The organism is Streptomyces sp. NPDC051909 (assembly GCF_040681095.1).
Lineage (GTDB): Bacteria > Actinomycetota > Actinomycetes > Streptomycetales > Streptomycetaceae > Streptomyces.
Window position 1 is genome coordinate 1 of the sequence record NZ_JBFAYA010000020.1, and the last position, 56705, is coordinate 56705.

Consider the following 56705-nt stretch of genomic DNA (forward strand, 5'->3'; position numbering starts at 1 on the left):
CTGTTCTCGCTCGTCCCTCCGGGCGGGGGGGGGGGCGTCGCCCACCCCCCCCCCCCCCCCGCCTCGATTCCGGGACCGGCCGGTCAGCGCTCCCCGGTCAGCGCTCCACGGGCGTCACAGGCTCAGCTTGAAGCCGATGTGCGAGGGCTCGAAACCGAGTCGCTCGTAGAAGCGGTGGGCGTCGGTGCGGCTGACGTCGGAGGTCAGCTGCACCAGTCGGCAGTCCTGCCGCCGGGACTCCTCGACCGCCCACTCGATGAGCCGGCTGCCGAGTCCGCCACCGCGCTCCTCGGCGTGGATGCGGACCCCCTCGATGATCGAGCGGGTCGTGCCCCGGCGGGACAGTCCGGGGATGATCGTGAGCTGAAGGGTGCCGACGACCCGGCCCGCGCGCACGGCGACGACCAGGTGCTGGTGGGGATCCCCGGCCAGTCGGTCGAAGGCGGTGACGTACGGGGTGAGGTCGTCGGGCGACTCTCGCTGGGCGCCCAGGGGGTCGTCCGCGAGCATCGCGACGATGGCGGGCAGGTCGTCCCGCCGGGCGGGCCGGATCTCAAGATCGCTCATGGGGGGCAGGCTATGCGCTGCCCGACGGGCTCAGGGGGGTATGGGGGCTCAGGCAGGGATGTTGAGGCCTTCGACGACCCGTACGAACGGGGCCAGCTCGGGGTTCTGGACAGCGGCGTCCAGGGCCTCGCGCAGGGCGGCGTCGTTGGTGGGGCGGGCCTCGTCGAGCAGCTTCTGGCCGGCCTCGGTGACATCGGTGTAGATGCCGCGCCGGTCCGTGGCGCAGAGGTACCGGGTGAGCAGGCCGCGGTCCTCCAGGCGGGTGACGAGCCGGGTGGTCGCGCTCTGGCTGAGCACCACGGCGTCGGCGACCTGCTTCATCTGGAGGTGGCCGCCGGGGCCGTCGTGCTGGCGGCTGAGGACGTCGAGGAGCGAGTACTCGCGGACACTGAGCCCGTGCCCGGCCTCCAGGGCGCGCTCGATGTGCGACTCGATCCGTCCGTGCAGCAGGGACAGGGCGCACCAGCCCTGGGAGAGGGCCGTCAGGGCGGGGTCCGTCGCGGTCATGTGCGCTCCTCGCTTCCTCGATCTGTCCTCGGTGCCCTCGGCCGGGAGGGGCTTCGGCTCTTTACCAGGGTAGATGATGGAGCGCAAAAAGCCGCGTGTGCAATTACCCCCGCCTTGGGGCCCTGGGCTCAGCCCGCCGCGACGGTGAGCGGGGCGAAGCGGCGGTTCCAGTCGCCCGGCAGGTCGGCACGCGAGCGGATCATGACGGCATTGGTGATGATCTGCTCCAGGCCGTTCGCCTTCAGCCAGGTCACCAGCTCGGTGTGACCGGTGTCGATGTCCGTGCGCAGCGGGCGGTCGGTGGTGGAGGCGAGGGAGGCGATCAGGGCCTGTGCGGTGCCGGCGTCGCGGGCGATCACCGGGCCGACGACATGGGTCTCCATGTTGGGCCAGAGCGCGGCGAAGCCGGTGATCCTTCCGTCCTCCTCGGCGACCCTCAGCTGGTCGGCGAAGGCCGGGAGCCGGGTGAGGAGGTGGGTGCGGTCGGCGCCGAAGATCTCGTGGTCGAGTCGCACCACATGTTGAAGGTCCTCGGCGGTGGCGGGCCGGACAGCGCGCTCGGGCGCGGGTTCGGCAGCCGTGAAGCGCCCCCTGAGCATCTCCGAACGGGCGACCTCGGAGAAGCCCAGCTCCTCGTAGAGCGGCTGCCCGTTGCTCGTGGCGTACAGGCTGACCGGGGTGTCGCCGGCCTCCGCGAGGACATGGCGCATCAGGCGGCGCCCGACGCCCTGGCGGGCGTACCGCTCGGCGACCAGGACCATGCCGATGGCGGCGAGCCCGGGCCCGTACGAGGTGACCACGCAGACCGCGAGCAGCCCCGTGCCCGACGGGTCGTCGATGCCGTGTCCCACCCCCGCGGCGAGCAGCAGACCCCACTTGTGCTCTTCCCGGGGCCAGCCCCGGTTCTCGGAGAGATCGGCGCACGCGAGGAGGTCTTCGGGGCCGAGGCGTCGGATCGGGAGCAGGTCGAGCGGGGGCTGAGAGAGGGGCATGGTGATCAGGCTGTCCGACCTGGCGACGACCCGTCCACCGGTTTACGAGAACTGGTCCTGGCGAGATGCGCGCTCCGTCCGAGGGGCCCGGCGCGCGGCCGATGCGCGCAGGCGGCGGCCGCGCCGGGTCAGCCCCCAGGGCTTCAGCACGGAGATCGCCGTCATGAAGAGATAGGCCGTCGTGGAGACCACGGGGGCTCCCACCAGGCTGCTGTCGGGGACTCCCGCGGCCGCCGCGTGGGCGATCTCCGGACGCAGCGCGAAGATCGTCGCGGCGGCGGTGGCCAGGGTGAGCCAGAACTTGATCCAGACCCAGCGATGCCGGGCGAGACCCCAGGGTGTGCCGAGCGAGAGCACCAGACCGCTGCCGAAGGTCACCAGGGCGACCGGGGCGAGCAGCCAGTCGGCGAACACCTTCATGGCGCGGTAGGCCGCCTGCGTGAGGGACGGGTCCTGGGTGGTGTAGGCGGTGAGGCCGAGGGTGAGCAGCCCCAGGCTGAGGCCGAGCCAGGCCACGGAGACCGCCACATGGACGACGAGGAGCGCCCGCCGAACGGGCCGCTGGAGATGTTTCACGTGAAACACCGTGCCGAAGGGCGGCGGTGTCCCGCGTCTGACCGGGGGAGTAAGCCGACGTACTAGCCTCGGCGTACATGACGACCCCGCGCGGCCGGCGGCTGCATCTCTTCGACCTCGACGGCACGCTGATCCGTGGCTCGGCGGCCGCGGTGGAGATTTCCCGGCAGCTCGGGCTGAGCCGGGAGATCGCGCAGCTGGAGCAGGACTTCCTGCGGCGCGGGCTCACCCCGGACGAGTTCGCGGTCCAGGCCCACGCGCTCTGGTCGGAGCTCACCCCGGAGCAGGTGACCGCAGCCTTCGAGCAGGCGCCCTGGCTGACCGGCATCCGGGAGGTGTGGGCCGAGATCCGGGCCGAGGGCGGTCACTGCGCGGTCATCTCGCTCTCGCCCGACTTCTTCGTCGAGCGGCTCCGCGACTGGGGCGCCGACGCGGCCCACGGCTCCCGCTGGCCGGCCGTGCCCTTCACCGAGCCGATCCACCGCCCGGGCATCCTCGACGCCTCGGCGAAGGTGCGGATCGCCGGGGAGCTCTGTGCGCGCTTCGGGGTCGATCCGGCCGACTGCGTGGCGTACGGCGACTCGATGTCCGACGCGGACCTGTTCGCGATCGTGCCCGAGACCGTGGCCGTGAACGCCGACCACCACCTGGCCGGACTGGCCCGGCACAGCTACTCGGGCGGCGATCTGCGCGAAGCCTTCGCACTCGTCCGAAAGAGCGCAGCCTAGCCCTCCGCGCGGGGCGAATCACCGGGAATCCCACTTTCTGTCCGTCCTCCCCATCGGACTGCCATTCTGCGAACACAGCCAACACAGTGAACGCAGCGGCCGACTGCGGGGAGGCAAGGGACATGACGGATGCTCCGGCTGCGGCACCTGCTGAAACGTTCATCGAGGCGGAGACCGAGGTCGAGGCCGAGGCCGAGAATCCGGCCGACGCGGTGCTCGTCCGGCGCACGCTCGCCGAGATCGCGCCGACGGCGGACCGGGTCACCTCGTACTTCTACGCGCTGCTCTTCACCCGCCATCCCGATCTGCGCGCACTGTTCCCCGCCGCCATGGACGCCCAGCGGGACCGGCTCCTCAAGGCACTGCTCACGGCGGCCGACCACCTGGACAACCCTCCGGTGCTCACCGACTACCTGCGCAACCTCGGGCGCGGGCACCGGAAGTACGGGACCCGGGCCGAGCACTACCCGGCCGTCGGCGAGGCGCTGATCGGCGCCCTGGAGCGGTACGCCGGCAGCAGCTGGGACGCCGAGACCGAGGCGGCCTGGGTCCGCACGTACACGACGATCTCGCAGATCATGATCGACGCCGCCGCCGAGAACGAGAGCCACGCGCCGCCCTGGTGGCAGGCCGAGGTGGTCAGCCATGACCTGCGGACCCCCGACATCGCCGTGATCACGCTGCGGCCCGACCTGCCTTACCCCTTCCTCGCGGGGCAGTACACGACCCTGGAGACGCCCTGGTGGCCGCGGATCTGGCGGCACTACTCCTTCGCGTCCGCGCCCCGGCCGGACGGACTGCTCTCGCTGCATGTGAAGGCGGTGCCCGCGGGCTGGGTGTCCAACGCCCTGGTGCACCGGGCACGCCCCGGTGACGTGCTGCGGCTCGGCCCGCCCGCGGGCTCGATGACCGTCGACCACTCCACCGACAACGGACTGCTCTGTCTCGGCGGGGGGACCGGGATCGCGCCGATCAAGGCGCTGGTCGAGGACGTGGCCGAGCACGGGGACCGGCGGCCGGTCGAGGTCTTCTACGGCGCTCGCAGCGGCCACGACCTCTACGACATCGACACCATGATGCGGCTCCAGCAGACCTTCCCCTGGCTCGCCGTCCGCCCGGTCACCGAGAAGGAGGGACGGCTGCCGGACGCGGTGCGCCGCTACGGGCCGTGGGCCGAGTACGACGCCTATCTCTCGGGGCCGCTCGGCATGATCCGCAGCGGGCTCGACGCGCTGAAGGGCGTGGGCATCCCCACCGACCGGATCCGCCACGACTACCTCGGGGAGGTCGCCCGCGCGTCCTAGCGGCACGCGTTCACACGGTCTAGCCCAGGTCGGGCGCGTGCATGGCGCGGACGCCCTCGATGTTGCCGTCCAGGTAGTGGCGCAGCGAGAGCGGGACCAGGTGGACGGCGGCGATGCCGACCCGGCTGAAGGGCACCCGGACGATCTCGTACTCGCCCAGCGGCTCGTCGACCTCCGGGCCGTGCCGCTGCGAGGTGTCCATGGACTCCAGCCGGCACACGAAGAAGTGCTGGACCTTCACCCCGGAGACCCCGCCGTCCACGATGTGCTCGACGGTGTCGACGAAGCAGGGGACCACGTCGACGATCTTGGCGCCGAGCTCCTCGTGGACCTCGCGGTGCAGGGCCTCGACGACCGTCGCGTCGGTGGGCTCGACCCCGCCGCCGGGGGTCACCCAGTAGGGATCCACACCCGGCTTGGTGCGCTTGATGAGGATCAGGTCGTCCCCGTCGAGCAGGATGGCGCGTGCGGTGCGCTTGACCACGGGTCGTTCGGTCATGGGAAGAAAATGGCCCGTCCCCGCTGTCCTGAAACGCGCCCCGCCCCGAAACTCACCAGTCCCCCGCGACACGCAGCAGCCACTCGTGGGCGCGGGCGATGTGCGGCAGGGCGAGCGTGCCGGTGCGGACGACGAGGAAATAGGTGCGCAGCGGCGGCACCGGAGGGTCGAGCAGCGCCACCAGACGTCCGCGCGCCAGCTCCTCCTCGCACAGATAGCGGGGCAGCACGGCGAGGCCCGCGCCGGAGGCGGCGGACTCCCGGACGGCCCGCAGATCGGGGGCGATCACGGTCGCGGCGGTGGCGGGCGCGGAGTCGAAGACGGCCGCCCAGTAGCGGGTGACGAAGGGCAGCGACTCGTGCACCTCGACCACCGGCAGCTGTTCCAGGACGACGGCGCCCGTGCGCGGCAGCACCCCGGGGGAGAGCTTCGCGGCCCAGCGCGGGGCCGCGACCAGGACGTGTTCCTCGTCCCAGAGCGGGGTGGCGGTGAACAGCTCGCCCCGGGGCCGGGCGACCGTGACGGCCAGGTCGTGGTGGCCGGCGGCCAGACCGTCCAGGATCTCCTCCGCGTCACTCAGGAGTGAGGAGCGGACCGCGAGGCCCTGGGCGACCAGCGGGGTCAGGGCGGGCAGCACCCGGGCCGCCGTGAACTCGGGCGGCCCGGCGACATGCAGGGTGCCCACCCCGGTCCGTTCGCCGAGGCCGGTCTCGGTGATCTCGACCAGGGCGTCCAGGTGCGGGGCGGCGCGATGGGCGAGCTCGTCGCCGATGGTGGTGGGGGTGACCCCACGGGCCCGTCTGAGGAACAGCGGCCTGCCGAGCTGGCGCTCCAGGCTGCGGATCTGGCTGGTGACGGCCGGCTGGGAGAGGCCGAGGAGCGCGGCGGCGCGGGTGAAGGAACCGGCCCGGTGCACCGCGACGAAGGTGCGCAGCAGCGTCAGGTCCATGTCCGTCCGCCCCTCCCGGCCGCGCGGGCCGTTCGACCCGGGCGGTCCGCTGCCGGTGCCTCAGGACCGTCCAACTATAAATAAGTCGATAGGTCGCTGTCGCTACCGTGATTGGACACTGACGCAGAGTCAATTAGCCTTGTTCGGGCGGATGTCCGCGAGGAACACCGCCGGGGGACGGGGGGCGTTCCGAGCCACGAGGGGGGAGGCTCGGAACGCCCTGCCGCGTCAGCCGAGCGCCTTGGCGGTGTCGTCGAGGGCGCGCAGGACGTCGGCGATCAGGTCCTCCGGGTCCTCCGCGCCGACCGAGAAGCGGACGAAGCCCTCCGGCACGGCGTCGCCGCCCCAGCGTCCGCGCCGTTCGGCGGTGGACCGCACGCCGCCGAAGCTGGTCGCCTCCTCCACCAGGTGCAGGGCCCCCAGGAAGTGCTCGGCCCACGCCCGGTCCGGCAGCTCGAAGGAGATGACGGAGCCGAAGCGGCGCATCTGGCGGGCAGCCACCTCGTGCGAGGGGTCGTCGGGCAGGCCCGGGTAGCGCAGCCCGGTCACGTGCCGGTGCCCCTTGAGCGCCTCGGCGACGGCGAGCGCGGTGCCGCACTGCCGGTCGATCCGCAGCTGGAGGGTGGCCAGCGAGCGGTGCGCGAGCCAGGCCTCCATGGGGCCGGGAATCGCGCCGACGATCTTGCGCCAGCGCCGTACCTCGGCGGCCCGCTCGGCATCGCGGCAGCTGACGTGCCCGAGCAGGATGTCGCCGTGCCCGGACATGCCCTTGGTGTCGCTGGCCACCGAGAAGTCGGCGCCCAGCAGCAGCGGCCGCTGGCCGAGCGGGGTCGCCAGGGTGTTGTCGACGGCGACCAGCGCCCCGGCCTCGTGGGCGGCGTCCGCCAGGCGGCGCAGGTCGCACACGTCGAGCCCGGGGTTGGACGGGGTCTCGATCCACAGCAGCTTCGCCCCGGCCAGGACGGACAGCTGGGCGTCGCCGCCGGTCGGCGCGGAGCGCACCTCGACGCCGTACGCCCGCAACTGCTCGTGCACCAGCGGCACGGCCTGATAGCCGTCGGAGGGGACGACGACCACGTCGCCGGCCTTCAGCTGGGAGAACAGGACGGCGGAGATGGCGGCCATGCCGGAGGCGAAGACCAGCGTCTCCACTCCGCTCTCCCCCGGCGCCTCCAGCTCGCTGACGGCGCGTTCCAGATGGGTCCAGGTCGGGTTCTCGTCCCGGCCGTAGGTGTACGGGCCGGTCGGCTCGCCGGGCAGGTGGAAATGGGCCGCGAAGACCGGGCCGGGCAGCGTGGGCTCGTACTTCACGGGCTCGGGCAGCCCCGCACGTACCGCCAGGGTGCCGTCCCCGATCCCGCCGAGTCCGTCCCCCGCCGTACGCAGGGTCGTGTCACCGCTCATGCCGTCCGCTCCTTCACTGCCTCGCGCACGGCGGCGAGCAGTCCCTCGCTCGCCGCCTCGACCATCTCCAGGCACTCCTCGAAGCCGCCCCGGTCACCGTAATAGGGGTCCGGAACGTCGAGACCGGCGCCCGCCGCGACGGCGCCGGGCGTGGGGACGAGGGCGGGGTCGTAGGAGCGCAGCAGCCGTACCTTGGCGGCGTCCTCGGGGGTGGGTGCGAGCCGCCGCAGCTCCCGCGCGTGGCCCTCGTCGAGGGCGATCACCAGGTCGAGCGCGGGGAACCAGGACGCGCGGAACTGCCGGGCGGTGTGCTCGGAGCCGTATCCGCTCTCCTCCAGGACGGCGACGGTACGGGGATCGGCGGCGTGGCCCTCGTGCCAGCCCCCGGTCCCGGCGCTGTCCACCTCCACCACGCCGGCCAGACCGGCCTCGGCCACGCGGGCGCGGAAGACGTGCTCGGCCATCGGGGAGCGGCAGATGTTGCCCGTGCAGACGAAACAGACGCGGTACGTCATGGCGGGCGGGCCTCAGTCGCCGTCGGGGAGCACGATGTTCAGCGCCCACGAGACGACGGAGATGATCAGGCCGCCGAGCACGGCGGTCCAGAAGCCCTCCACGTGGAAGCTGAGGTCGAACTGCTCGGCGAGCCAGGACGTCAGGAGCAGCATCAGCGCGTTGACGACCAGGGTGATCAGCCCGAGGGTCAGGATGAAGAGCGGAAACGTGAGCAGCTTCACGACCGGCTTGACCAGGAAGTTCACCAGGCCGAAGACCAGGGCGACGAGGATGAGGGTCCAGGCCTTCTTGCCGGTGCTGTCACCGGTCAGCGTGATGTCCTGCAGCAGCCAGATGGCCACGGCCAGTGCGCCCGCGTTCGCGAGCGTCTTGACGACGAAATTCTTCATGTGTCAGATCGTGGCAGACATGATCTGGCTGGAAACAGGGGCGGACGAGCAATGAAGGTATTCCGACTGGACGAGCTGGAGGCGGAGCGCGCCGCCAACGACGGCGCCTACCTCCAGTTCCTGCGGGAGCGGAACATGTCGGTGGGCCTGTACGCGCTCGACGCCGGGCAGCTCGACCCGCAGCAGCCGCACGGGCAGGACGAGGTGTACTTCGTGGTGAGCGGCCGGGCGGCGATCACGGTGGGGACGGAGACGACCCAGGTGGCGCGGGGCAGCGTGGTCTATGTGCCGGCGGGCGTGCCGCACAAGTTCCACCACATCACCGAGGACCTGCGGGTCATGGTGGTCTTCTCGCCGCCGGAGGCGTGAGCCAGGGGGGACGAGCCTGGCGGCATGAGCCCGGGGGGCATGGCTCCGGAGTCCCCGGCCCGGACCCTGACCCTCCCCGGTCCGGAACCCCCGGGTCCCTTAGGGGACGGATCAGGGAAGAGCGGGGGCCGGGAGGGGCCCGCGGGCTTGGTGGGCGGCCCTAGCATCGAGGTGTCGGACGCAGAGGGCGCCGGCGGACTGGGCGGCGCGGCCCCTTCGGGCGCGCACTCTTCGGAGATGAGGTAAGCGCAATGGCGGTGAAGGAGATTCTCGCGGGGATGCCGTGGTGGGTGAAGTGGATCGCCATACCCGTCATCGCACTGGTCGTCTTCGGCGGCCTGATCACCAGCGTCCTGACCTTCGTGGTCGGTCTGCTGTTCAAGCTGCTGGTGTTCGTCGCGCTGGTCGGTGGACTGATCTACCTCGTCCGCAAGTTCACTTCCTCGTCCGGTTCGCGCGGCGACTGGTAGACCCCGGCCGGGAGGTTCCGCTCAACACGGGTTACCCGCCGGTATGAATGCGCTGTCGGGCATTAGCCCGGCAGAGGGAACGCGCAGGTGGAAACCCGTGCGCCCCCAGAGGCTGCCATTAGGGTGGAAAACCTCCGCCGCCCCGGGAACCACAGGCGTAGGCCTCCGCTCACGACCCGCGTGATTCGTGTCCGTCCCCGGACGGGTCCACCACGGGATCCACCGGTCCCGGGTCGCGGCGGGCGCGCGGGGGCGGCCCCCGCGGGCGGGTGCGACGCACTCGTCGACACGCCTGGGGGTGACCTTTGGCCACTGCTTCGCAGCCCGCTGCGCCAACCCTGATCGGTTCGGTACAGCGGGCGCTGAGACTTCTGGAGGCCGTGGGCTCCCACGAGGACGGGGCCCCCGCCAAACAGCTCGCGCGCGAGGCGGGACTTCCGCTTCCCACCGCGTACCACCTGCTCCGCACCCTGACGCACGAGGGCTATCTGCGCCGCGAGAAGGGTGTGTTCGTCTTCGGCGACGCCGCCGGCCGTCTGGTCGGCGGTGGAGTTCTGCAGAATCGTCGCACCAAGATCGAAGACTCTCTCGCCCACTGGCGGGACTCCATCGGCGTCCCCGTCTACTTCGCCATCTACCGCGAAGGCGAGATCGAGCTCGTCGCCGTCGCCGACACCCCGGCCGCCCCCGCCGTCGAGGAGTGGGCGGACTTCAGGGAGACCGGTCACGCGCACGCCATCGGGCAGTGTCTGCTCAGCCAACTGGATCTGAAGAGTCGTCAAGACCACCTCGACCGGCATCCGGTGCATGCCCTCACGCCGTATACGGTGCGTAATCGACGTGCCCTTTTGGACCGTTTGGGCGGTATAGGGCGAATGGAGCCCCTGGTGGAGCGTCAGGAATATGCGCTCGGCACAGTTTGTGCCGCCATCCCCATCACCGCGGGGTCCACGGCGGCCGCGGTGGCGATTTCTCTCCCACTTCACCAGGAAGAACGGTTGCTACCTGCTATCGCGCGGCTACAGAATGAGATCGGAAGGCTCTTCAGCTCGCTTGCTTTCTCTATCAGTATCTGAAAAATCACTCCTTGTGATCTGCTAGCGCTTACAGCACGATTGCGTCAAGAGGGCCATGGGGGATCATTCCCGGCCGTTTCGACCACAGCTTTCAGCAGCGTGTTTACACAACTGCTCATCAACTGCGGGGTACATGATGCGAGAGACGGTTCAGGCCGAAGTCCTGATGAGCTTCCTCGTCTCCGAGGAGCTCTCCTTCAGGATCCCGGTGGAACTGCGATACGAGACCCGCGATCCCTACGCGGTGCGGATGACGTTCCACCTGCCCGGAGACGCGCCGGTGACCTGGGCCTTCGGCCGGGAGCTGCTCCTCGACGGGATCAACCGGCCGAGCGGGGACGGCGATGTGCACATCGCCCCCACCGACCCCGAGAGCCTCTCCGACGTGATGATCCGCCTCCAGGTCGGCGGCGACCGCGCCCTGTTCCGCGCGAGCGCACCGCCGCTGGTGGCCTTCCTCGACCGTACGGACAAGCTCGTACCGCTCGGACAGGAGCGCACGCAGGGTGACTTCGAGGACCACCTCGAGGCCGCGCTCGGTCGGATCCTCGCCGAGGAGAACGCGGGCTGACGGCAGGGCCGCCCCGCCCCCGCCCCTGCACCCCGGCCCGGCATCCGTCCCCACCCGAGCCCCGGCACCCCTCCCGTACGGGTCAGCGCCCACCCGGCCCGTACGCCCGACTCCTCTTCCTCCGACTCCTCTTGGTCCGAGACCTCCCTTGGTCCGACTCCCCTTGGTCCGACTCCCCGTCGTCCGGCGTCACTTGGCGCGGCGTCGACGGCCGCCGCCTCCGGCGGCCCGCCCGCCCCGGCCCGCGCGGCCGCCGCCCGGGCTCGTGCCGGTCTCCGCAGCCCCAGGCCCCGGCCGGTCCGCCGACACGACGAGCGACGCGAGGGCGGTGGTGATCGGCACCGAGGCGACCAGCCCGATCGAGCCGACCAGGGTCCGCACGATCTCCTCCGCGACCAGCTCGCTGTTGGCCACCGTGCCCACGCTGCTCTGCGCGATCGAGAACAGCAGGAGCAGCGGCAGGGCCGCGCCCGCGTAGGCCAGGACCAGGGTGTTCACCACCGAGGCGATGTGGTCGCGCCCGATCCGGATCGCGGCCCGGTAGAGCCGCCGCGGCCCCATGTCCGGGTCGGCCTGGTGCAGTTCCCAGACCGCGGAGGTCTGGGTGACGGTCACGTCGTCGAGCACGCCGAGCGAGCCGATGATGATTCCGGCGAGCAGCAGACCGGACATGTCGATCTCGGGGTAGAGCCCGTGGATGAGACCGGTGTTGTCGTCGGTGTTGCCGCTGAGCGAGGCCCAGTCGATGAAGACCGAGCCGAGCAGCCCGATCAACAGCAGTGAGACCAGGGTGCCGAGCACCGCGACCGAGGTGCGGGCCGAGAGGCCGTGGCACATGTAGAGCGCGATCAGCATGATCGCACTCGAACCGACGACGGCGACGAGCAGCGGATTCGAGCCCTCGAGGATCGCCGGCAGGATGAACATGGTCAGCACCAGGAAGCTGATGGCGAGCGCGATCAGCGCCATCACGCCGCGCATCCGGCCGACGATCACGACGGCGAGCGCGAAGATGCCGGCGAGGACCGCGATCGGCACCTTCCGGTTCACGTCGGTGACGGAGTACTGGAGGTCCTGCGGGGCGTCGGGAGCGTACGCCACCACCACGCCCTGCCCCTCGTGGAGTTGGCGCGGCGCGTCCGGCTGCACGATCTCGATGAACCTGCGGCCCTTGTCCTGGCCGGTGGTGACCTCGACGGTGGCCTTATCGCACTGCCCCTGCTGCCCGTTGACCGCCTCGCGCCCCTCAGGGGTGGAGGTGTCGCCGGTCGGCGGGACCTGGGCGGCGTTCACGTCCTTGCAGTCGACGTGCTCGACGGCGACGACCTTGCCCTGCTCGGTCTGCCGGTCGAAGCCGACGCCGGTGCGCTGGTGGCCGGGCGTCGCGCCCGGCCACAGCACCACGAGGCCGACGACGACGGCGGTGGCGAAGGGGATCAGGACGGCCGCGATGACCCTGCGCAGATGCCGGGAGACCGGCGCGGCGGGGCCGTGACCGTGCGCATGAGAATGCCCATGACCGTGCTCGGGTCCGTGCTCGGGCCGGTGCTCATGGCTGTGCTCACGGCCGTGCGGTTCGGGGGGCTGCTCGGAGGAAGTCACCGCCCGATCATCGCAAGAACGTCGAGACCCCCACTGTTCAGCACGCCCGGGGTGCCGCTAGCGTGGTGACACCTTTGCACACGCGGGAGCTCGGAGCACCGGGCTGAGAGGGCGCTGACGAATCGCTGCGCCGACCGCCGAACCTGTTACCGGGTAATGCCGGCGTAGGGAGATCGGTCTCATGACCATTCAGGATGCACACACGCCTGCCTCCGACCAGAACGCCCCGCAGGGCGGCGGCCAGGGCCAGCGCACGCCGGGCTGGCACAAGGGTTACGTCGAGGGCTCCCGCCCCGACCTCCGGGTGCCCGTCCGACAGGTACACCTCACCAACGGCAAGGACGTGACGCTGTACGACACGTCCGGCCCGTACACCGACCCGACCGTCGAGACGGACGTCCGAAGGGGTCTGGCGCCGCTGCGCGAGAACTGGATCATCGCGCGCGGCGACACCGAGGAGTACCCGGGCCGTCCGGTCCGGCCCGAGGACGACGGCATCAAGCACACCTCGCCGCGCGGCGGCGGGCTCAGGAACCTCGACGCCGTCTTCCCCGGCCGGCCCCGGCTGCCCCGCCGCGGCCGCGCCGGCCAGGCCGTCACGCAGCTCGCGTACGCCCGCCGGGGCGAGATCACCCCGGAGATGGAGTACGTCGCGATCCGCGAGAACGTCTCCCCCGAGGTCGTACGGGAGGAGATCGCGGCGGGCCGTGCCGTGCTGCCGGCGAACGTCAACCACCCGGAGATCGAGCCGATGATCATCGGCAAGCGGTTCCTGGTGAAGGTCAACGCCAACATCGGCAACTCCGCGGTCACCTCCTCCATCGAGGAGGAGGTGGAGAAGATGACCTGGGCGACCAAGTGGGGCGCCGACACGGTCATGGACCTCTCCACCGGCCGCAACATCCACACCACCCGCGAGTGGGTGCTGCGCAACTCCCCCGTGCCGATCGGCACCGTGCCGCTCTACCAGGCCCTGGAGAAGGTCGACGGCAAGGCCGAGGAGCTGACCTGGGAGATCTACAAGGACACGGTCATCGAGCAGGCCGAGCAGGGCGTCGACTACATGACGGTGCACGCCGGCGTGCTGCTGCCGTACGTGCCGCTCACCGCCCGCCGCAAGACCGGCATCGTCTCGCGCGGCGGCTCGATCATGGCCGCGTGGTGTCTCGCGCACCACGAGGAGAACTTCCTCTACACGAACTTCGAGGAGCTCTGCGAGATCCTCGCGGCGTACGACGTCACGTACTCGCTCGGCGACGGTCTCCGGCCCGGCTCGATCGCGGACGCCAACGACGACGCGCAGTTCGCGGAGCTGCGCACGCTCGGCGAGCTGAACACGATCGCCAAGCGGCACAACGTGCAGACGATGATCGAGGGCCCGGGCCATGTCCCGATGCACAAGATCAAGGAGAACATCGACCTCCAGCAGGAGATCTGCGAGGAGGCGCCGTTCTACACGCTCGGCCCGCTGACCACGGACGTCGCCCCGGCGTACGACCACATCACCTCGGGCATCGGCGCCGCGATGATCGCCTGGTGGGGCACCGCGATGCTCTGCTACGTCACGCCCAAGGAGCACCTGGGCCTGCCGAACAAGGACGACGTGAAGACCGGCGTCATCACGTACAAGATCGCGGCCCACGCGGCGGACCTCGCCAAGGGCCACCCGGGCGCGCAGGAGTGGGACGACGCGCTCTCGGACGCGCGGTTCGAGTTCCGCTGGGAGGACCAGTTCAACCTGGCCATGGACCCCGTCACGGCGCGTGAGTTCCACGACGAGACGCTGCCGGCGGAGCCCGCGAAGACGGCGCACTTCTGCTCGATGTGCGGCCCGAAGTTCTGCTCGATGAAGATCTCCCAGGACATCCGCCGTGAGCACGGCGGCGACCTGAAGGCGGAGGAGATCGAGGCGGGCATGGCCGAGAAGTCGGCGGAGTTCGCCGCCGCGGGCAACCGGGTCTACCTGCCGATGGCGGACTGATCCGGAGACCGGAAGCACGAGACGGGCCCGTGACCCCGGGGGGAGTCACGGGCCCGCCTACGATCACGCATGCGTGCATGCGTGCACGCCTGCACGCCTGCACGCCTGCACGCCTGGTGGCAACGCGAACGTGGCCTGCGGAGGGGGATCGATGGGAAGCACCGGGGTGGTGCGGTGGAAGGCGACCGGCAAGGTGCGGTCGTTGGCATGGGACGGGGAGGACCTCGTCGACCGAGTGGACGGGGGACGGCGCTGGACATCCGACGGCGTCGAGCACCAATCGGGACGCATGTACGCGTACCCCTTCGACCGGGCCGTCGTCTCGCCGTCCGGCCGGTACACCGTCGCGTACACCGAGCGGGGGACGAAGGCGCTGCTCCTCGACGGACAGCGGATCGTCCGTGAGCTCGACCGGAGCTACTACCACGCCAAGGACTTCGACTACCCGGTGACGCTGGGCGCGCTCGCCGACGGTCGGGAGGTGCTGGTGCACTGTCCCGAAAGCCATGAAGTCGTCGAAGTCGAGGACGTGGCAACCGGTGAGCGGCTCACTCAGGGCGAGCGGCTGCCGACCGACGTCTTCCATTCCAGGCTTGCGATGAGTCCCGACGGCAAGCGGCTCCTCTCGGCCGGCTGGCTGTGGAGTCCGTTCGGGATCGTCCGGGTGTACGACCTCGAACGGGCGCTGACAGAGCCGGCCGTGCTCGACAGCGAGGGCCTCCTGCCGTCGTGGAGCTGGGTGGACGCCGAGATCGACGCCGCGTGTTGGCTCGACGGCGATCGCCTGGCGGTGGCGACGGGCGAGGACGAGGGCGACGAGGGCGACGAGGGCGACGACGGCGACGACGACGGGGACGACCCGGCAACGCTGGGGCCCAGGCAGTTGGGCGTGTGGTCGCTGTCGGAGCGGAGATGGCTGCACAGGCACCGGCTTGAGCTTCCGGCGGGCACGCTCATCGGGCACGGTGACGGCGTCATCTCGCTGTACGAGTACCCGCGGCTGATCGATGTGGCCACCGGAGCCGTTCTCGCGGAGTGGCCGGAGGTCGGAGTCCCCTCGCGAGTCGGCAGCTACGGGGTGAGACACGTACCGACTCCCGTGGCCGCGCTTCATCCGGACGGCAGTCGTCTGGCGGTGGCCCGGCCGGACGGAATCGCGATCATCGCGCTTCCTTCACGGGCCGGCCGCTGAGCGGTCGTTGAACCTGCGATCAGAAGCGCCGAGACCGGCAAGAACCAGCCATTCGGGCCGTGCGCTCGGCAGACTGGGACCATGACAGCGAGATCTCTCAGCAAGGGTGCCAACGTTCCCGTGGACTCTCCGGCGGTGCGCGCCGAGCTCGTCTGGGCGCCCGGATCGGGGGTGCCCGATGTCGACGCCTCGGCGTTGCTGCTGACCTCGGCCGGGAGGGTCCGAGACGACGGCGACTTCGTCTTCTACAACCAGCCGCGGCATGCGTCCGGCGCCGTGGCTCATCTGGGGAAGCGGAGTACGGGCGGCGATGTCATGGGCGACAGCGTGGCGGTGGACCTCCGCTCGCTGGAGCCCGAGGTCGAGCGCGTCGTGCTGTGCGCCTCGGCGGACGGCGGGACGTTCGGGCAGGTGCCCGGGCTGATGCTGCGGCTGCTGGACGCGGCCTCCGGGAACGAACTGGCGCGCTTCGACATGGCCGCCGGGACCGAGACGGCGTTCATCTGCGGCGAGCTGTACCTGCGGCAGGGGCAGTGGAAGTTCCGGGCGGTGGGGCAGGGTTACGCGGCAGGGCTCGCCGGTCTCGCCACGGAGTTCGGCATCACGGTCGACGAGCCGTCCACCCCGGCCCCGGCCCCGGCTCCGGCTCCGGCTCCGGCCCCGGCCCTGGCCCCGGCTCCGGTGCCGCCGCCCGCCGCCGTATCTGCTCCGTCCGCCGGGCCGCGCCTCGGCAAGGGTGAGGAGCGGCTCCCCGTGGACATGCGCAAGCGCCTGTCGCTGCGCAAGGAACAGGTCGCGGTCAGCCTGCGCAAGCACGGAGCGGAGGGGGTCGTCGCACGGGTCGTCCTCGTCCTCGACGCCTCCGGCTCCATGAGCTTCCTGTACACGCGCGGCGTCGTGGCCGACGTGGTGGAGCGGATGGCCGCGGTCGCCGCCCAGCTCGACGACGACGGTGAGATGCAGGCCTGGACGTTCGCCTCCCAGCCGGCCCGGCTGCCCGACCTCCGGCTCGGCGAACTCCCCGACTGGCTGCGCCTGCACGTACGCGTCGGGCAGGTCGGTCTCTTCCGCCGCAACAAGAGGCCGAGGGGTCTGGAACCCGGGCAGGTCGACATGCGGACGGTGGGCATCCAGAACGAGGAGCAGCGCGTCATCGCCGAGGTGCGCTCCTACGTCGCCCAGAACCCCGCGCCCGTCCCCACCCTGGTGCTGTTCTTCTCCGACGGCGGCGTCTACCGCAACGCCGAGATCGAGCAGGAGCTGCGCGCGGCGGCGGAGGAGCCGATCTTCTGGCAGTTCGTCGGCCTGGGCCGGTCCGACTACGGAGTCCTCGAACGCTTCGACACGCTGCCCGGCCGCCGCGTCGACAACGTCGGCTTCTTCGCCGTCGACGACATCAGCACGGTCCCCGACCCCGAGCTCTACGACCGGCTCCTGTCCGAGTTCCCGAGCTGGATCACCGCCGCGCGCCGGGCCGGCATCCTCTGACCGACCGCTACGGTCTCCTCGTACGTACGTACGTACGTACGTGCGTGCGAGACGGAGGCGGAGGCGGAGGTAGGGGTGGGGTCGATGGAGGACGTCGTCGAGGTGGCGTACGGCGAGGGCTGGGACCTGGCCACGCGCACACTGTGGCGGCCGCTGACCGCGGAGGCGGCGGCGGTACGGGACGCGGCCGGGCTGCCGTATGTCGCGGCGTACCGGCGGGCCGGGCGGGAGGCGCCGCTGGAGGTGCGGCTGACGTCCTGGCGGGACCACTTCACGGGCGTGTGGGTGTACGACGAGCAGGGCCGGCGCACCTGTCGGCTGGACCTGCGGCTGCTCGACGGCGACCGGCTGCTGCATCACGAGGCGGAGCGCTGGTCGTACCCGGCAGCCGGGGCGCCCGAGTTCGACCCGGGGTGCGAGCGGCGGAAGATGACGCTGTATCCGGACGGGCGCGGGAGTGACGAGCGGGAGCGGCCGGGCCGCGGCCTCTTCGTGAGCTCGGCCGACGTGCCGGAGGAACAGCGCCGGCTGGACCGGCCGGGGTTCGGTTCCTGGCCGCTGTTCTCGGCGCAGGAGCATGGGATTGCGGACGGGGTGCCGTTCGCCGTGGCAGAGCCGGAGCCGGAGCCGGAGCCGGAGGGGAACGGCGAGGGGGAGCCGAAGGGACTCTGGTCGGCGCCGCGGCCGGCCGAACCCGTCTGCCTGGACGAGCTGTTCCGGCCGGGGACGCGCCTCGCCGCCGGTTACCACCCCGACGTGACCGTTCTGCCGCCAGTCGCACAGGGCACCCTGCGCGTGCCCAGCGGGGAGTTGGCGGTCGACGCCCCCGACAACTACGGCGAGGGAGGCCCGAGGATCGTGATCCCCGTGCCACCGGGCGAGTACGCCCTCGAGGAGGCGCAGACCCGCGCCCGGGGCGAGAGCTACGTGAGCACGCCGGCCGCACGGCTGAGACTGAGCGACGCTCCGGTGGCGTCCTGGGAGATGGCGCTGGGGGAGGACGACGACGTCCGGCTGCTCGGAGACGGCGAGGCGTACGGTTTCGGCACGGACGGGGCGAGCGGCTGCTTCGCCGACGCCGCTGCCTGGGATGCGTTGAAGCAGCGCTTCGCGCGGGCGCACATGGAGGGCGACGAGGAGGCCGGGGAGGGCATCGCGGACTCCCTGTACTTCCTGCGTACCGCGGACCCGGAGGCTGCCGGTGGCGCGGGCGCCGACCTGGCGGCCTTCTACACGTGCGGGGACGGCGTGTGGCCGGTGTGGATCGGGCGGTCGGCGGCGGGGGACGTCGTCTGTGTGACGGTGGTGGGGGACTTCGACTACATGGCCCCGAAGGTCATCGCGCAGCCCACCGCCTGACGGTCACTCGGGCCGCCGCTCCGGCGAGCCGAAGTCCGGGCTCGTGAAGTCCGGGCTCGAGTAGGAGGGGCGGATGTCGGACGCGCCCTCGTTCGGGCTGGTGAAGTCCGGGCCGCTGTAGCCGACCTTGGGTATCCGGCCGGCCGGGGGCGGGGTCTGCTTCCGTACGGCCGGGGCTGGGGTCGGCGCCGGGGCTGGGGCTGGGGTTGGGGCCGATGGCGGTGGCGTCGCGGCGAGCGCGTCGCGGAGGAACGGGAGCAGGCCCCGTTCCAGGAGGGCCGTGCGCCAGGCGGCCCGGGCGCGCGTCAGCTCGTCGTCGGGGGCCTCGGCCGGGACCTCCGTGGCGCTGTTGCGCAGCGCGGTGACGAGGAGGCCGGCCCCGGCCCACAGCAGGCCGGCCGCCGCGACGGAGCCGAAGAACAGGCCGGCGGTGAGCAGCGCGTCGGCGAAGGCCGGGGCGGGGTCCAGCATCTTCAGGACGGCGCCGACGAGCAGGAAGATGACGGCCGCGGTGCCCGCGAGGAGCGGGGCGAGGACGGTCACGACGGCGACGACCCCCGCACCGCCGACGACACCCGGGCCGCCCCGGCCGTCGGCCAGGACCTCGGCCGCGTCGGGTGCGGCGGTCGCCCGCACCTGTTCGCGGAGCTGCTCGCGGACCTTCACGAAGTGGTCGTACTCGGTCGCGGCGGCGGTCGTGATGAGCGCGGTCGCGTTCAGGGCCATCGCGCGCAGCTGGGCCGTGCTGAGCCGGGTCCCGGCCTCGGCGAGGTCCGGGTGGGCGTGCGCGTTGCGCAGTGCGTCGTCGACGACCCGCTCGAACTCGGCGCGGTCCTCGGTCAGCAGGTGCGGAGCCACGTTCATGTGCATCCCCCGATGCTCCGTAGGGGCCGGAACCGACCGCTGCGGACGGCGGTTCAGGCGGAAACGGAGGAGAGCCTGCTACGGATGAGCCGATGGTAGGGCGGTCACGGCCCGTGGTGACAGGGTGTTTCGGGAAATCGACTTCCCCGGATGCGGAGTGTTATGCGTCAGGCGGGCAGCGGGAGTTGGACGACCAGCAGCTTTCCGGCCATGGTCACTCCGCCGTCCATCGCGATGGCGAGACCGTCCGCGTAGACGTGCGGACCGTCCACGACCGGGCGCTCGCCCTCCTCGCCGTCCTCCGTGCCGACCTGGCCGAGGAGGTACGGAATGGGGCTGTGGCCGTGCACGATCCGGTGCCCGCCGTAGGTGCCGAGCAGCTCCTGCACCGCCTGCGGCCCAGCGGCCTCGTCACGGAACGCGAAGCGCTTGGTGAACTTCCGGAAGAGGTCCCAGACCTCGTCCGCGTCGTTCCGGGTGAGGATCTCGTGGACCTTGTCGTTGACGTCCTCGATGGTCTGGCCGTACTCCAGGTACGCGGTGGTGTCCGAATGGAGCAGCAGGTGCCCGTCCTGCTCCACCACGGCGTCGAGCCGGGACATCCACTGCAGGTGCATGTCCGTGAGGCGGTCCATGTCGTGCTTCTGGCCGCCGTTGAGCAGCCAGGCCGCCTGGAAGGTGGCGGTGCCGGCGCCGGAGTTGACGGGGGTGTCGCCGAAACGCTTGGCGCCGATGAGCAGCAGCTCGTGATTGCCCATCAGGGCCTTGCAGTAGCCGCCGGCGGCGGCCGCCTCGGCGGACAGGCGCATCACCAGGTCGATCACGCCGATGCCGTCGGGGCCGCGGTCCGTGAAGTCGCCGAGGAACCACAGGCGGGCGTTGCCCGCGGCCCAGTGGCCGTTCTCGTCGATGAGGCCCTGGGCGTGCAGCGCCTCCAGGAGCTCGTCCAGGTAGCCGTGGACGTCGCCCACGACGTAGAGCGGGCCGCGGCCGTCGGAGGCCGCGGCGGGGGCGGGCAGGGGTGCCGTGGCGACCGGCACCTGGAGGGTGTCGCCCCGGTTGATGACCGGCAGGTCGCGCTCGGTGGGGGTGTAGCCCTCGGGCTCGTCGTCCGGGTAGGCGTTGCCGGGGTGCCCGGAGGCCGCGGGAGCCGCGGGAGCCGCGGGAGCCGTGGGTGCCGGGGGAGCCACGGGGGCGCCGTAGGACGGCTCGTACGCCGCCTGGGCCGGGCTCGCCGCCGGGTGCTGGGGCGCGAGGGAGCCGAGGTGCAGCGTGGCGTCGGCAGGTGTGGGTGCGGGCGCGGCGGCGGGCACGGCGGCAGGCGTGGGGGCAGGCGCTTGTGCGGCCGCGGGTGCCGGGGCGGTCGTAGACGCGGGCGCGGGGACCTCGGCCGGGAACGGCTCGGTCGTATGGCTCTGGACGGGCACCCGCGCGTACGGAGGTACACGGAAGTCACGCAACGTCGCCGTGCGCACCACGGGTTCCTGCCCGGCCCCCTGTGTCATCGACCCCTCCACCACCGTCGCGATGCCCTGCACATCGCGGACCGGTCCTGGTCGGGGTGGTCCGCGGTGTCGTCCGCCCATCATAGGAATGAGGGTCCGCCTCTGTGACGCACCAGGGGTGGTGAATCCGGGTCCACTCCGGGTTCACTGGTTGTTTCGCCCGAATTGGGAAGGTCCAGGCCAGGGAAGGGACCGGGGCGCGCCGAGGTTTGTCCCCGGACCGCTCCAGAGATGCGGCCCCCGCCCCGCACCTCTGGAGCCCCGTTCCCCGTCCCCGTTCCCCGTCCCCGGCCGCGCGCCCCCGCGTGCGGCCGGTCCCCCGCGCCCCCTTTCCGCTCCCCTCCCGGGATCAGTCCTTCGAGGGAGAGCGCGGCGGGCTGACCGTCGTCCGCGGCGGGCGGCGCTGCGAGGAGGTGCGGACGATCAGCTCCGTCGGTATCACCTGCTCGACCGGGCCGTCCGTCTCGATGCCCTCGATGGCGTCGATGAGCAGCTGGACGACGGCGGTGCCGATCCGGCGCGGTTTCAGCGAGAGCGTCGTGATCGGCGGCTCGGTGTTCGCGTAGACCGTGGACTCGCTGCAGCACACGAGCAGCAGGTCGTCGGGGACCCGCAGTCCGTAGCGGCGGGCGGCCGCGAGCAGATCGGTGCCGTTGGGGTCGAACAGCCCGTAGACGGCGTCCGGGCGGTCCGGCCGGGCGAGCAGCCGGTCGGCGGCGACGGCCCCCGCGCAGGGGTCGTGCGCCGGGTAGGCCTCGTACACCGGGTCCTGGCCGACCCGTTCGCACCAGTTGAGATAGGCGGTGGTGGACAGGCGGGTGTACGTGTCGGTGGTGGTCCCGGTGAGCAGGCCGATCCGGCGGGCGCCGGCCGCGGCCAGGTGGTCGAGCAGGTCGAGGACGGCGGCCTCGTGGTCGTTGTCGACCCAGGCCGTCACCGGCAGGGTGCCGGCGGGGCGCCCGTCGGAGACGACGGGCAGCCCCTGGCGGACCAGCTCGGTGACCACCGGGTCGTGGTCGGAGGGGTCGATGACGACGGTGCCGTCGAGGGCGACGTTGGACCAGACGTCGTGGCGGGAGGTGGCGGGGAGGATGACGAGGGCGTAGCCGCGGGCGAGCGCGGCGGACGTGGCGGCTCTCGCCATCTCCGCGAAATACGCGAATTCGGTGAAGGTGAAAGGTTCATCCCCGTACGTGGTCACGGTCAGGCCGATGAGTCCCGACTTGCCCGTACGGAGCGTGCGGGCCGCCGCGGACGGGCGGTAGCCCAGCCGGTCTGCGACCTCGCGGACGTGACGGCGGGTGGCGTCCGGGAGCCGGCCCTTGCCGTTGAGCGCGTCGGAGACAGTCGTGATGGAGACCCCGGCGGCGGCGGCCACGTCCCGGATGCCCGCCCGGCCCTGCCGGCTTCCCCGAGTCTGTGCCCGGCTCACCTGGTGCTTCCCTGCTGCTGTCATGGCGAGCCGATAGTAGGGCGATGGGGGTGGGTCGAGCCGGTCGCATATGCAGGCATTGACAGGCACGTTTCTGCATGATCGAGAGCTGTCAATCTCCTTGGAAACAGAGAAAGTTCAGGTCAGGGCCATGGGACCAGGGGTCTCGGGTGCCCATGCGCCTGGCGAGGGGGCGAGGTCTCGAAGAGGTCTCAACTCACCTCTACGGGGGATGCGCGCCACGGCGCTCGCCACCGGCGCACGCCACCCCCATGTGCGCTCCCCCCTGGGTCGGGGGCACGAGAGACCATTTGTCCACAGCCCATTCGCAGGGGAGCCGAATCCTCATAAGGTGAGGAGTATTGGTGGTACGGAAGGTCGAGGAGGACACAGAGTGAGCGAGACCAGCGGGACGAGCACGTCGGGCCCCAAGCTGCGGGCCGAGCTGGACGGCGTCCCCACCTACAAGCCGGGCAAGCCGGCCGCCGCGGGCGGGCCGGTCGCCTTCAAGCTGTCCTCGAACGAGAACCCGTATCCGCCGCTGCCCGGCGTGATGGAGAGCACGCTGGCCGCCGCCGCGAACTTCAACCGTTACCCGGACATGGCGTGCACGGGGCTGATGGAGGAGCTGGCCGACCGCTTCGGCGTGCCCGTCTCGCACCTCGCCACCGGCACCGGCTCGGTCGGCGTGGCCCAGCAGCTGCTGCAGGCCACGGCGGGCCCGGGCGACGAGGTGATCTACGCCTGGCGCTCCTTCGAGGCGTACCCGATCATCACGCAGATCAGCGGCGCCACCTCGGTGCGGGTGCCGCTGACCGAGGGCGAGGTGCACGACCTCGACGCGATGGCGGCGGCGATCACCGACCGGACCCGGCTGATCTTCGTCTGCAACCCGAACAACCCCACGGGCACCGCGGTGCGCCGTGCCGAGCTGGAGCGTTTCCTGGACCGGGTGCCCTCCGACGTCCTGGTGGTGCTCGACGAGGCGTACAAGGAGTTCGTCCGCGACGCCGACGTACCGGACGGCATCGAGATCTACCGCGACCGGCCGAACGTGGCGGTGCTGCGCACCTTCTCGAAGGCGTACGGCCTGGCCGGCCTGCGGGTGGGCTTCGCGGTCGCCCACGAGCCGGTGGCGGCGGCGCTCCGCAAGACGGCGGTCCCGTTCGGGGTGAGCCAGCTGGCGCAGGACGCGGCGGTTGCCTCGCTGCGGGCGGAGGACGAGCTGCTGGGGCGGGTCGGCTCCCTGGTGGCCGAGCGCGCGCGGGTCCATGCGGGGCTCGTGGCCCAGGGCTGGACCGTGCCGGACACCCAGGCGAACTTCGTCTGGCTGCGGCTCGGCGAGCGGACCATGGACTTCGCGGCGGAGTGCGAGCGGCACGGCGTGGTCGTGCGGCCGTTCGCGGGGGAGGGCGTTCGCGTCACGATCGGTGAGAGCGAGGCGAACGATCTGTTCCTGAAGACGGCGGAGGGCTTCCACAAGGAGAGCTGACCCGCGGGACTTCCCGAGCCGGTCCGGTCCGGTCCGGTCCGGTCCGGGTCAGTCCACGAGTTCGACGCGGATCGGGTCGCCGTCCCTGACGGTGGCCAGGATCCGCGGGTCCGCGTCCAGCGCGCCCAGGACGTTGCAGGGGCTCGCGAGCCGCGGTTCGTCCCCGCGCGAGATCGGCGTGGGGCCGTAGGGGAGGGCGAGTGCGTCGCCCTCCGTCCAGAAGGCCACCGTGCCCGGGGTGACGACCTGCCGGGCGTCGGACTCGAGCGGGACCGAGACCGGAGTGTCGAAGTAGACCTCCTCGCCCCAGGTCCGGGCGGTGGAGGAGATCGGGAGAACCCCCGCGAGCGCCTTGCTCGTGGGGGTTTCGTCGATGGTGGCCGTGGCGTGGCCGGCGGGCCACGAGATGCGTATCCGAAGGGTCATGGCCCGGATTCAACAATATGTTGAAGGCCCTGGGAAGGGGTGGCCATGGCCGGGACGTGACCCTTGACATAGGGACCCCGCCTGTACGTGCGGATTTCGTATGAGCCATAATGCTTGTGAATGTGAACGCGTTCACAAGCGTGTCCCTGTTCCTCCCGAAATGGGGCGGATCAAAGGGGCAAACTGCCGTTGTGGCCGCGGCAATGCAAGGAGAGTCAACGTGGACATTGCGTTGGCGCCAGAGACTCTGGCGCGCTGGCAGTTCGGCATCACCACCGTCTACCACTTCCTCTTCGTACCGCTGACGATCTCCCTCGCCGCCCTCACCGCCGGCCTCCAGACGGCCTGGGTGCGCACGGAGAAGGAGAAGTACCTCAAGGCGACGAAGTTCTGGGGCAAGCTCTTCCTGATCAACATCGCGATGGGTGTCGTCACCGGCATCGTGCAGGAGTTCCAGTTCGGCATGAACTGGTCCGACTACTCACGCTTCGTCGGCGACATCTTCGGCGCTCCCCTGGCCTTCGAGGCGCTGATCGCCTTCTTCTTCGAGTCGACCTTCATCGGTCTGTGGATCTTCGGCTGGGACAAGCTTCCCAAGAAGATCCACCTCGCCTGCATGTGGATGGTGTCGATCGGCACGATCCTGTCCGCGTACTTCATCCTGGCCGCCAACTCCTGGATGCAGCACCCGGTCGGCTACAAGATCAATGCCCAGCGGGGGCGGGCCGAGCTCACCGACTTCTGGCACGTGCTCACCCAGAACACCGCCCTCACCCAGTTCTTCCACACCATCACCGCGGCCTTCCTGGTCGGCGGCGCCTTCATGGTCGGCATCGCGGCCTTCCACCTGGCGCGCAAGAAGCACATCGCGGTGATGCGGACCTCGCTGCGGCTCGGCCTGATCACACTGATCATCGCCGGTCTCGGCACCGCCATCAGCGGTGACCTGCTCGGCAAGGTCATGTTCAAGCAGCAGCCGATGAAGATGGCCGCGGCCGAGGCCCTGTGGGACGGCGAGGCGCCGGCTCCGTTCTCCGTCTTCGCCTACGGCGACGTCGAGAAGGGCCACAACAAGGTGGCCATAGAGATCCCGGGCCTGCTGTCCTTCCTCGCGAACGACGACTTCAGCTCGTACGTCCCCGGCATCAACGACGTCAACAAGGCGGAGCAGGCGCAGTTCGGGCCCGGCGACTACCGGCCCAACATCCCGGTCGCCTACTGGGGCTTCCGCTGGATGATCGGCTTCGGCATGGCCTCGCTGGCCGTCGGCGTCGTCGGACTCTGGCTGACCCGCAAGAAGTTCATGCTGGCGCCGGGGATGCGGACCGGTGAGGACGAAGTGCCGAATCTGGTCCTGTTCAAGCGGAAGGCGCTCAGCCCCCGCCTGGGCAAGTGGTACTGGATCGTCGCCCTCTGGACCATGGCCTTCCCACTGATCGCCAACTCCTGGGGCTGGATCTTCACCGAGATGGGCCGTCAGCCCTGGGTCGTCTACGGCGTGCTGCGCACCCGTGATGCCGTCTCCCCCGGAGTCTCCCAGGGCGAGGTGCTCACCTCGATGATCGTCTTCACCCTGCTCTACGCCGTCCTCGCCGTGATCGAGGTCAAGCTGCTCGTCAAGTACGTGAAGGCCGGCCCGCCCGAGCTCACCGACGACGACCTCAACCCGCCCACCCGGATCGGCGGGGACCGCGACGCCGACCGCCCCATGGCCTTCTCGTACTGAGGCTCAGGAGATCGAGGCATGGAACTCCACGACGTCTGGTTCGTACTCATCGCCGTCCTCTGGATCGGCTACTTCTTCCTGGAGGGCTTCGACTTCGGGGTCGGTGTCCTGACCAAGCTGCTCGCCCGCGACCGGTCCGAGAAGCGAGTCCTCATCAACACCATCGGCCCGGTCTGGGACGGCAACGAGGTGTGGCTGCTCACGGCGGGCGGCGCGACCTTCGCCGCCTTCCCCGAGTGGTACGCGACCCTGTTCTCCGGCTTCTACCTGCCGCTGCTGATCATCCTGATCTGTCTCATCGTGCGCGGTGTCGCCTTCGAATACCGGGCGAAGCGGCCCGAGGAGAACTGGCAGCGCAACTGGGAGCAGGCCATCTTCTGGACCTCGCTCGTCCCCGCGTTCCTGTGGGGCGTGGCCTTCGGCAACATCGTGCGCGGTGTGAAGATCGACAAGGACCTGGAGTACGTCGGCGACTTCTGGGACCTGCTCAACCCGTACGCGCTGCTCGGCGGTCTGGTCACGCTGACCCTCTTCACCTTCCACGGCGCGGTGTTCGCCTCGCTCAAGACGGTGGGGGACATCCGGGACCGGGCCCGTGCGCTCGCGCTCAGGCTGGGTCTGGTCACGGCGGTGCTCGCGCTCGGCTTCCTCGTCTGGACCCAGGCCGACAAGGGTGACGCCTGGAGCCTGGCCGCGATGCTGGTCGCCGTGGTCTGTCTGGTCGGTGCGATCGGCGCGATCCGGGTCGGGCGCGAAGGCTGGTCGTTCGCGCTCTCCGGTGTCACGATCGCGGCGGCGGTGGCCATGCTCTTCCTGACGCTCTTCCCGAACGTCATGCCGTCGACGCTCGACCCGGCCTGGAGCCTGACCGTCACCAACGCCTCGTCGAGCCCGTACACGCTCAAGATCATGACGTGGTGCGCGGCCGTGGCGACCCCGCTGGTGCTGCTCTACCAGAGCTGGACCTACTGGGTGTTCCGTAAGCGCATCGGCACACAGCACATCGCGGAACCAGCCCACTAGCCGCTGCTCACCGGGGAGCATGTTTCACGTGAAACCGATCGATCCGCGTCTGATGCGCTACGCACGGGCCACCCGGTTCTTCCTGCTGGCGGTGGTCGGTCTCGGCCTGGTCGGAGCGGCCCTGATCATCGCTCAGGCGATGCTCATCGCCGAGATCGTGGTGGGGGCCTTCCAGAAGGGTCTGTCGGTCTCCGGGCTCACCACGCCCCTGCTGCTGCTCGCCGCGGTGGCGGGGGGCCGGGCCCTGGTCTCCTGGCTCACCGAGCTCGCCGCCCACCGGGCGAGCGCGGCGGTGAAGTCCGAACTGCGCGGCCGGCTGCTCCAGCGGGCCGCGCGGCTCGGTCCCGGCTGGCTCGGCGGGCAGAAGGCCGGTTCGCTGGCCGCGCTCGCGACCCGGGGCGTGGACGCCCTGGACGACTACTTCGCCCGCTATCTGCCCCAGCTGGGGCTCGCGGTCGTGGTGCCGGTGGCGGTGCTCGCCCGGATCGTCACGGAGGACTGGGTCTCGGCCGCGATCATCGTGGTGACCCTGCCGCTGATCCCGGTCTTCATGATCCTCATCGGTTGGTACACCCAGGCCCGGATGGACCGGCAGTGGAAGCTGCTGTCCCGGCTCTCCGGGCACTTCCTGGACGTGGTGGCCGGCCTGCCCACCCTCAAGGTCTTCGGCCGGGCCAAGGCCCAGGCCGAGAACATCCGGTCGATCACCGCCGACTACCGGCGGGCGACCATGCGGACCCTGCGGATCGCCTTCCTCTCCTCCTTCGCCCTGGAGCTGCTGTCGACCCTGTCGGTCGCGCTGGTCGCGGTCGCCATCGGCATGCGGCTGGTCCACGGCGAGCTGGACCTCTACACCGGTCTCGTCATCCTGGTCCTGGCGCCCGAGGCGTATCTGCCGCTGCGGCAGGTGGGCACGCAGTACCACGCGGCCGCCGAGGGGCTCGCGGCCGCCGAGGAGATCTTCGAAGTCCTCGAAAGCCCGCTGCCGGCCGGCGGTACGGGGGCGGTGCCCGCGTCCGTACGGCTTGAGCTCGACCGGGTCACGGTCCGGCACCCGGGGCGCGCCGCGCCCTCCCTGGACGCCGCCTCGCTCACCGTGGAGCCGGGCGAGACCGTGGCCCTGGTCGGGCCGAGCGGGGTCGGCAAGTCCACCCTGCTCGACGTGGTGCTCGGCTTCACCGCCCCCGAGGAGGGCACCGTCCGGGTCGGCGGAGCGGACCTCGCATCGCTCGACCTGGAGCAGTGGCGCTCCCGGATCGCCTGGGTGCCGCAGCGGCCCCATCTCTTCGCCGGGACGATCGCCGAGAACGTACGGCTCGCCCGGCCCGACGCCTCCGACGAGGCGGTACGGCAGGCGCTCGGCGACGCGGGCGCCGACGGGTTCGTCGCCGAACTGCCCGACGGCGTGGACACCGCGCTCGGCGAGGACGGCGCCGGTCTCTCGGCCGGGCAGCGCCAGCGCCTGGCCCTGGCCCGGGCGTTCCTGGCCGACCGGCCGGTGCTGCTGCTCGACGAGCCGACCGCCGCGCTCGACGGCGAGACCGAGGCGGCCGTCGTCGACGCCGTCCGCCGCCTCTCCACCGGCCGCACCGTCCTCCTGGTCGTCCACCGCCCCGCCCTTCTGGCCGTCGCCGACCGGGTGGTCCGGCTGGCCCCGGCGGCGCGTACGGACGAGGGCATGGGCGCGGTCGACGCGCCCGTGGCCGAAGCCGGTCGCCCTCATGTGGCCGGGCTGCTGCCCGACGGAACGCCGCTGCCGGCGTCGCCCGGCCGGGGGCCGGTCGTGACCGTGGGGCTGGGTGCGACGGGGCCCGCGGGGGCGGGCGTCGAGGCCGGGGCGGGCGTCGGCGCCGAGGGTGGCACTGGTGTGCCCCGCGTGGCCGGTCGGCTGTCCGACGGCGCTGCTGCCGAGCCCGCCACGAGCACCGAAGGCCTCGCCGAGGCGGTGCCCGGCGTTGCCGGCGCCGCCGTCCCGGACGTGGCCGGGACCGGGCGGGACGGCACGTCCGTGCCTGGCGGCGGTCTCCCGGGCCCGACGGTCCCGGACCTCGGCGCGGAGGCCGCGGTCGGCGGCGGCACGGACCAGGGGCCTGGTCGGCTGTCCGACGGCGCCCCCGCCTCCGCCACGCATGCGGAAGGCCTCGCCGGGGCGAACCTAGGCGCCGCGCGAGGTGCGCGGGCGGCCGGGGACGTGGCGAAGGGTTCGCGGTCCGTGTTCGCGCGTGTTCGCGCCATGGCCGGGCAGCTCAAGGGGCGGATGGCGCTCGCGCTGCTGCTCGGGAGTCTGGCGCTCGGCTCGGCCGTGGGGCTGATGGCGGTGTCCGGGTGGCTGATCTCGCGGGCCTCCGAACAGCCGCCCGTGCTCTATCTGATGGTCGCCGTCACCGCCACCCGCGCCTTCGGCATCGGCCGGGCCGTGTTCCGGTACGCGGAGCGGCTGGTCTCGCACGACGCCGTGCTGCGGATGCTCGCCGACCTCCGGGTCGCCGTCTTCCGGCGTCTGGAGCGGATCGCCCCGGCCGGACTGCGCCGCACCCGGCGCGGCGACCTGCTCGCAAGGCTCGTGCAGGACGTGGACGCACTCCAGGACTACTGGCTGCGCTGGCTGCTGCCGGCGGGCGCGGCCCTCGTCGTCGGCGCCGGGTCGGTCGGCTTCACGGCGTGGCTGCTGCCCGAGGCCGGGGCCGTGCTCGCGGCCGGACTCCTCGCCGCCGGCGTTCTCGTGCCGCTCGCCGGTGCCGCGCTCGCCCGGCGGGCCGAGCGGCAACTGGCGCCCGCGCGCGGCCTGCTCACCACCACCGTCGTCGACCTGCTGCGCGGCTGCGCCGAACTCACCGTGGCCGGTGCCCTGGACGACCGGGTGGCGCGCGCCGGCCGGGCCGACCGTACCCTCACCGGCATCGCCTCCCGGCAGTCCGCCGCCACCGCCCTGGGCGCCGGGCTCTCGGCCCTGGTCTGCGGCCTGACGGTCGCCGCCGCCGCGCTCGTCGGAGTACAGGCGGTGCGCGACGGACGCCTCGACGGTGTCGCGCTCGCCGTCGTGGTGCTGACCCCGCTGGCCGTCTTCGAGGCCGTCAACGGACTGCCGCTCGCCGTGCAGTACCGCCAGCGGGTGCGGCGCAGCGCCGAGCGGGTGCTCGACGTGCTCGACGCGCCCGTGCCCGTACACGAGCCGGATACGCCCGCCGCTCCCCCGGCGAGCCCGTTCCCGCTGGAACTGGCCGGGCTCTCCGCGCGGCACGCCGGGCAGGACCGGCCGGCCCTCGCCGACTTCGCGCTCACCCTCCGGCCCGGGCACCGGGTCGCCGTGGTCGGTGCGTCCGGCTCCGGCAAGACCACGCTCGCCCAGGTGCTGCTGCGCTTCCTGGACGCCGAGTCCGGCACGTACCGGATCGGCGGAATCGACGCGGCCGGGCTCGACGGAGACGCCGTGCGCCGGCTCGTCGGCCTGTGTGCGCAGGACGCGCACCTCTTCGACAGCACGCTGCGCGAGAACCTGCGGCTCGCCCGCACCGGCGCGGACGACGCGGAACTGCGCGAGGCGCTGCGCCGGGCCCGGCTCCTGGACTGGGTGGACGCGCTGCCCGACGGGCTCGACACGCTCGTCGGCGAGCACGGCTCCCGGCTCTCCGGCGGGCAGCGGCAGCGGCTCGCCCTGGCCCGGGCGCTGCTCGCCGACTTCCCGGTCCTGGTCCTCGACGAGCCGGCCGAACACCTGGACCTGGCGACGGCCGACGCGCTCACCGACGACCTGCTGCGGGTCACCGAGGGCCGGACCACCGTCCTCATCACCCACCGGCTGCGCGGTCTCGACGCCGTCGACGAGGTCGTGGTCCTGGACCGCGGCCGCACCGTGCAGCGCGGGAGCTACGCCGAGCTGGCGACGGCCGAGGGGCCGCTGCGGCGGATGCTGGAACAGGAGCGGGAGAGCGATCTGCTGCTCACCCCGGCCGGTCCGAGGACCTCGTCGGCCACCGCACCCGATCACCCGACTTTTCTCTCGAAATAGGACTAACTAGGCTCACGACCATGACAGCCGCCGTGCCCGACGCCCCGGACCCGCTCGACGCCGCGACCCAGGCCACCCGCAGCCTGCAGGGCCTCTCCACCGAGCTCACCGCGCGCGTGCCGCAGCTCCTGGAGGCCATGCGCTCCGTCGGCACCGGCCTCGAACTGCACACCACGCTCGACCGGATCTGCGAGACCGCCGCCGAACTCGCCGGCGCCCGCTACGCCGCCATCGGCATGATCGACGAAGAGGGCGAGGGACTCTCCGACTTCGTCACCTACGGCGTCGGCGCGGACGTCGCGCGTCGCATCGGGCGGCGCCCCGACGGGCACGCCGGGCTGCTCGGCGCGCTGATCCGCGAGCCGCAGACCATCCGGCTCGCCGATGTGTCGGCCGACCCGCGCTCGGCCGGCTTCCCGCCCGGGCACCCGCCGATGCGGACCTTCCTCGGCGTCCCCATCCGGGTCCAGGGCGAGATCTTCGGCAATCTCTACCTCGCGGAGAAGCACGACGGCGGCGAGTTCAACGCCTACGACGTGCACATGGTCCGGGTCCTCGCGACCGAGGCCGGGATCGCCATCGGCAACGCCCGGCTCTACGAGGCCGCCCGGCAGCGCGAGCGGTGGATCGACGGCTCCGTCGCCGTCACCACCGCGCTGCTCTCCGGCGGTGACGCCGACGACGCGCTCACCGTCGTCGCCGAGCAGGCCCGCCGGCTCGCCGACGCGGCCGCGGGCATCGTCATGCTGCCCGCCGGCGAGGGCGGTCTGGAGATCGTGGCCGTCTGCTCGGCGCACGCGAGCACGTCCCTCGGGGTGGTGATCCCGCCGGAGAGCCCGGTGGTGGAACTGCTCATGGAGGGAGAGGCGGTGTTCGTCGACGACGCCTCCACGGACCCGCGGATGCTCAGCAGCCTCTCCGCGCGGTACGGACCCGCGATGCTGCTGCCGTTGCAGAGCGGCGGGCGGGTGCTCGGCGCCCTCGCCACCCCGCGGGCGCGCGGCGACCGCCCGTTCACGGAGACCGAGCGGACCCTGGCCACGCAGTTCGCCTCGCAGGCGGCGCTCGCCCTGATGATGGCCGAGGCGCAGCGCGACCGGGAGCGGCTCGCGGTCTACGAGGACCGTGACCGGATCGCCCGGGACCTGCACGACCTGGTCATCCAGCGCCTGTTCGCCACCGGGATGATGCTGGAGAGCGCCCAGCGGAAGGCGCTCGTGCCGGCCGTGCGCGAGGGCGTCGGCAAGGCCGTGGACGAGCTGGACGTGACCATCCAGGAGATCCGTACGGCGATCTTCGCGCTCCAGCAGGGGCCGGCCGAGGCGCCGTCGGGGCTGCGCACCCGGGTGCTCCGGGAGATCAACATGGCGGCCGTGCCGCTCGGCTTCAAGCCCGCGCACCGCTTCCTCGGCGCGATCGACGCGACGGTCGGCGACCTCACCGGCAAGAACCTCATCGCAGCGCTCCGGGAGGCCCTGTCGAACGCCTTCCGGCACGCCGGGGCGGGTCGCATCGAGGTGGTCGTGGACGCGACCGTGACCCTGCCCGACGGCACCCCGGGGGTGCGTCTGTCGGTCGCCGACGACGGCGTCGGCATCCCCGAAGGCGGCCGCCGCAGCGGTCTGCGCAACCTGGCCCGCCGCGCCGAGTCGCTGGGCGGCGCGAGCTGGTGCGACCCGGGCATCGGCGAGGACGGCGGCGGTACGACGGTGGTGTGGGAGGCCCCGCTGTAGGGCCGCTGCTCCGGCGGACGTCAGCGGTTCCGTACGGCCGCGGCGACGAGCTCCTCCATGATCACCGCGACACCGTCCTCGTTGTTGCCGGTGGTGCGGCCGGTGGCGGCGGCGATCACGTCGGGGTGGGCGTTGCCCATGGCGTACGAGCGGCCGGCCCAGGCGAGCATCTCGATGTCGTTCGGCATGTCGCCGAAGGCGGCGACCTCCTCCGGCGCGATGCCGCGCTCGGCGCAGCAGTGCGCCAGCGTGGAGGCCTTGGAGACGCCGAGGCCGCTGATCTCGATGAGCGCGGTGGGGCTGGAGCGGGTGAACGAGGCCAGGTCGCCGGCGGCCTCGCGGGCGGTGGTCAGGAAGACGTCCGGGTCGAGTTCGGGGTGCTGGGCGAGCAGCTTGAGGACCGGGGCGGCGGCGCCCGGGGCCTCCTCGAAGAGCAGCTTCTCGGCGGTGGCCACGGTGGCGCCCGGGTCGAGGAAGAACGGCGGGTACTTCGGCTCGTAGTGGATGCCGGTGGTCAGCTCCACGGCGAAGCTGGTGCCGGGGGCGGCGGCGCGCAGCGCCTGTACGACCTCCAGGGCGACGGGGCGCTCCAGGGGGCGCACCTCCAGAAACGTTCCTCCCGCGTGGAGGTCGACCACCGCGGCGCCGTTCGCGCAGATGGCGAGGCCGTGGCCGTGGACGTGGGAGCTGACGACGTCCATCCAGCGGGCCGGGCGTCCGGTGACGAAGAAGACCTCGATGCCCGCCCGCTCGGCCGCGGCGAGCGCGGCGATCGTGCGCTCGGAGACGGACTTGTCGTCCCGCAGGAGGGTGCCGTCGAGGTCGGTGGCGATCAGCCGGACGGCCGGGGCTTCGGAGCGCGCGGAGTGGGATGAGGTCACCGCACCATTCTTCCGCACAACGTGCACGGGCGTGCGAGGGGGCGCACATTTGAGTAGTCGATCTGTCACTCCGCGACGCGGCGCCCCCTGCGCGCCGCTCTAGTTCCCGAGCTGGGCGAGCGCCTCGGTGGCGATGCGCTCGAAGACCGCCTGGTCGGTGGCGAAGTCGGAGTCCGGGATGGGCCAGTGGACGACGATCTCGGTGAAGCCGAGCTCCTGGTGGCGGCCGGCGAAGTCGACGAAGGCGTCGAGGGAGCTCAGCACCGTGTTCTGCTCGGGGGTGAAGCCGGTGAGCAGGATCTTGTCGAGCTCGGCGACGTCCCGGCCGATCTCGGCGCAGGCCTTGCCGAGCTTCTCGATCTGGCCGCCGACGGCCGCGAGGGACTGCTCGGGCGTCCCCGTCTCGAACAGCTTGGGGTCGCCGGTGGTGACCCAGGCCTGCCCGTGGCGGGCCGCCAGCCTCAGACCGCGCGGCCCGGTCGCGGCGACCGCGAAGGGCAGCCGGGGCCGCTGGACGCAGCCGGGGATCGCGCGGGCCTCGTCCGCGGTGTAGAAGGTGCCGCGCTCGGTCACGGCCTCCTCGGTGAGCAGCCGGTCGAGCAGCGGCACGAACTCGGCGAAGCGGTCGGCGCGCTCCTTCGGGGTCCAGGCCTCCTGGCCGAGCGCGGTGGCGTCGAAGCCGTTGCCGCCGGCGCCGATGCCGAGGGTGACCCGGCCGCCGGAGATGTCGTCGAGCGACATGAGCTCCTTGGCCAGGGTGACCGGGTGCCGGAAGTTCGGCGAGGTCACGAGGGTGCCCAGGCGCAGCCGCTCGGTCGCGCCGGCGGCGGCGGTGAGGGTGGGCAGCGCGCCGAACCAGGTGCGGTCGCGGAACGAGCGCCAGGTGAGGTGGTCGTAGGTGTAGCCGGTGTGGAAGCCCAGCTCCTCGGCTCGCTGCCACGCGGCGCGGCCGCCCTCGTGCCAGCGGAAGACGGGAAGGATCACGGTGCTCAGGCGCAGGGTCATGCTCCCGAGCCTACGTCCGGGGCCCCGCCGTGGACGGAGCGGAGGAAGGCGGGGTTCGGCCAGGGATCAGCCGGGGATCAGCCGGAGGTCAGTTGGGGAAGCGCAGGAACCGCGGCGGTACGGAGTCGGTGAGCCAGACGCCGTTGGCGCTGACGTGGAAGACGTGGCCGGCCCGGTGCATCGCGCCCGCGTCGACGCTCAGCACGACAGGGCGGCCGCGGCGGGCGCCGACCCGGGTGGCGGTCTCGCGGTCGGGCGAGAGGTGCACATGGTGGCGGGCCATGGGGCGCAGCCCCTCGGTCCGGATGGCGGGGAGCCGGTCGGCGACCGTACCGTGGTAGAGGTACGCGGGCGGCTCGGCGGGCGGCAGGTCGAGGTCGACCGGGACGGTGTGGCCCTGGCTGGCCCGGATCCGGGTGCCGTCGATCGCGAAGCGCCTCTTGTCGTTGGCCGCGACGACATGGTCCAGCTCGGCGCGGGTGATCGGGAAGCCGTGCGCGGCGGCGGCCGTCAGGAGCGCGTCGATCTCGGTCCAGCCGTTCGGGTCGAGGACGAGCCCGATGCGTTCGGGCTGGTGACGCAGATGCTTCGAGAGGTACTTCGACACCTTCACGGTGCGTCTCTCGTCCATGGTGCGTTTCTCGTCATTCATGAATCCATTGAAGCCGCGGGTTTGTTCCACAGCCAAGTGGGTTTATCCACAGGTCAGTTGTCGATTCTGTGGACAACGCCCCTGAGGGTTCATGCCTCTTGACCGATTTGGCTGCTGTTTGCGGCATTTGAGGCAAGAGTGTCCAATGTTCTTGTCTGCACCTCTCGTTCGGCCGCCGCCGTGATGAACGCCGCCACGTTCTCCGCGCCAACGAGCCTTTCCACGGCCCGAATCGTCTCCGGTGGCAGGGCCACCGCACGCGGCTCGCGCTCCTCCGGCGGCGGGTTGTCCCAGGACAGGTGGTGCTGGAGGTGCCGAGTGGCGAACAGGCGCATGGCCCGCGCCAGTTCGGCGTCCACCGTCTGCTGGGCCAGCGGCCGCAGCCGCCGTACCAGCGTGGCCGCCTCGGCCGCGTCGGCGTCCGTCGGCGGCCGGTGCTCCAGATAGCGGGCGAAGACGTGCTCGCTGGTGAACTCCAGGAAACGGGAGGCGATGTGCTCGACCTGGCCGCGAAGTTCCCGCAGATGGCCGGTGATTGCGGCCAGCGGGACGCCCGCCGCGTACAACTCGGCGGCCACCGCCAGCTCCTGGGGGCTGGGTACGAGGTACTCCTCGGTCTCCCGGTCCGGGACGCGCTCCAGGACCCCGAGCTCGATCGCCTCGCGGACCGCGTCCTCGTCGGGGGTGCCGCCGAAGCGGGCGTCCAGGTCGGCGCGGGAGATCCGGTCGGCCTCCTCGTCCGTCCACGGGCCGTCGACCTCGGCCACCAGACCGAGCACCCCGCCGAGTCCGCGCCCGGTGTCCCAGGCCTCCAGGAGCTCCTTGATGGAGGCCAGGGTGTAGCCGCGGTCGAGCAGGTCGGCGATCTGCCGGAGCCGGGCCAGATGACTGTCCCCGTACACGTTCGACCTGCCCCGCCGCTCCGGGCGGGGCAGCAGACCGCGGTCCTGGTAGGCGCGGATGGTCCGCACGGTGGCCCCGCTGTGATGGGCCAGATCCTCGATCCGGTACTCCGGCTGTGCCACCCGCTCGGACAAACCCGTTCCCATCGCCCGCTCCCTTCACCCGTCGAGGGATGGTACGACTGCCCCGCCCGGCCCTGCCCGCCCCGTCCTACGCCGGCGGCCGCACCCGGGCAAGCGCCCGCAGTGCGCCCGGGGCGAGCCGGGACAGCAGATGGGCGCCGCGGGCCTCCGGGGTGACCGGCACCACGGCCTCGTCGCGCAGCACCGCGCGCAGGATCGCGTCCGCGACCTTCTCCGGCGGGTAGTTGCGCATCCCGTAGAGACGCGAGACCTTCTGCTGCCGCCGCTTCTCCTCGGCCTCGTCGGTGACCCCGGCGAACCGCGCGGTGTGGGTGATGTTGGTGTTCACGATGCCCGGGCAGATCGCCGAGACGCCGATCCCCTGCTCCGCCAGCTCGGCCCGCAGGCACTCGCTCAGCATCAGCACCGCCGCCTTCGACGTGCTGTACGCGGGCAGTGCGCGGGAGGGCTGGAAGGCCGCCGCCGAGGCCGTGTTGACGATGTGGCCGCCCTGGCCGCGCTCCGCCATCTGTCCGCCGAAGATCCGGCAGCCGTGGATCACGCCCCACAGATTGACGTCGAGGACCCGCTGCCACTCCTCGCTGGTGGTCTCGAAGAACGAGCCCGTGAGCCCGATCCCCGCGTTGTTGACCAGGACGTCCACCACGCCGTACTCGCTCGCCACCTTCGCGGCCAGCTTCTCCATCGCCTGCTCGTCGGCGACGTCGACGGTCTCGCCCCAGGCCTCGGGCGCCCCGATCAGCCGGGACATCTCGGCCGTGCGGGCCGCGCCCTCGGCGTCCCGGTCCACCGCGATCACCCGGGCGCCGGCCTCCGCGAAGGCGAAGGCGGTGGCCCGGCCGATGCCGCTGGCCGCGCCGGTCACCAGGACCAGCTGCCCGCCGAAGCGCTCCGCGTACTCCGGGCGCACATCGCTCTTGGGCGCCGGGCGCGGGGCCTTCGTCGCCGGGTCCTCGTTCGCCTCGACGAACTCGGTGATCCACGCCGCCAGTCGATCCGGCCGGGTGCGCGGCACCCAGTGCTTGGCCGGCAGGGTGCGCCGGGTGAGGTCCGGCACCCAGTGGGCCAGGTCGTCGTAGAGCCGCTCGGAGAGGAAGGCGTCGCCGGTCGGGGTGATCAGCTGCACCGGCGCGTGCGCGAAGGCGTCGGCGCGCGGCCGGGTCAGCCGGGCCCGTACGTTGTCCCGGTACAGCCAGGCGCCGGTGGCCGCGTCGCTGGGCAGCGAGGGAGTCGGGTAGGCGCCGGCCGGGACCTTCTCCATCCGCTCCAGGAGCTTCGGCCACCGCCTGCCGAGCGGCCCGCGCCAGGCGAGCTCGGGCAGCACCGGCGTGTGCAGCATGTACACGTACCAGGACTTGGCGCCCTGACCGAGGAGCTGGCCGACCCGGCGCGGGGTGGGCCGGGTCATCCGGGTCTTGATCCAGTGCCCGAAGTGGTCGAGCGACGGCCCGGACATCGAGGTGAAGGAGGCGATCCGGCCCTCGGTGCGGGGCACCGTCACGAACTCCCAGGACTGCACCGAGCCCCAGTCGTGCCCGACCAGGTGGACCGGCCGGTCCGGGCTCACCGCGTCCGCGACGGCCAGGAAGTCGTCGGTCAGCTTCTCCAGGGTGAAGCCGCCGCGCAGCGGGGTCGGCGCGGTCGACCGGCCGTGGCCCCGCACGTCGTAGAGGACCACGTGGAAGCGCTCGGCGAGCCGCGTCGCGACCTCCGACCAGACCTCCTTGGAGTCCGGATAGCCGTGCACGAGCAGCACCGTGGGACGGTCCGCGTCCCCCAGCTCGGCCACGCACAGTTCGATCCCGCCGGTGCGGACCCGGCGCTCGCGCGCCTCCTTGAGACTCACGCTCACGCTGCCTTCTCCTCGTTCCACCGCCGCACGTGCGGCAGGTCGTCGTCCAGCCAGAAAGCGCTCTGCTCGGGGTCCCTGGAGTCGGTGACGACCAGGATCTCCTCGAACTTCGCGCCCGTACCCCGGAATCCCAGGTGCGGCTCGACCGCCCACAGGCCCGGCCTGGGCGGGTGGTCGGAGAACCTGTACGGCGACCAGAGCGGCGACCAGCCCTCGCGGTGGCCGTGCAGGGCGTCGCTCGCCAGGCCCTTGAGGGACTCGGCGCCGAAGCCGAACAGGGTCGGCGCCCAGCGGCGCTCCTTCACCCGGCCGACCTTGTGGGCGATCACGCCGAAGGGATAGGCCCGGTGCCGGTTCGCATAGCCCTGGCGCACCATGAGCCGGTCCACGTCCTGGTAGATCTCCCGCAGCGTGCGGCGCTCGCGCACCTCGCGCAGGATCAGCTCGCGGTGGTCCTTCAGATCGGCGAGCAGCTTGTCGTGGACCGGGTTGAGGCCCAGGCAGCCGGAGTAGCCGATGTCGGCGGCCCGGCCCTTGTGGACGGGCGCCATGTCCAGGATGAACGGCATCCCGGCCTCCAGGCGCTTGTTCGTGGGGAAGAACTGGAGCGGGACCTTGAAGTCGACGAAGGCCGTGCGGTCGCCGAACCAGGCGAAGGGGCGGTGGAACCAGTCCTTCACCCCTCGCGCGTACAGCCACTCGCGCTGCATCCGGGCCGCCTCGCGCTCGGTCACCCCCGGCCTGAGCTGGGCCGCGACGGCCTCCGCGCACTCGTAGGAGAGGCGCTGGACCTCTCTGAACCCCGCCAGCTCCGCGGTGAGTTCGCGCGTCACTGTCGTACCTGCCGATGCCATGCGACCCCGCCCGTCCCTGTGTGAGCTCGCGTGAGCGTCCGGTAGCCCTACGCGTCCGTAACTTGACATCGATGAATGTGACAATGCTCGGCGGCTGCGTCAAGGGGTGTGCAGCGCCCTGTGGAAAACGAGACCTTGGTCGTCGCGCCCTTACGGGCTTGTACTCCTGGAGTCGGACAAGGATCGAGCCGTTGGTCTGACGACTCGCGTGACCCACGCCACTACCGTCGAAGCGTGACTGTGATCGCCACCGAAAGCCTCAGCAAGCGGTTCCCCCGGGTGACCGCTCTCGACCGGCTCTCCCTGGACATCGGGCCCGGTGTGACCGGACTGGTGGGTGCCAACGGAGCCGGCAAGTCCACGATGATCAAGATCCTGCTCGGTCTGTCCCCGGCCACGGAGGGCCGCGCCGAAGTCCTCGGACTCGACGTCGCCACCGCCGGCGCGCAGATCCGCGAGCGGGTCGGCTACATGCCGGAGCACGACTGCCTGCCGCCCGACGTCTCGGCCACCGAGTTCGTCGTACACATGGCGCGCATGTCCGGGCTCCCGCCCGCCGCCGCCCGCGAGCGCACCGCGGACACCCTGCGCCATGTCGGCCTGTACGAGGAGCGCTACCGCCCCATGGGCGGCTACTCGACCGGCATGAAGCAGCGGGTGAAGCTGGCCCAGGCCCTGGTCCACGACCCGCAGCTGGTGCTGCTCGACGAGCCGACGAACGGCCTCGACCCGGTCGGCCGCGACGACATGCTCGGCCTGATCCGCCGGGTGTGGACCGACTTCGGCATCTCCGTCCTCGTCACCTCGCACCTGCTCGGCGAGCTGGAGCGCACCTGCGACCACGTCGTCGTCATCGACGGCGGCCGGCTGCTCCGCTCCAGCTCCACCAGCGACTTCACCCGCACCACCACGACCCTCGCGGTCGAGGTCACCGACTCCGACGCCCACCCGGACGGCACGGAGGCGCTGCGCGCGGCCCTCACCGCCGCCGGCGTCACCCTGCACCCCGGCGTCGAGGACGGCCTGCCGGGCGCCGGGCACATCCTGCTCCTGGAGGCCTCCGGCGACGAGACCTACGACCTGGTCCGTGACACCGTCGCCGGCCTCGGCCTCGGCCTGGTGCGCATGGAGCAGCGCCGCCACCACATCGCCGAGGTCTTCAAGCCGCAGCAGCAGGAACAGGAGGAGGTGGCGGCGCGATGAGCCCGCAGACCCCCGGGGCCGTCCAGGCCCCCGACACCAGCCGGATCCACAACATCGGCTACCGCAGCTACGACGGACCGCGGCTCGGCCGCGCCTCCGCCCGCCGCGCCCTGTTCTCGCAGTCGCTGCGCGGCGCGTACGGCCTGGGCCGCAGCGCCAAGTCCAAGGTGCTGCCGATGGTGCTGTTCGCCGTGATGTGCGTGCCCGCGCTGATCATCGTCGCGGTCGCCGTCGTCACCAAGGCGTCGAAGCTGTCCATCGAGTACACGCAGTACGCGATCTTCCTGCAGATGGTCATCGGGATCTTCGTGGCCTCCCAGGCCCCGCAGTCCGTCTCCCGCGACCTGCGCTTCCGGACCGTGCCGCTGTACTTCGCCCGCCCGATCGAGCGCGTGGACTACGTCCTCGCCAAGTACGGGGCGATGGCCTCGGCGCTGTTCATCCTGACCGCCTCCCCGCTGCTGATCCTCTGGATCGGATCGCTGCTCGCCAAGATGGACTTCGCCGACCAGACGCAGATGTTCGGCCAGGGCCTGGTGTCCGTGGCGCTGCTCTCCCTCCTCTTCGGCGGCATCGGGCTCGTCATGGCGGCCCTCACCCCGCGCCGCGGCTTCGGCGTCGCCGCCGTGATCGCCGCCCTGGTGATCACCTACGGAGCGGTCTCCACCCTCCAGGGCATCGCCTACGGCACCGAAAACGTGGGCGCCGTCAAGTGGATCGGCCTGTTCTCGCCGATCACCCTCATCGGCGGTGTGCAGGACGCCTTCCTCGGCGCGCCCACCCAGTTCCCCGGCGGGGAGGGCGCGGGACCCGGCACCGGCGCCGGCGTGGTCTATCTGCTGGTCGTCCTCGCGCTCATCGCCGGTTCGTACGGCGTGCTGATGCGCCGCTACCGAAAGGTCGGGCTGTGACAACGCTCAACATCGACCACGCCTCGCGCTGGTTCGGCAACGTCGTGGCCGTCAACGACGTCACCATGACCATCGGTCCCGGTGTCACCGGCCTGCTCGGCCCCAACGGCGCCGGCAAGTCCACCCTGATCAACATGATGGGCGGCTTCCTCGCCCCCTCCACCGGCACCGTCACCCTCGACGGCGAGGCGATCTGGCGCAACGAGTCGGTCTACAAGCAGATCGGCGTCGTCCCCGAGCGCGAGGCGATGTACGACTTCCTCACCGGCCGCGAATTCGTCGTCGCCAACGCCGAGTTGCAGGGCCTGGGCGACGAGGAGGCCCAGCGGGCCCTCGCCACGGTGGAGATGGAGTACGCGCAGGACCGCAAGATCGCCACGTACAGCAAGGGCATGCGGCAGCGCGTGAAGATGGCCTCGGCCCTCGTGCACGAGCCGTCCGTGCTGCTGCTCGACGAGCCGTTCAACGGCATGGACCCGCGCCAGCGCATGCAACTCATGGACCTGCTGCGCCGGATGGGCGCCGAGGGCCGCACCGTGCTGTTCTCCTCGCACATCCTGGAGGAGGTCGAGCAGCTCGCCTCGCACATCGAGGTGATCGTCGCCGGACGGCACGCGGCCTCCGGCGACTTCCGCCGGATCCGCCGCCTGATGACCGACCGGCCGCACCGCTATCTGGTCCGCTCCAGCGACGACCGGGAGCTCGCGGCGGCGCTGATCGCCGACCCGTCCACGGCCGGCATCGAGGTCGAGCACGGCGCCGAGGGCGGACTGCGCATCCAGGCCGTGGACTTCGGCCGGTTCACCGAGCTGCTGCCGAAGGTCGCCCAGGAGCGCGGCATCCGGCTCCTCACGGTCTCGCCCTCGGACGAGTCCCTCGAATCCGTCTTCTCGTATCTCGTAGCGGCCTGAAAGGAGCCCCGACCGATGTACAACCCCACTGTCGCCCGGCTCACCTACCGGGCCCTGCTCGGCCGCCGGCGGGCGCTGATCCTGTTCGCGCTGCCCGCGCTGCTGATCATGATCGCCGCGGCGATCCGCGCCTTCAACGGCGCCGACGACCAGGTCGCGGCCGATGTCCTCGGCGGCTTCGCGCTCGCCACCATGGTGCCGCTGATCGGCGTGATCGCCGGCACCGGCGCGATCGGCCCGGAGATCGACGACGGCTCGATCGTCTACCTCCTGTCGAAGCCGGTGAAGCGGCCCACGATCATCTTCACCAAGCTGATCGTCGCCGTCGCCGTCACCATGGTCTTCTCCGCCGTGCCCACCCTGATCGCCGGCTTCGTCCTCAACGGCAACGGGCAGCAGGTCGCCGTCGCCTACACCGTGGCGGCCCTGGTGGCCTCCATCGCCTACAGCGCGCTCTTCCTGCTCCTCGGCACGGTCAGCCGGCACGCCGTGGTGATCGGCCTGGTCTACGCGCTGGTGTGGGAGGCCCTGTTCGGCTCCCTCATCGCGGGCGCCCGCACCCTCAGCGTCCAGCAGTGGGCGCTCGCCCTCGCCGAGAAGGTCACCGGCGACAGCCTGATCAGTTCCGAGGTGTCCCTGCCCACCGCGATGGCGCTGCTCGTCGCCGTCACCATCGGCGCCACCTGGTTCGCGGGCCACAAGCTGCGCACCCTCACCCTGGCGGGCGAGGAGTAGCCGGGGCCCGGGGTCCGGACCCGTGCGGCCTCAGACCGTACGAGTCCGGGCCGCGACCGGGTCGGCGGTGGAGCGGACCGAGGTGCTCGGTGTGACGTCCCTCGCCTCCCCGGCCGGTCCGCAGGGACGGGACTACTGTGGGCTCGTACGTGGCCTCGTACACGGACTCGTACGCGGACCGAACACCCTCACCACCCTCGGGAGTCAGTCATGTCAGACCGCTTCGACGTCGTCGTACTCGGAGCTGGCCCCGGCGGCTACGTCGCCGCCATCCGCGCCGCCCAGCTGGGCAAGCGGGTCGCGGTCGTCGAGGAGAAGTACTGGGGCGGCGTCTGCCTGAACGTCGGCTGCATCCCGACCAAGGCGCTGCTGCGCAACGCCGAGCTCGCCCACATCTTCAACCACGAGGCCAAGACCTTCGGCATCAAGGTCGACGGCACGGTCTCCTTCGACTACGGCGAGGCGTTCCGCCGCAGCCGCACGGTCGCGGACGGCCGCGTCAAGGGCGTCCACTTCCTGATGAAGAAGAACGGCATCACCGAGTTCGACGGCCGGGGCACCTTCCTCGACGCGAACACCCTCCAGGTGGCGAAGGCCGACGGCACCACGCAGACGATCTCCTTCGACAACTGCATCATCGCCACCGGCGCCACCGCCCGCCTGCTGCCCGGCACCGCGCTGAGCGACCGCGTCGTGTCGTACGAGGAGCAGATCCTCGCCGAGGACGCCCCGCAGTCGATCATCATCGCCGGCGCCGGCGCGATCGGCATCGAGTTCGCGTACGTCCTGAACAACTACGGCACCAAGGTCACCATCGTCGAGTTCCTCGACCGGATGGCCCCGCTGGAGGACGAGGAGGTGTCGAAGGAGCTCGCGAAGCAGTACCGCAAGCTCGGCATCGACGTCCTCACCTCGACCCGCGTCGACGCCATCGACGAGTCCGGCCCGCAGGTCCGCGTCACCGTCACCGGCAAGGACGGCTCCCAGAAGGTCCTGGAGGCCGACAAGGTCCTGCAGGCCATCGGCTTCGCCCCGAACGTCTCCGGCTACGGCCTGGAGAACACCGGTGTCGCCCTCACCGAGCGCGGCGCCATCGACGTCGACGGCCGCTGCCGCACCTCCGTGCCGAACATCTTCGCCATCGGCGACGTGACCGCGAAGCTGATGCTCGCGCACACCGCCGAGGCCATGGGTGTCATCGCCGCCGAGACCATCGCGGACGCCGAGACGATGGAGCTCGACTACCCGATGATCCCGCGGGCGACCTACTGCCAGCCGCAGATCGCCAGCTTCGGCTACACCGAGGCGCAGGCCCGCGAGAAGGGCTACGACGTCAAGGTCGCCAAGTTCCCCTTCATGGCGAACGGCAAGGCGCACGGCCTCGGCGACTCGACCGGCTTCGTGAAGATCGTCGCCGACGCCAAGTACGGCGAGATCATCGGCGCCCACCTGATCGGCCCGGACGTCACCGAGCTGCTGCCCGAGCTGACCCTGGCCCAGCAGTGGGACCTGACCGTGCACGAGGTCGCCCGCAACGTCCACGCCCACCCGACCCTGGGCGAGGCCGTGAAGGAAGCGATCCACGGCATCGCCGGACACATGATCAATTTCTGATCCGGGGTATTTCTCTCAGGTCTCCCCCACAAAGGGGTGATAGGCACGGACTTGTGCCTCGCGAAACCTCTCCCCGTGCGCCGGGTGGCGAACCGTCCCGACCCCTCAGGTCGTGGGTGCGTTCGTCACCCGGTACGCACATCTGGCTGGCCGTCATCGCGCTCACCAGCCTGGTCATCGCGCTGTCCTCGGACGGCCTGGACCACTATCTGCTGCACCGCAACAGCAGCAATCTGTACGAGCTCTCCCGGCACCCCCTGCGGGCCCTGCTCGGCAGCGCCTTCTGGATCGAGAACCCGGCGAGCCTGCCCTTCTACGCGGTCCTCTTCGAGGTCTTCCACGCACCCGTCGAGCGCTGGCTCGGCACCGTGAAATGGCTCGTGGTGGTCGGCACCGCGCACGTCGCCGCCACGCTCGTCAGCCAGAAGGTGGTCCTGGAGGCCATCAGGGACCACGACGTGCCGCGCAGCATGGCGCACGTCGTCGACATCGGGGTGAGCTACGGCCTCGCCGCCTCGGTCGGCATCCTCACCTACCGGCTGCCGCGCCCCTGGCGCTGGTTCTATCTGGCTGGCGCGGTGGCCTTCTTCGCGGTCCCGCTGGTCTCCGACCGTACGTACACCGACCTCGGGCACGCGGTCTCGCTGGTGATCGGTCTGGCCTTCTGGCCGCTGACCCGGGACGGCCACGGCCCGGGGGCCGGACCGGAAAAATCCCTGGTGGACGCCGACGGACGCGGCGCACACTGAGGGGGTACGGGAACGGGGCGGCCGCTTCGAGCGCGCGGAGGCGAACCGCGCGGGCCGCCCCGCTCCTCGTACCGATCCCCGGACTTACGCGCCGAGCAGCCGCTCCAGGACGACGGCGATGCCGTCCTCCTCGTTGGAGCCGGTGACCTCGTCGGCCACCGCCTTCAGCTGCTCGTGGGCATTGGCCATGGCCACACCGCGGGCCGCCCAGCCGAACATCGGGATGTCGTTGGGCATGTCGCCGAAGGCGATGGTCTCCGCGGCCTTCACGCCGAGCCGGCGCGCGGCGAGCGAGAGCCCGGTCGCCTTGCTGAGGCCGAGCGGCACGATCTCCACGATGCCCGGACCGGCCATGACGACGTCGACGAGACCGCCGACGATCTCCCGGGCGAGCCGGGTCAGCTCGTCGTCGCTCATCAGCGGGTGCTGGATGTAGAGCTTGGTGAGCGGCGCCGCCCACAGCTCGGCCGGGTCCTCGTACGGCACGTACGGCAGCGGCCCGTCCTGGGTCCGGTAGCCGGGGCCGATCAGGACCTCGCCCTCCAGGCCGTCGCGGCTGGCGGCCAGGGCCAGCGGCCCGACCTCCGCCTCGATCTTGGAGAGCGCGAGCCCGGCGAGCTGCCGGTCGAGGGTCAGCGAGGTCAGCAGCCGGTGCTCGCCGGCGTGGTAGACCTGCGCGCCCTGCCCGCACACCGCGATCCCCTCGTAGCCGAGGTCGTCGAGGATGTGCCGGGTCCAGGGCACGGCCCGCCCGGTCACGACGATGTGCGCCGCGCCGGCCGCGGTCGCCGCGGCCAGCGCCTCGCGCGTCCGGTCCGAGACGGACTCGTCGGGCCGCAGCAGCGTCCCGTCGAGGTCCGTCGCGACCAGGCGGTAGGGGAAGGCGGCGCTCACTTGGAGATCGGCTCCAGGACCTCGCGCCCGCCGAGGTAGGGGCGCAGGACCTCGGGCACCCGCACCGAGCCGTCGGCCAGCTGGTGGTTCTCCAGGATCGCCACGATGGTGCGCGGGACGGCGCACAGCGTGCCGTTCAGCGTGGCCAGCGGCTGCACGACCTTCTTGCCGTCCTTGTCGTCGCGCATGCGGACGGACAGGCGGCGGGCCTGGAAGCCGTCGCAGTTGGAGGCCGAGGTCAGCTCGCGGTACTTGCCCTGGGTCGGGATCCACGCCTCGCAGTCGAACTTGCGGGAGGCGGAGGCGCCCAGGTCGCCGGTGGCGACGTCGATCACCTGGAACGGCAGCTCCAGGGAGGTCAGCCACTGCTTCTCCCAGTCGAGCAGCCGCTTGTGCTCGGCCTCGGCGTCCTCCGGCGCGACGTACGAGAACATCTCGACCTTGTCGAACTGGTGGACGCGGAAGATGCCGCGGGTGTCCTTGCCGTACGTGCCGGCCTCGCGGCGGAAGCACGGCGAGAAGCCGGCGTACCGCAGGGGCAGCTTGTCGGCCTCGATGATCTCGTCCATGTGGTACGCGGCGAGCGGGACCTCGGAGGTGCCGACCAGGTAGAAGTCGTCCTTCTCCAGGTGGTACACGTTCTCCGCGGCCTGGCCGAGGAAGCCGGTGCCCTCCATGGCGCGCGGGCGGACCAGGGCCGGGGTGAGCATCGGGACGAAGCCGGCCTCGGTGGCCTGCGCGATCGCCGCGTTGACGAGCGCGAGCTCGAGCAGCGCGCCGACGCCGGTCAGGTAGTAGAAGCGCGAACCGGAGACCTTGGCACCGCGCTCGACGTCGATGGCGCCGAGCGCCTCGCCGAGCTCCAGGTGGTCCTTGGGCTCGAAGCCCTCGGCCGCGAAGTCGCGGATGGTGCCGTGGGTCTCCAGGACGACGAAGTCCTCCTCGCCGCCGACCGGCACGTCCTGGTGGACGATGTTGCCGAGCTGGAGGAGCAGGGTGCGGGCCGTCTCGTCGGCCTCGTTCTGCTCGGCCTCCGCGGCCTTCACGTCGACCTTGAGCTGTTCTGCCTTCTGCAGCAGCTCGGCGCGCTCCTCGGGGGAGGCCTTGGGGATCAGCTTGCCGAGCGACTTCTGCTCGGAACGGAGTTCATCGAAGCGGACGCCGGACGACCTGCGCCGCTCATCGGCGGAGAGCAGGGCGTCGACGAGGCCGACGTCCTCTCCACGGGCGCGCTGGGAGGCGCGAACACGGTCGGGGTCCTCACGGAGCAGGCGAAGGTCAATCACCCCACCAGGCTACCGGTGCGGCCGGGAGGGCCCTACCCGATATAGGGTTGCGTGTCACTTTGCCCGAATTGCTTTGCTTTCCGGTGAATTACTCGTTCCGGAGTTCCTGCATAGTTCTGCACAGCGAGGGTGAGTTATCCACAGGCTGTGCGAAAGATCTGTGGACGAATACGGGCCGTCGATCTTTCCCGCATTTTCCCACTCCTTCGAGTGGGAATCGCTCGCCCCAAAGTGTGGGCCCCCGGACCTGGGGTGACGACGATTTGTCGACCTGCGTGACCGGTCTTGTCGACTTGTCCCCAGGTCGAGGAGCGGGCCTGTGGATAACTCCGGCCGGGACTCCGGCCGGACTCAGGCCCGCCCGTCCTGGGCCCGGGCGAGCCAGTCGGAGGCCTCGGTGAACTCGGTGTCCGTCGTCCCGCGCCGCAGCGGCCGGACGTCCTCCACCGCCACGCCGGCGCGCGGGTACGAGCCGAGGAACCGCACCTTCGGGCAGATCCGCTTGAGCCCCATCAGCGCCTCGCCGACCCGCCGGTCCGCGATATGGCCCTCCGCGTCGACGGCGAAGCAGTAGTTGCCGATGCCCGCGCCGGTCGGGCGCGACTGGATCAGCATCAGGTTCACCCCGCGCACCGCGAATTCCTGGAGGAGTTCGAGCAGCGCACCCGGGTGGTCGTCACCGAGCCACAGCACCACCGAGGTCTTGTCCGCGCCGGTCGGCGCCGCCGGCCGGGCCGGCCGGCCCACGAGCACGAAACGCGTCTCCGCGTTCTCGGCGTCGTGGATCTCGGTGACCAGGGGCTCGAGACCGTATGTGGCCGCCGCGAACTCGCCCGCGAAGGCCGCGTCGAAACGGCCCTCCTGGACGAGCCGGGCGCCGTCCGCGTTGGACGCGGCCGACTCCCACACCGCGTCCGGAAGATGGGCCCGCAGCCAGTTCCGCACCTGCGGCTGGGCCACCGGATGCCCGGTGACGGTCTTGATCTCCGACAGCTTCGTCCCCGGCCGTACGAGCAGGGCGAAGGCGATCGGGAGCAGCACCTCGCGGTAGATCATCAGCGGCTTGCCCGAGGCCAGCTCGTCGAGGGTCGCGGTCACGCCACCCTCGACCGAGTTCTCGATCGGCACGAGCGCCGCGGCCGCGTCGCCGTTGCGCACGGCGTCGAGCGCGGCCGGGACCGAGACCATCGGGACGAGTTCCCGCGTGGCGGCCTCGGGCAGCGTACGCAGCGCGGCCTCGGTGAAAGTGCCTTCGGGACCGAGATACGTATACCGGTTGGCGGACATACGGTCACCCTAATGGAGGCCTTGGAGCAAGCGGGCGCGCTCCGTCTCCACCGGGCCCGCCACGCCCGCAGCAGGTGGCTACGCCTCCAGCAGCCGCTGCCCCACGTACTCGCCCTCCGCCGGCCCGCCCGGCACCGCGAACAGACCGCTCGCCTCGTGCCGCAGGAACGGCGACAGGGCGTCGCCCCGGTCGAGCTTGCGCTGCACCGGCACGAAGCCGCGCAGCGGATCGGCCTGCCAGCAGACGAAGAGCAGCCCGGCGTCGGGGGTGCCGTCCGCCGCGATCCCGTCGTGGAAGGAGAACGGCCGGCGCAGCATCGCCGCCCCGCCATTCTGTGCGGGGGCGGAGATCCGGGCATGGGCGTTGTCGGGGATGACGGTCTTGCCGTCCGGACCCATCTTGTTCAGGTCCAGCGGGGTGGTCTCGCTCCCGCCGGACAGCGGCGCGCCGTCCGACTTCCGCCGCCCGATCACCTTCTCCTGCTTGTCCAGGGACAGGCGCTCCCAGTCGTCGAGCAGCATCCGGATCCGCCGGACGACCGCGTACGAGCCGCCCGCCATCCAGTCGGACGCGGAGGACCCGGGCACGAAGATCCGCCGGTCGAAGTCGGGGTCGGCCGGCTTGGGGTTGTTGGTGCCGTCGACCTGACCCATCAGGTTGCGGGCGGTCATCGGGCGGGCGGTGGCGCCGGCCGAGCGGTTGAAGCCGTTCATCTGCCAGCGCACCCGGGCCGCGTCACCCGCGTCCTTCTGGAGCGCGCGCAGCGCGTGGAAGGCGACCAGCGCGTCGTCCGCCCCGATCTGCACCCACAGATCGCCTTCCGAACGCTTCGGGTCGAGCGCGTCCGAAGAGAAGGGGGGCAGCGGATCGAGCTGGGCGGGGCGCCGCGCGGTGAGACCGGTGCGGTCGAAGAAGGTACGTCCGAAGCCGAAGGTCACCGTCAGGGAGGACGGGCCGGCGTCCAGCGCGATCCCGGTGTCCCCGGTCGCCGTCCGGCCCGCCATCAGCGCCTTCGCCGTGGCCGACCAGCGGCGAAGCAGCGCGGCGGCCTCCTTGCGGCCCGCGCCCGGCGCGAGGTCGAAGGCGATCAGATGGCCCCGGGACTGAAGCGGAGTGGTGATCCCCGCCTGATGTTTCCCGTGAAACATCACCTCGGTCGCCCCGACCGTGGTGAGCGCCGGCGAACCCCCGGAGCCGGCCTTGCCGGTCTCGGAGCCGTCTCCGGACACGGCCGCGGAGATGCCGGCGCCGCCGGCCGCGCCGATCACCAGTCCGGCGGCACCGGCCGCGCCCACGGTGCCGAGCACTCGTCGGCGGGAGATCTCAAGATTGTTGTCGCTCACGGGCTCAGCCGATCTTCACGTTCTTCTCGATGGTGGTCTGGTCGATCTCGGAGGTACGGACGGTGACCTGCATCAGCCACTCGCCCGCCATCGGCAGCTGGACGCCGCTCGCCGTCCAGTGTCCGGTCTGGATGCGGTCGGGCAGCACCGGCAGCGGGCCGATGTCCTTCGCCTTGAGGGTGAAGGAGACCTTCACCTCGGGTACGTCGAGCGCCCGGCCGTTCGGCCGCAGCACATAGAGGTGCAGCGCGTTGGCGCCCGTACGCCCGGGGTCCAGGGTGAGCTGCACGGTGCCCTTGCCGTCCGTGCCGCCGGTGTCGAAGGGCAGCCGGACGTCGATCGGGCGGTTCGGCACCGCGGCGGGGCCGGCGGCGGCGCGGCCCCGCCCCGCCTCCTCCTCGGTACGGGCGGGCTCGGTGGAGGTGAGCACGGTCGTCACGGCGAGCAGGACGACGGCCACGGCGGCCTCGGTGAGCACCGAGCGGCGCAGCCCGGCCCGCTCGGGGTCGGCGTCCCGCGCCTTCTTCCGCCGCGCGGTGGCGACGGCGGCCCGCTGCCGGGCGAGCTGCGCGGCCCGCTCGGCGTCCGGCTCGTCGGCCGCGTCCTCGACGGAAGTCTCGTCCGCGTCGGAAGTCTCGTCCGCGTCGGGCAGGTCGTCGTCCTCGGCTCCCGCCGGCCGCTCCGCGAGCCGCCGCACCCACCTCCGCGACACCCACCCGATGCCGATCAGGACGGCCACCAGGCCGACCTTGACCAGGAGCAGCTGTCCGTACCGGGTGCCGGTCAGGGCCGACCAGGTGCCGACCTGCCGCCAGGTCTGGTAGATCCCCGTGGCGGCGAGGACGACGACCGAGCCGAAGGCCAGGTTCGAGTAGCGCTCGACGGCGGACCGCTCGACCGAGGGCGCCCGGTAGAGCGCGACGAGCAGGGCGGTGAGTCCGCCGAGCCAGGCGGCGACGGCCAGCAGGTGCAGGATGTCGACCGGCATCGCGATGCCCGGCTGCAGCCCGGTCGAGGCGTGCTCGGCCAGCGCCCACGTACCGGCGATGCCGGCCGCGACGACGGTGCCGCCGAGGGCGAGGCCGAAGGCGAGGTCCTTGTGCTCCTTCTCGTCGCGGCGCCGGGCGTAGGCGCCGAACAGCACGGCGACGAACAGCGCGGCGGCGCCGAGCAGCAGTAGCCGGGAGGAGAGCGCGGCGCCGGTCTTGGTCTCCAGGACGGCCCGGAGCCCGCCCAGGTCGAAGACGTCGCCGAGCCTGCCGGTCTTGGTGTACGGGTGGCGGAGCAGCAGCAGCGCCAGGGTGGCCGCGGTCAGTGTCAGCCAGCCCCGGACCACGAGCCGCTGCACCGGGCGCACGGCGGCACCGCGCGGCCAGCAGGCCAGGACGAAGGCCCCGCCGCCGACGAGGACGACGAAACCGGCGTACGAGAGGTAGCGCGCGATCCCGTAGAGCGTGCCGACCAGGCCGCCGCCGATGGGGGTGTCGGGCAGGACGACGGAGGTCGTGGAGGGGGCGCCGACGGAGAAGGTGAAGGCGCCGGAGACGGGGTGGCTGTCGGCGGACACGGTCTGCCAGGCCACGGTGTAGGTGCCGTCGGGCAGTCCGGGCAGCAGCGTGACGCCGTAGCGGACGACCGAGCCGCTGCACAGGTTCTGTATCTCGCCGGTGTCGACCCGCTTCCCGGCCGGGTCGAGGACCCGGATGGAGTCGTCGCTCATGGCGACCTCCTCCGAGAAGGTCAGGTTGACCTCCTTGGGGGCGGTGGCGACCACCGCCCCGTCCTGCGGGTCGCTGCCGGTCAGCGCCGCGTGCGCGGACGCGGGGCCCGCACCGGCGAGCAGGGCGCCGAGCAGGGCGGCGGCGACGAGCAGCAGCCGGACGAGAACGTGTCCCCGTCCGGGGGCCGGCCCGAGGCGCGGGGCGGTGGTTGCCATCGTGTGTGTCACTCCCTCAACGAGCTCAGTGCTGCTTCGGGTTGTGGTTGGGCGCCTCGACGGGAAGCGTGACCTTGATGGGGTCGGACTTCTCGAAGTGGAGCTCGATGTCGACCTTGTCCCCCTGCTTGGGCTTCTGCTTGATGCCCATGAACATGATGTGGCTGCCGCCGCGTTCGAGCTTGAGCTCGCCGTTCGCGGGGATGTCGAAGGACGTCACCTGCTGCATCTTCTGGTTCTTCGTCTCGTGGATCTGGATGTCGTCCGAGAGACCGCTGGTGACGGACAGGAGCTTGTCGGCGGTGGCGCTGTCGTTCTTGATGGTGAGGAAGCCGCCGGCCATGTCCATCACGGGCTGGGGCATGAACGCACCGCTGACCTCCAGCTTCGGCTTGCCCTTGGCGTTGTCGGCGGTGACGTCGTCCGACGAACAGCCCGTCAGGCCCAGCGCGAGGGAGACGGCCAGAGCGGTGGCGGCGGACAGGGCGGTGGTGCGGCGGTTCACGGGTTCTCCCCCTTGATGAGCTTCGGCAGATCGGCGGCGTACTGGTCGGACGTGGTGTCCTCGCCGTAGAGCACATAGCCCTGGTCGGTGGTCGGCGAGAACGCGATCACCTGGGCGCCGTGCATGGAGACGACGGAGCCGTCCTTCTCCTTCTTGGGCGGGTCGATGCCGATGCCGATGGAACGGGCCCCGGCCTGGATGGCCGAGAAGTCGCCGGTGAGTCCGGTGAAGGACGGGTCGCCGGCGGCGGGCAGCCACTTGCCGAGCTCGGCGGCGGTGTCCCGCTCCGGGTCGGTGGTGACGAAGACGACCTGGAGCTTGTCCTGGTCGGCCTGGGGAAGCGCCTTGCGGGCGATGGCGATGTTGCTCATCGTCAGCGGGCAGACGTCCGGGCAGTGGGTGTAGCCGAAGTAGAGCAGGGTCGGCTTGCCCTTGGTGCGCTTGCGCAGGTCGAACTTCTCGCCCTTGCTGTCGGTGAGCACCAGGTCGGGCTTGGTGAAGGGCCGGTCGAGGACCGTGGCGGCCTTGGTGTTGTCGGAGCCGCCGGAGACCTCGGCGACCGTGCCCGCGCCGGTGCCGGCCGTCGTGTCGTCGCCACCGCCGAGGCCCACGGCCGCGGTGACGCCGATGGCGGCGACGATCGCGACCGCGGAGATGATCAACGGGGCCCGGCGGCCGGGGCGGCCGCCGTCCTTGTTGCCGGAGTTCTCGCCGGAGTTCTTGTCGGACATGGTGATTCCTTCGGTGAGGGGGAGGGCCGTCAGGCCGACCGGCGGCGTCCGGCCAGGACGCCGAAGGCGATTCCGGCGACACCCACGAGGATGCCGACCGCGCCGAGTACGCGGGCCGCGGTGTCGGTCGAGTCGGCGGCCGCCTCGTGCGCGCCGTCCTTGGTGTCGGCGGCAGGGGTGGCCGGCGCGGCACCGCCGTGGTGGGCGTCGGACGCGGCGGACAGCTTCAGGACCGGTGCCGGGCTCTCGGGCTCGGCGGCGCCCTCCTTGGGCTCCTCGATCCAGCGCACGACCTCGTTGTTGTCGTAGGTCTGGATCGCCTTGAGCACGAGCGAGTCGGTGTCCTCGGGCAGCCGGCCGAGGGAGAGCGGGAACTGCTGGAACTGGCCGGGGCCGATCTTCGAACCGTCGGCGGTCCAGGTGACCTTGGCGACGGCCTGGTCGATCTTCTTGCCGTGCAGCTCCAGCGGCTTGGCCAGCTTGGCCTTGGTGACCTCGACCTTCCAGCCGGGCACCGGCTGCGGCATCACGGAGGCCAGCGGGTGGTCGGTCGGGAAGTTGACCTCGACCTTGACGGTCGAGGCGTTGTCGCGCTCGTTCGGCACCTTCACGTTGACGGTCGCGTAGCCGCCCTTGGCCGCCTGGCCGACGGGCTGCACGCTCACGTGCGCGGAGGCGGCGCCGGCGAGCAGCAGGACGGAGGAGGCGGCGACACCACCGGCGACGGCGGCGCGGGCGAGGAAGCTACGGGAAACGCTCATGACGGAGACACTCCAGCTCATGGGAGAGGTGCCTCTCGGAGGACCGGAGGACCGGAAGACCGGAAGAGGACGAGAGGCACGAGTGACGGGTGGGTGCGGTCCGCGCGCGGGCGCGGACGCTGCGGACCCGCCCCCCGAGGTCTCTCGATGTGGCTGGAGCGGTCCGCGTCAGGCTGCGAGCACGCAGCGGGTGGCGGCCGGCGGGCCGCGCCTGATCACCGTGTGCTGAAGTGCCTCGGCCACCGGCGGCGGCGAGGAGTCGGCGGCGGTACGGGACGGGCCGCGCGGCCCGGTGGCCGGAGCGCCCGGCAGCCCGGCGAGCAGCGCCCGTACGAGCGCGAGCGCGCCGCGCAGCGAGCGGACGAGCGCGCACTCGGCGAGCTCGACGGCACCCCGCGCGGAGAGCGTGGTGAGCCGGCCGAGGGCGAGGTCGCCCCGGCGCAGCAGCCAGCCGGTCGCGAGCGCGGCGAGCAGGTGGCCGAGCAGCATCGGCAGGCTGGGGACGAGCGAGGCGAGACCGGTCTGGCCGGCCGCCGCGTCCGCCATCCCGGTCAGGTGCGCGTGCACGCCGCCGGCCGGGGCGACGGGGGCGAGCCCGGCGTCGCTGACGATCCGGGCCGCGTCGGCGGGGCTGAGCGTGGAGGCGCCGCCCCCGCAGACCAGTTTGGCCGCGAGCCGCAGGAGTGCCTCGTCGGCCTGGGGGCCCGTCACGAGCCGGCGCTGGCCGAGCCCGAACAGGGCGTGCAGGGCGAGCTGTCCGGTGGCGAGCGCGGTCACGATCGCGGGCAGCGAGCGCTCCCGGCCCGTGAAGAGCACGATGATCCCGAAGACGCCGAGGAAACCGGCGACCAGCGACCACAAAGCGATCCCCGCACAGGCGGCCAGCGCGTGGCCGAGCCCGGACAGCACGACGCAGACCGCGGTGAACACCGCGGCCCTCAGCAGACGTGGTGCGAGCGCGGGGGCAGACATGGCGGGGCCATCATCGCACCAGGCCCACCCCCTCCATACGGCAGGTCCGGAACATCACCCTTGGGAGCCTTGAGGCGACATACACCGCTGCACGGATCCCCGCATCCGCCGAACGGGCGCTGTTGCGGTCCGAGGGGGCTTATGGACCACCTCGTCCGGCAATACGTATCGGTATGTCGTGCCGCAGCATGTCGAGCCGCAGCCAGGAGGCTGGAGCATGAGCATCTGGTGGTCCCTGCATCTGCGGCGCGAGGCCGCGAGCGTCCCGCTCGCGCGACGCCTGCTGCTCGGCACGATGGAGACGGCCGGGGTGGATCCGGACGTGTCGTACGAGCTGTCGGTGGCCCTCACGGAGGCCTGCGCGAACGCCGTCGAGCACGGCGGGGCCGTCGCAGGCCGGGGCGGCCGGACCTCGGAGGCGTACCGCGTCACCGCCTACCTGGACGGCGAGACCTGCCGGATCGAGGTGGCCGACTCGGGTCCCGGCTTCTCCGCCGCCCCTCCCGCTCTCGCGGCGACCCCCGACGCCGAGAACGGGCGCGGCCTGCGTCTGATCGAGGAGCTCGCCGACCACGTCCACTTCGGCCGGACCGGCCGCGGCGGCGCGCTCGTCAGCTTCGACAAGCTGCTCAAGTGGCGCGCGGACGCGCCGCTCGCGCTGACGTGAGCACGTGAACGCGTGAGCACTGAGCGCGAGGGGCCCCCGCCGACCGATGCCGGCGAGGGCCCCTCGTACGTACGGGAGAGGTCAGCCCTGCAGGCCGGCCATCCACGCCTCGACCTCGTCCGAGCGGCGCGGCAGCTGGTCGGAGAGGTTCCGGTTGCCGTCCTCGGTGACGAGGATGTCGTCCTCGATCCGGACGCCGATGCCCCGGTACTCCTCCGGCACGGTCAGGTCGTCGGCCTGGAAGTAGAGCCCCGGCTCGACGGTCAGGCACATGCCCGGCTCCAGGGTCGTGTCGACGTACGCCTCGGTGCGCGCGGCGGCGCAGTCGTGGACGTCCATGCCGAGCATGTGACCGGTGCCGTGCAGGGTCCAGCGGCGCTGGAGGCTGAGCTCCAGGACGCGCTCCACCGGGCCCTCGACCAGGCCCCACTCGACGAGCTTCTCGGCGAGCACGCGCTGCGCGGCGTCGTGGAAGTCGCGGTAGCCGGCGCCCGGCTTCACCGCGGCGATGCCGGCCTCCTGCGCCTCGTACACGGCGTCGTAGACCTTGCGCTGGATCTCCGTGAACCGGCCGTTGATCGGCAGGGTGCGGGTGACGTCGGCGGTGTAGAGCTCGGTGGTCTCCACGCCGGCGTCGAGCAGCAGCAGGTCGCCGGAGCGGACCGGGCCGTCGTTGCGGACCCAGTGCAGGGTGCAGGCGTGCGGGCCGGCGGCGGCGATGGTGCCGTAGCCGACGTCGTTGCCCTCGACGCGGGCGCGCAGGAAGAAGGTGCCCTCGATGTAGCGCTCGCTGGTGGCCTGCGCCTTGTCGAGGACCTTGACGACGTCCTCGAAGCCGCGGGCGGTCGAGGCGCACGCCTTCTCCAGCTCGGCGACCTCGAAGGCGTCCTTCACGAGGCGGGCCTCGGAGAGGAAGACCCGCAGCTCCTCGTCGCGCTCGGCGGTGACCTTGTCGGTGAGGGCGGCCTCGATGCCGGCGTCGTGGCCGCGCACGGCGCGGACCGGGCCGGTGGCCTCCTTGAGCTGCTCGGGCAGCTCGCGGACGTCCTGCGCGGGGATGCCGAGCAGCTGCTCCGCCTCGGCGAGGGAGTGGCGGCGGCCGACCCACAGCTCGCCCTGGCCGTCGAGCCAGAACTCGCCGTTCTCGCGGTTGGAGCGCG

52 protein-coding genes and 1 riboswitch (1 of these 53 running past the window's edge) are annotated in these 56705 nt (G+C 71.7%); of the genes, 22 read left to right on the plus strand and 30 right to left on the minus strand.

Annotated elements, in window-relative coordinates:
- Positions 1-114: 114 nt before the first annotated feature.
- From AB0M18_RS27385 to AB0M18_RS27400, 4 genes are all read right to left on the minus strand, one after another.
- Positions 115-567, minus strand: coding sequence for a GNAT family N-acetyltransferase (locus tag AB0M18_RS27385; protein ID WP_365762502.1), 453 nt, complete (start codon positions 565-567; stop codon positions 115-117).
- 48 nt (positions 568-615) lie between these two features.
- Positions 616-1074, minus strand: a complete 459-nt coding sequence (locus AB0M18_RS27390) for a MarR family transcriptional regulator (RefSeq protein ID WP_365762504.1) — start codon at positions 1072-1074, stop codon at positions 616-618.
- Positions 1075-1202: 128 nt separating this feature from the next.
- Positions 1203-2066 carry a GNAT family N-acetyltransferase gene (locus tag AB0M18_RS27395; RefSeq protein WP_365762507.1) on the minus strand — a complete coding sequence of 288 codons (864 nt, stop codon included), beginning with the start codon at positions 2064-2066 and terminating at the stop codon, positions 1203-1205.
- 42 nt (positions 2067-2108) lie between these two features.
- Entirely contained in the window at positions 2109-2642 is a 534-nt protein-coding gene (locus AB0M18_RS27400; RefSeq protein WP_365762509.1) for a DUF2269 domain-containing protein, read from the minus strand.
- 77 nt (positions 2643-2719) lie between these two features.
- Between AB0M18_RS27400 and AB0M18_RS27405 the strand changes: the two genes are divergently transcribed.
- Together AB0M18_RS27405 and AB0M18_RS27410 are read left to right on the plus strand one after the other, a co-directional pair.
- Complete coding sequence (locus AB0M18_RS27405) at positions 2720-3370, plus strand: HAD-IB family phosphatase (protein ID WP_365762511.1); 651 nt, start codon at positions 2720-2722, stop codon at positions 3368-3370.
- Positions 3371-3387: 17 nt separating this feature from the next.
- Positions 3388-4674 (plus strand): globin domain-containing protein, encoded by a 1287-nt coding sequence (locus AB0M18_RS27410; protein ID WP_365762715.1) that lies wholly within the window; start codon positions 3388-3390, stop codon positions 4672-4674.
- 19 nt (positions 4675-4693) lie between these two features.
- On the opposite strand, the gene AB0M18_RS27415 is transcribed toward AB0M18_RS27410, so the two are convergent.
- The 5 genes from AB0M18_RS27415 to AB0M18_RS27435 all read right to left on the minus strand — a co-directional run bounded on the left by AB0M18_RS27415 (position 4694) and on the right by AB0M18_RS27435 (position 8431).
- On the minus strand, positions 4694-5173 hold the full coding sequence (locus AB0M18_RS27415) for an NUDIX hydrolase (protein ID WP_365762513.1): 480 nt from the start codon (positions 5171-5173) through the stop codon (positions 4694-4696).
- A gap of 52 nt (positions 5174-5225) precedes the next feature.
- Positions 5226-6122 (minus strand): LysR family transcriptional regulator, encoded by an 897-nt coding sequence (locus tag AB0M18_RS27420; protein WP_365762515.1) that lies wholly within the window; start codon positions 6120-6122, stop codon positions 5226-5228.
- A gap of 228 nt (positions 6123-6350) precedes the next feature.
- The gene (locus AB0M18_RS27425) at positions 6351-7526 is read right to left on the minus strand and encodes a cystathionine gamma-lyase (protein WP_365762517.1); all 1176 of its coding nucleotides are present in this window, start codon (positions 7524-7526) and stop codon (positions 6351-6353) included.
- A complete protein-coding gene (locus AB0M18_RS27430) occupies positions 7523-8041 on the minus strand; it encodes a low molecular weight protein-tyrosine-phosphatase (protein ID WP_365762519.1) in 519 nt (172 codons plus the stop codon). Before AB0M18_RS27430 ends, AB0M18_RS27425 begins: the two co-directional genes overlap by 4 nt.
- Positions 8042-8053: 12 nt before the next feature.
- The gene (locus AB0M18_RS27435) at positions 8054-8431 is read right to left on the minus strand and encodes a phage holin family protein (protein WP_365762521.1); all 378 of its coding nucleotides are present in this window, start codon (positions 8429-8431) and stop codon (positions 8054-8056) included.
- A 51-nt stretch (positions 8432-8482) separates the two neighbouring features.
- Between AB0M18_RS27435 and AB0M18_RS27440 the strand changes: the two genes are divergently transcribed.
- The 4 genes from AB0M18_RS27440 (at position 8483) to AB0M18_RS27455 (ending at position 10917) form a co-directional block, all read left to right on the plus strand.
- Positions 8483-8800, plus strand: a complete 318-nt coding sequence (locus AB0M18_RS27440; protein WP_365762523.1) for a cupin domain-containing protein — start codon at positions 8483-8485, stop codon at positions 8798-8800.
- A gap of 257 nt (positions 8801-9057) precedes the next feature.
- Complete coding sequence (locus AB0M18_RS27445) at positions 9058-9270, plus strand: DUF5326 family protein (protein WP_265861348.1); 213 nt, start codon at positions 9058-9060, stop codon at positions 9268-9270.
- Between the two features lie 305 nt (positions 9271-9575).
- Positions 9576-10346: a helix-turn-helix domain-containing protein gene (locus AB0M18_RS27450; RefSeq protein WP_365762525.1), complete on the plus strand. Its 771-nt coding sequence runs from the start codon at positions 9576-9578 to the stop codon at positions 10344-10346.
- 136 nt (positions 10347-10482) lie between these two features.
- Positions 10483-10917 carry an SsgA family sporulation/cell division regulator gene (locus tag AB0M18_RS27455; RefSeq protein WP_265861347.1) on the plus strand — a complete coding sequence of 145 codons (435 nt, stop codon included), beginning with the start codon at positions 10483-10485 and terminating at the stop codon, positions 10915-10917.
- Between the two features lie 189 nt (positions 10918-11106).
- Here AB0M18_RS27455 and AB0M18_RS27460 read toward each other — a convergent pair whose 3' ends face one another.
- Positions 11107-12519 (minus strand): YibE/F family protein, encoded by a 1413-nt coding sequence (locus AB0M18_RS27460; RefSeq protein WP_365762528.1) that lies wholly within the window; start codon positions 12517-12519, stop codon positions 11107-11109.
- Positions 12520-12591: 72 nt separating this feature from the next.
- A riboswitch (TPP riboswitch) is annotated at positions 12592-12707 on the plus strand.
- Between AB0M18_RS27460 and thiC the strand changes: the two genes are divergently transcribed.
- From thiC to AB0M18_RS27480, 4 genes are all read left to right on the plus strand, one after another.
- Positions 12701-14500: a phosphomethylpyrimidine synthase ThiC gene (gene thiC / locus AB0M18_RS27465; protein WP_365762530.1), complete on the plus strand. Its 1800-nt coding sequence runs from the start codon at positions 12701-12703 to the stop codon at positions 14498-14500. It overlaps the preceding riboswitch by 7 nt.
- 151 nt (positions 14501-14651) lie before the next feature.
- Positions 14652-15692: a hypothetical protein gene (locus AB0M18_RS27470; protein WP_365762532.1), complete on the plus strand. Its 1041-nt coding sequence runs from the start codon at positions 14652-14654 to the stop codon at positions 15690-15692.
- A gap of 81 nt (positions 15693-15773) precedes the next feature.
- Entirely contained in the window at positions 15774-17180 is a 1407-nt protein-coding gene (locus AB0M18_RS27475; RefSeq protein ID WP_365762534.1) for a VWA domain-containing protein, read from the plus strand.
- Positions 17181-17264: 84 nt separating this feature from the next.
- Complete coding sequence (locus AB0M18_RS27480) at positions 17265-18539, plus strand: DUF4241 domain-containing protein (RefSeq protein WP_365762536.1); 1275 nt, start codon at positions 17265-17267, stop codon at positions 18537-18539.
- A gap of 3 nt (positions 18540-18542) precedes the next feature.
- Here AB0M18_RS27480 and AB0M18_RS27485 read toward each other — a convergent pair whose 3' ends face one another.
- The 3 genes from AB0M18_RS27485 to AB0M18_RS27495 form a co-directional block, all read right to left on the minus strand.
- Complete coding sequence (locus AB0M18_RS27485; protein WP_365762538.1) at positions 18543-19409, minus strand: hypothetical protein; 867 nt, start codon at positions 19407-19409, stop codon at positions 18543-18545.
- Positions 19410-19570: 161 nt separating this feature from the next.
- Positions 19571-20923 carry a metallophosphoesterase gene (locus tag AB0M18_RS27490; RefSeq protein ID WP_365762718.1) on the minus strand — a complete coding sequence of 451 codons (1353 nt, stop codon included), beginning with the start codon at positions 20921-20923 and terminating at the stop codon, positions 19571-19573.
- Between the two features lie 334 nt (positions 20924-21257).
- The gene (locus AB0M18_RS27495) at positions 21258-22364 is read right to left on the minus strand and encodes a LacI family DNA-binding transcriptional regulator (protein WP_365762540.1); all 1107 of its coding nucleotides are present in this window, start codon (positions 22362-22364) and stop codon (positions 21258-21260) included.
- 370 nt (positions 22365-22734) lie between these two features.
- Here AB0M18_RS27495 and hisC point away from each other — a divergent pair, with 370 nt between their 5' ends.
- On the plus strand, positions 22735-23832 hold the full coding sequence (hisC, locus tag AB0M18_RS27500) for a histidinol-phosphate transaminase (protein WP_365762542.1): 1098 nt from the start codon (positions 22735-22737) through the stop codon (positions 23830-23832).
- Positions 23833-23880: 48 nt separating this feature from the next.
- Here the strand turns inward: hisC and AB0M18_RS27505 are convergent, their stop codons facing one another.
- On the minus strand, positions 23881-24258 hold the full coding sequence (locus AB0M18_RS27505) for a cyclophilin-like fold protein (RefSeq protein WP_365762544.1): 378 nt from the start codon (positions 24256-24258) through the stop codon (positions 23881-23883).
- Between the two features lie 220 nt (positions 24259-24478).
- On the opposite strand from AB0M18_RS27505, the gene AB0M18_RS27510 reads away from it, so the two are divergent.
- From AB0M18_RS27510 to AB0M18_RS27525, 4 genes are read left to right on the plus strand one after another with little or no spacing between them, the layout of a single operon-like run.
- Positions 24479-25984, plus strand: coding sequence for a cytochrome ubiquinol oxidase subunit I (locus tag AB0M18_RS27510; protein WP_365762546.1), 1506 nt, complete (start codon positions 24479-24481; stop codon positions 25982-25984).
- A gap of 18 nt (positions 25985-26002) precedes the next feature.
- Positions 26003-27007: a cytochrome d ubiquinol oxidase subunit II gene (cydB, locus tag AB0M18_RS27515; protein ID WP_365762548.1), complete on the plus strand. Its 1005-nt coding sequence runs from the start codon at positions 26003-26005 to the stop codon at positions 27005-27007.
- Between the two features lie 19 nt (positions 27008-27026).
- Positions 27027-31016, plus strand: coding sequence for a thiol reductant ABC exporter subunit CydD (gene cydD / locus AB0M18_RS27520; protein WP_365762550.1), 3990 nt, complete (start codon positions 27027-27029; stop codon positions 31014-31016).
- 20 nt (positions 31017-31036) lie between these two features.
- Positions 31037-32749, plus strand: a complete 1713-nt coding sequence (locus AB0M18_RS27525) for a GAF domain-containing protein (RefSeq protein ID WP_365762552.1) — start codon at positions 31037-31039, stop codon at positions 32747-32749.
- Positions 32750-32769: 20 nt separating this feature from the next.
- On the opposite strand, the gene AB0M18_RS27530 is transcribed toward AB0M18_RS27525, so the two are convergent.
- The 6 genes from AB0M18_RS27530 to AB0M18_RS27555 all read right to left on the minus strand — a co-directional run bounded on the left by AB0M18_RS27530 (position 32770) and on the right by AB0M18_RS27555 (position 39039).
- Positions 32770-33630 (minus strand): Cof-type HAD-IIB family hydrolase, encoded by an 861-nt coding sequence (locus AB0M18_RS27530; RefSeq protein WP_365762554.1) that lies wholly within the window; start codon positions 33628-33630, stop codon positions 32770-32772.
- Between the two features lie 99 nt (positions 33631-33729).
- Positions 33730-34635: an LLM class flavin-dependent oxidoreductase gene (locus tag AB0M18_RS27535; protein WP_365762556.1), complete on the minus strand. Its 906-nt coding sequence runs from the start codon at positions 34633-34635 to the stop codon at positions 33730-33732.
- Positions 34636-34723: 88 nt separating this feature from the next.
- Positions 34724-35266, minus strand: a complete 543-nt coding sequence (locus tag AB0M18_RS27540) for an RNA 2'-phosphotransferase (RefSeq protein ID WP_365762720.1) — start codon at positions 35264-35266, stop codon at positions 34724-34726.
- Positions 35267-35376: 110 nt separating this feature from the next.
- Positions 35377-36336, minus strand: a complete 960-nt coding sequence (locus AB0M18_RS27545) for a MerR family transcriptional regulator (protein ID WP_365762558.1) — start codon at positions 36334-36336, stop codon at positions 35377-35379.
- Between the two features lie 64 nt (positions 36337-36400).
- Entirely contained in the window at positions 36401-38179 is a 1779-nt protein-coding gene (locus AB0M18_RS27550; protein WP_365762722.1) for an SDR family oxidoreductase, read from the minus strand.
- A gap of 2 nt (positions 38180-38181) precedes the next feature.
- Positions 38182-39039, minus strand: coding sequence for a M24 family metallopeptidase (locus AB0M18_RS27555; RefSeq protein WP_365762560.1), 858 nt, complete (start codon positions 39037-39039; stop codon positions 38182-38184).
- Between the two features lie 240 nt (positions 39040-39279).
- Between AB0M18_RS27555 and AB0M18_RS27560 the strand changes: the two genes are divergently transcribed.
- The 6 genes from AB0M18_RS27560 (at position 39280) to AB0M18_RS27585 (ending at position 45162) form a co-directional block, all read left to right on the plus strand.
- Positions 39280-40242 carry an ABC transporter ATP-binding protein gene (locus tag AB0M18_RS27560; RefSeq protein WP_365762724.1) on the plus strand — a complete coding sequence of 321 codons (963 nt, stop codon included), beginning with the start codon at positions 39280-39282 and terminating at the stop codon, positions 40240-40242.
- Complete coding sequence (locus AB0M18_RS27565) at positions 40239-41153, plus strand: ABC transporter permease (protein ID WP_365762562.1); 915 nt, start codon at positions 40239-40241, stop codon at positions 41151-41153. Before AB0M18_RS27560 ends, AB0M18_RS27565 begins: the two co-directional genes overlap by 4 nt.
- Positions 41150-42064, plus strand: coding sequence for an ABC transporter ATP-binding protein (locus AB0M18_RS27570; RefSeq protein ID WP_365762564.1), 915 nt, complete (start codon positions 41150-41152; stop codon positions 42062-42064). The genes AB0M18_RS27565 and AB0M18_RS27570 overlap by 4 nt, the downstream gene beginning before the upstream one ends.
- Positions 42065-42079: 15 nt before the next feature.
- Positions 42080-42799, plus strand: coding sequence for an ABC transporter permease subunit (locus tag AB0M18_RS27575; protein ID WP_365762566.1), 720 nt, complete (start codon positions 42080-42082; stop codon positions 42797-42799).
- 210 nt (positions 42800-43009) lie between these two features.
- Positions 43010-44413: a dihydrolipoyl dehydrogenase gene (lpdA, locus tag AB0M18_RS27580; protein WP_365762568.1), complete on the plus strand. Its 1404-nt coding sequence runs from the start codon at positions 43010-43012 to the stop codon at positions 44411-44413.
- A 53-nt stretch (positions 44414-44466) separates the two neighbouring features.
- On the plus strand, positions 44467-45162 hold the full coding sequence (locus tag AB0M18_RS27585) for a rhomboid-like protein (protein WP_365762570.1): 696 nt from the start codon (positions 44467-44469) through the stop codon (positions 45160-45162).
- An 84-nt stretch (positions 45163-45246) separates the two neighbouring features.
- Here the strand turns inward: AB0M18_RS27585 and AB0M18_RS27590 are convergent, their stop codons facing one another.
- From AB0M18_RS27590 to AB0M18_RS27630, 9 genes are all read right to left on the minus strand, one after another.
- Positions 45247-46056 carry an HAD family hydrolase gene (locus AB0M18_RS27590; RefSeq protein WP_365762572.1) on the minus strand — a complete coding sequence of 270 codons (810 nt, stop codon included), beginning with the start codon at positions 46054-46056 and terminating at the stop codon, positions 45247-45249.
- Entirely contained in the window at positions 46053-47342 is a 1290-nt protein-coding gene (gene serS / locus AB0M18_RS27595) for a serine--tRNA ligase (protein ID WP_365762574.1), read from the minus strand. Before serS ends, AB0M18_RS27590 begins: the two co-directional genes overlap by 4 nt.
- A gap of 351 nt (positions 47343-47693) precedes the next feature.
- Complete coding sequence (gene pheA / locus AB0M18_RS27600; protein WP_365762576.1) at positions 47694-48629, minus strand: prephenate dehydratase; 936 nt, start codon at positions 48627-48629, stop codon at positions 47694-47696.
- 78 nt (positions 48630-48707) lie between these two features.
- Positions 48708-49973 (minus strand): iron uptake transporter deferrochelatase/peroxidase subunit, encoded by a 1266-nt coding sequence (gene efeB / locus AB0M18_RS27605; RefSeq protein ID WP_365762578.1) that lies wholly within the window; start codon positions 49971-49973, stop codon positions 48708-48710.
- Positions 49974-49977: 4 nt separating this feature from the next.
- Positions 49978-51909, minus strand: coding sequence for a copper resistance protein CopC (locus AB0M18_RS27610; protein WP_365762580.1), 1932 nt, complete (start codon positions 51907-51909; stop codon positions 49978-49980).
- 25 nt (positions 51910-51934) lie between these two features.
- Positions 51935-52414 (minus strand): copper chaperone PCu(A)C, encoded by a 480-nt coding sequence (locus AB0M18_RS27615; RefSeq protein ID WP_365762582.1) that lies wholly within the window; start codon positions 52412-52414, stop codon positions 51935-51937.
- Complete coding sequence (locus AB0M18_RS27620; RefSeq protein ID WP_365762584.1) at positions 52411-53145, minus strand: SCO family protein; 735 nt, start codon at positions 53143-53145, stop codon at positions 52411-52413. Before AB0M18_RS27620 ends, AB0M18_RS27615 begins: the two co-directional genes overlap by 4 nt.
- Before the next feature lie 29 nt (positions 53146-53174).
- Positions 53175-53906: a YcnI family protein gene (locus AB0M18_RS27625; RefSeq protein ID WP_365762586.1), complete on the minus strand. Its 732-nt coding sequence runs from the start codon at positions 53904-53906 to the stop codon at positions 53175-53177.
- A gap of 168 nt (positions 53907-54074) precedes the next feature.
- Positions 54075-54878, minus strand: coding sequence for a hypothetical protein (locus AB0M18_RS27630; protein ID WP_365762588.1), 804 nt, complete (start codon positions 54876-54878; stop codon positions 54075-54077).
- A 217-nt stretch (positions 54879-55095) separates the two neighbouring features.
- Here AB0M18_RS27630 and AB0M18_RS27635 point away from each other — a divergent pair, with 217 nt between their 5' ends.
- Complete coding sequence (locus tag AB0M18_RS27635; RefSeq protein ID WP_365762590.1) at positions 55096-55545, plus strand: ATP-binding protein; 450 nt, start codon at positions 55096-55098, stop codon at positions 55543-55545.
- Between the two features lie 81 nt (positions 55546-55626).
- On the opposite strand, the gene AB0M18_RS27640 is transcribed toward AB0M18_RS27635, so the two are convergent.
- Positions 55627-56705, minus strand: partial view of an aminopeptidase P family protein gene (locus tag AB0M18_RS27640; RefSeq protein ID WP_365762592.1) — the 3' portion only. Its footprint extends 391 nt past the window's final position; only the last 1079 of its 1470 coding nucleotides appear in the window; its start codon lies off the right edge, out of view; it ends in the stop codon at positions 55627-55629.

Coding starts and splice junctions, on each gene's coding strand:
- cydB (WP_365762548.1), top strand. CDS start 26,003: ATGGAACTCCACGACGTCTGGTTCGTACTCATCGCCGTCCTCTGGATC.
- AB0M18_RS27635 (WP_365762590.1), top strand. CDS start 55,096: ATGAGCATCTGGTGGTCCCTGCATCTGCGGCGCGAGGCCGCGAGCGTC.
- AB0M18_RS27455 (WP_265861347.1), top strand. CDS start 10,483: ATGCGAGAGACGGTTCAGGCCGAAGTCCTGATGAGCTTCCTCGTCTCC.
- lpdA (WP_365762568.1), top strand. CDS start 43,010: ATGTCAGACCGCTTCGACGTCGTCGTACTCGGAGCTGGCCCCGGCGGC.
- pheA (WP_365762576.1), bottom strand. CDS start 48,629: ATGTCCGCCAACCGGTATACGTATCTCGGTCCCGAAGGCACTTTCACC.
- AB0M18_RS27480 (WP_365762536.1), top strand. CDS start 17,265: ATGGAGGACGTCGTCGAGGTGGCGTACGGCGAGGGCTGGGACCTGGCC.
- AB0M18_RS27495 (WP_365762540.1), bottom strand. CDS start 22,364: ATGACAGCAGCAGGGAAGCACCAGGTGAGCCGGGCACAGACTCGGGGA.
- AB0M18_RS27630 (WP_365762588.1), bottom strand. CDS start 54,878: ATGTCTGCCCCCGCGCTCGCACCACGTCTGCTGAGGGCCGCGGTGTTC.
- AB0M18_RS27485 (WP_365762538.1), bottom strand. CDS start 19,409: ATGCACATGAACGTGGCTCCGCACCTGCTGACCGAGGACCGCGCCGAG.
- AB0M18_RS27505 (WP_365762544.1), bottom strand. CDS start 24,258: ATGACCCTTCGGATACGCATCTCGTGGCCCGCCGGCCACGCCACGGCC.
- AB0M18_RS27470 (WP_365762532.1), top strand. CDS start 14,652: ATGGGAAGCACCGGGGTGGTGCGGTGGAAGGCGACCGGCAAGGTGCGG.
- AB0M18_RS27415 (WP_365762513.1), bottom strand. CDS start 5,173: ATGACCGAACGACCCGTGGTCAAGCGCACCGCACGCGCCATCCTGCTC.
- AB0M18_RS27565 (WP_365762562.1), top strand. CDS start 40,239: ATGAGCCCGCAGACCCCCGGGGCCGTCCAGGCCCCCGACACCAGCCGG.
- AB0M18_RS27575 (WP_365762566.1), top strand. CDS start 42,080: ATGTACAACCCCACTGTCGCCCGGCTCACCTACCGGGCCCTGCTCGGC.
- AB0M18_RS27420 (WP_365762515.1), bottom strand. CDS start 6,122: ATGGACCTGACGCTGCTGCGCACCTTCGTCGCGGTGCACCGGGCCGGT.
- AB0M18_RS27430 (WP_365762519.1), bottom strand. CDS start 8,041: ATGACGTACCGCGTCTGTTTCGTCTGCACGGGCAACATCTGCCGCTCC.
- AB0M18_RS27395 (WP_365762507.1), bottom strand. CDS start 2,066: ATGCCCCTCTCTCAGCCCCCGCTCGACCTGCTCCCGATCCGACGCCTC.
- AB0M18_RS27545 (WP_365762558.1), bottom strand. CDS start 36,336: ATGGGAACGGGTTTGTCCGAGCGGGTGGCACAGCCGGAGTACCGGATC.
- AB0M18_RS27535 (WP_365762556.1), bottom strand. CDS start 34,635: ATGACCCTGCGCCTGAGCACCGTGATCCTTCCCGTCTTCCGCTGGCAC.
- thiC (WP_365762530.1), top strand. CDS start 12,701: ATGACCATTCAGGATGCACACACGCCTGCCTCCGACCAGAACGCCCCG.
- AB0M18_RS27390 (WP_365762504.1), bottom strand. CDS start 1,074: ATGACCGCGACGGACCCCGCCCTGACGGCCCTCTCCCAGGGCTGGTGC.
- AB0M18_RS27385 (WP_365762502.1), bottom strand. CDS start 567: ATGAGCGATCTTGAGATCCGGCCCGCCCGGCGGGACGACCTGCCCGCC.
- AB0M18_RS27555 (WP_365762560.1), bottom strand. CDS start 39,039: ATGGCATCGGCAGGTACGACAGTGACGCGCGAACTCACCGCGGAGCTG.
- AB0M18_RS27610 (WP_365762580.1), bottom strand. CDS start 51,909: ATGGCAACCACCGCCCCGCGCCTCGGGCCGGCCCCCGGACGGGGACAC.
- AB0M18_RS27440 (WP_365762523.1), top strand. CDS start 8,483: ATGAAGGTATTCCGACTGGACGAGCTGGAGGCGGAGCGCGCCGCCAAC.
- AB0M18_RS27625 (WP_365762586.1), bottom strand. CDS start 53,906: ATGAGCGTTTCCCGTAGCTTCCTCGCCCGCGCCGCCGTCGCCGGTGGT.
- AB0M18_RS27475 (WP_365762534.1), top strand. CDS start 15,774: ATGACAGCGAGATCTCTCAGCAAGGGTGCCAACGTTCCCGTGGACTCT.
- AB0M18_RS27405 (WP_365762511.1), top strand. CDS start 2,720: ATGACGACCCCGCGCGGCCGGCGGCTGCATCTCTTCGACCTCGACGGC.
- AB0M18_RS27425 (WP_365762517.1), bottom strand. CDS start 7,526: ATGAGCGGTGACACGACCCTGCGTACGGCGGGGGACGGACTCGGCGGG.
- AB0M18_RS27620 (WP_365762584.1), bottom strand. CDS start 53,145: ATGTCCGACAAGAACTCCGGCGAGAACTCCGGCAACAAGGACGGCGGC.
- AB0M18_RS27525 (WP_365762552.1), top strand. CDS start 31,037: ATGACAGCCGCCGTGCCCGACGCCCCGGACCCGCTCGACGCCGCGACC.
- AB0M18_RS27435 (WP_365762521.1), bottom strand. CDS start 8,431: ATGAAGAATTTCGTCGTCAAGACGCTCGCGAACGCGGGCGCACTGGCC.
- AB0M18_RS27540 (WP_365762720.1), bottom strand. CDS start 35,266: ATGGACGAGAGACGCACCGTGAAGGTGTCGAAGTACCTCTCGAAGCAT.
- cydD (WP_365762550.1), top strand. CDS start 27,027: ATGTTTCACGTGAAACCGATCGATCCGCGTCTGATGCGCTACGCACGG.